This window comes from Hydrogenophaga sp. (assembly GCF_031426985.1).
GTDB lineage: Bacteria > Pseudomonadota > Gammaproteobacteria > Burkholderiales > Burkholderiaceae_C > Hydrogenophaga.
Genome location: NZ_JASJOY010000091.1, coordinates 1 through 48,667 on the forward strand (window position 1 = coordinate 1; position 48,667 = coordinate 48,667).

Consider the following 48,667-nt stretch of genomic DNA (forward strand, 5'->3'; position numbering starts at 1 on the left):
CCAGACCGGCAGCGGCAAGACCGCCGCCTTCCTGCTGCCCGTGCTGCACACCCTGCTGCAACAGCAGGCCGCTGCCGCCGAAGAAGAACGCCTGGCGTTCGAGCAGGCCACCGCCGACGCACTGGCCAATGGCGAGCCGGCTCCCAAGCGCACCAAGCGCAAGGACCCGACCAACCCGCGCCACTTCAAGGCCGCCACGCCCGGCGCCCTGGTGCTGTGCCCGACGCGCGAACTGGCCCAGCAGGTGGCGCACGACGCCATCGAGCTGGTGCGCCACTGCCGCGGCCTGCGCATCGCCAACGTGGTGGGCGGCATGCCCTACCAGGTGCAGATCGCCAAGCTGCAGAACGCCGACCTCGTGGTCGCCACCCCCGGCCGTCTGCTGGACCTGCAGCGCTCGCAGCAGCTCAAGCTCGACCAGGTGCGCTTCCTGGTGGTGGACGAAGCCGACCGCATGCTGGACCTGGGCTTCTCGGACGACCTGGCCGAAGTCAACGACCTGACCGCCCAGCGCCAGCAGACCATGATGTTCAGTGCCACGTTCGCGCCGCGCATCCAGCAACTGGCCATGCGCGTGATGCACGACGGTGGCAAGCACGTGCAGAAGGTGCAGATCGACACCCCGCAAGAGCAGCACGCCAACATCAAGCAGGTGCTGTTCTGGGCCGACAACGCCGACCACAAGCGCAAGCTGCTGGACCACTGGCTGCGCGACACCACGATCGACCAGGCCGTGGTGTTCTGCAGCACGCAGGTCGAATGCGACGGTCTGGCGACTGACCTGCAGCAGGCTGGCTTTGCCGCCGTGGCGCTGCACGGTGCCCTGAGCCAGGGCATTCGCAACCGCCGCCTGATGGCACTGCGTGGTGGTCAGGTGCAGTTCCTGGTGGCCACCGACGTCGCCGCTCGCGGCATCGACGTGCCCACCATCACCCACGTCTTCAACTTCGGCCTGCCGATGAAGGCCGAGGACTACACCCACCGCATCGGCCGCACCGGCCGTGCCGGTCGCGACGGTCTGGCCGTCACGCTGGCCGAGTTCCGCGACCGCCGCAAGATCTTCGACATCGAAGCCTTCACGCACCAGCGCATTGCCGTGGAAACCGTGGCCGGCCTGGAGCCGCGCCAGCGCCCGCCGCAAGCCGAGCCGTTTGGTCGCGGTGGCCGTCCGGCCGGCCGTGGTGGCAACGACCGCTTCGGCGGTGACCGCCGTGGCGCGCCGGCACCGCGCGGCCCGCGTTTCGAAGGCCGTGGCGACGCGCCGCGCTTCGAAGGCCGTGGTGAACCCCGTTTCGAGCAGCCTCGGTTCGAGCAGCCGCGTGGCGACGCGCGTTTCGACAACCGTGGGGACACCCGCTTTGATCCGCGCGGTGACAACCGTGGTGACCAGCGCCCGGCCGCCGGTCGTGGTGGTTTCGGTGACCGTCCCCAGGGCCGCCCGGCGCCGCGCGCCAATGCTGGCTTCTCCAGCTTCGGCCGCACCGACAAGGGTGCTGACCGTGGTGGCGACCGTTTTGCCGATCGTGGCGGTGACCGCTTCGCCGACCGCGGCAGCTTCGACCGCGGCGCTCCGCGCGGCGACGCACCACAGCGTCGTTCGGAAGGCGCTCCGTCGCGTCCGATGGCCCGCCGCACGCCGCGCTGATCGGTTGATCTCGCCATGAAAAAAGCCGCTGTGAACACAGCGGCTTTTTTGTTTTTTGGTGGAGACGAGGAGGATCGAACTCCCGACCTTCGCATTGCGAACGCGACGCTCTCCCAGCTGAGCTACGTCCCCACGTGGGCGGATTCTAGCGCCGTGCAGCGTTTCAGCACATGCCGTTGCGGCTGGCCAGTTCCATGAACAGGGCCGAGTGGTCGAGGTCCGACAGGCCGTGCTCGGCCGCTTCGGCGTAGAGCTTTTCAAACAAGGTGGTGATGGGCGCGTCAAAGCCGATCTCGCCGGCCGTGGCCACGGCGTTGCGCATGTCCTTGAGCTGCACCGTGATGGCCGCACGTTTGGCGAAGTCGCGGTCCACCATGCGCTGGCCGTGCACCTGCAGGATGCGGCTGTCGGCGAAGCCGCCGGTGATGGCCTGCCGGACCTTGCCCATGTCGGCGCCGCCGCGTTCGCACAGCAGCAGGGCCTCGGCCACCGCGCCGATGGTGATGCCCACAATCATCTGGTTGGCAAGTTTGGCCAGTTGGCCGGCGCCGGTGGGGCCGACGAGGGTGGCGCGGCCGAGCACCGCAAAAGCCGATTGCGCGCGTTCGAAGTCGGCCGGTTTGCCGCCGGCCATGATGGCCAGCGTGCCCGCTTCGGCGCCCACGGTGCCGCCGGAGACCGGGGCGTCCAGGTGCTGCACGCCCATGGCGGCCAGCCGCGCGGCGTGGTCGCGCGCCTGGCGTGGCTGGATGGAGGACATGTCCACCACCAGGGTGCCGGCGCGCAGGCCGCTGGTGGTGCCTTGCTGGAACAGCACGTCTTCGACCGCGCGGCCGTCTTCGAGCAGGGTGATCACGAGATCGGCCGCGGCGGCGGCCTGCGCGGGCGTGTCGTGCACCTGCGCGCCGAAGGGCTGCAGGCGCTCGGCCTTGGCTCGCGAGCGGTTCCAGGCGTGGACGGTGAAACCCGCTTCGCACAGGCGGCGGGCCATGGGGTGGCCCATCATGCCGATGCCGAGCACGGCGAGGATGGGGCGTGGGGTGGTGAGGGTCACGGCAACAAACGGCGTCTGGGGTGAGGGGCGGTCAGTGTAGGGCGGGGGCAGCCTTGCTGCCGGGTGGTGTTCAGCTGGCTGCAAGCTGCAGAAAAAAGCGGACGCCAGGCTTGCGGCCCGGCGTCCGCGCAAAGTGGTTCAACGAACCACGGAGTTGTCGGTTGCGGCGACCCCGCCCAGTTGTTCGGCCAAGTGGGCGCTGGCCTGCTCGCTGTGTCGGCGCATCAGCGCCTCGGCGCGCTCGGCGTCGCCTTGCGCCACGGCCAGTGCGATCGCCTCGTGTTCGTCCCACACCGGCTCGCGCAGGGCCGAGCTCTGCAGCGCCTCACCCATGGCGCGGCGGATATGCTGCCAGTGCAGCAGCGCGCTCTGCTCGATCAGCGGGTTGCCGGCCGCCTGGTACAGCGCGCTGTGGAAGGCGAGGTCGGCGTCGATCATGGCCTTGACGTCGCCGCGTGCCACGGCATCGCGTCCACGGCTGAACAGCGCCGGATCCAGCCGCGTGCGGCGCTCGGCGGCGCGGCGCACGGCCAGGGTGTCCAGCGCGCCGCGCACCTCGTACACCTGGACCAGCCAGCGTGGGTCCAGCGGCGTGACCTGCAGGCCGCGGCCCGGGGCGTCCTGCACGAAGCCGTCTTTCTTGAGCAGGCGCAGCGCCTGCATCACCGGCTGGCGCGAGACGGCCAGTTGTTCGGCCAGTTCTTCCTGGGTGATGCGCTGGCCGGGCGCCAGCGAACCTTCGCTGATGGCGTCGAGCAGCGCACGGTAGACCTGGTCGGCCAGGTCGGGCGCGGTGGTCAGCTGCAGCAGTTGGGCGGTCATGGGTGGGCTCTCTGTACTCTGTATACAGAATACATCAAATCGGCGGCTGTGTCAGCGGATCGGGGTGTCGCGCCCGCCGCCGGGTCGCCAAAACCCGCGTGACACAATGTTTTGCATGAACGCCACCACCTCTTTCGACCCGGCCTGGCTGGACACCCAGTACAACAACCGCGCGCTGGTGCCCGAACACGGGGCGATCCTCGAACGCTGGGCCCGCGATTCGGCCGCGGCGCGGCAGCGCCTGGGCGGGCTGGTCGATGTGGCCTACGGTCATGGCCCGGGCGAGACGCTGGACATCTTTCCGGCGCCGCCCCGCCCCGACACAGCGCCGGCCCCGGTGCTGGTGTTCATCCACGGCGGCTACTGGCGCGCCCTGGACAAGTCCGACCACAGCTTCATCGCCGCGCCGTTCGTGAAAAAGGGCGCCTGCGTGGTGGTGCCCAACTACGCGCTGTGCCCGGCGGTGACCGTGCCGGACATCGTGCTGCAGATGGTGCAGGCCCTGGCCTGGGTCTACCGCCACATCGCGGTGCACGGCGGTGACCCACAACGCATCACGCTGGTGGGGCATTCGGCCGGTGGGCACCTGGCGGCCCTGTTGCTCAACTGTGCGTGGCAGCAGGTGGCTCCGGACCTGCCGCCCGATCTGGTCAAGGACGCGCTGTCCATCTCCGGCCTGTACGACCTGGAGCCGCTGCGCCACGCGCCGTTCATCCGCGACGCCCTGGGGCTGACGCCGGCCGACGCGCTCAAGGCCAGCCCCGCCGGCATGCCCGCGCCCGATGTGGGCGAGGGGCGCGGGGTGCTGGTGTCGGTGGTGGGAGGGGACGAGAGCGACGAGTTCCGCCGCCAGAACCGCCTGATCCGCCAGGCCTGGGGCGACGAGGCGGTGCCGGTGTGCGAAGAGATGCCGGGGCGCAACCACTTCAGCGTGGTCGACGCCCTGGTCGAGCCGCGGCACCGGCTGCACCGGCTGGCGCTGCAGATGCTGGACATTTAGCCCACCCCTGCGCCGCGCTGCGCGCGTCACCCCCTCAAGGGGGGCGATGCGAGTGGCCCGGCAGAGCCGGTTCCACCGCATCCCTGAAAAGGACACGCGCTCAGGCCAGGTTGATATACGAGGGGGAGTTGTTCCAGGGCACCGCGGAACCGGCTTTGCCGGGCCGCCAGTGCCGCCCCTTGGGGGGTGACGCCGCAGGCGGCGCGGGGGGTTACATAAACAGGTGCTCGCCGGCGTTCTCGCCGCCGAGGATCACGTAGTTCACTTTCTTCAGATCGGCCAGCTGGGTGCCGCCGGCGTAGCTGATCGAGCTTTGCACGTCTTCCTGCATCTCGCGCAGCGTGTCGGCCAGTTTGCCTTTGACGGGTTCGAGGATGCGCTTGCCTTCGACGTGCTTGTACTCGCCCTTGTTGAAGTCGCTGGCCGAGCCGTAGTACTCCTTGTAGAGCTTGCCGTCGACCTCGACCGTCTGGCCCGGTGATTCTTCGTGGCCCGCGAACAGCGAGCCGATCATCACCATGGTCGCGCCGAAGCGCACGCTCTTGGCGATGTCGCCGTGGTGGCGGATGCCGCCGTCCGCGATGATGGGCTTGGTCGCCACGCGCGCGCACCACTTCAGCGCCGACAGCTGCCAGCCGCCGGTGCCAAAGCCGGTCTTGAGCTTGGTGATGCAGACCTTGCCCGGGCCCACGCCCACCTTGGTCGCGTCCGCGCCCCAATTTTCCAGGTCGATCACGGCCTCGGGCGTGGCCACGTTGCCGGCGATCACGAAGGCCTGCGGCAGCTTTTTCTTGATGTGCTCAATCATCAGGCGCACGCTTTCGGCGTGGCCGTGCGCGATGTCGATGGTGATGTAGTCGGCGCCCACGCCGTCGGCGGCCAGGCGGTCGATCACGTCGTAGTCCGGCGCCTTCACGCCCGAGCTGATGGAGACGAACAGGCCCTTCTCGCGCATGCGCTTCGCGTAGGCCACGTTGTCCAAGTCGAAGCGGTGCATCACGTAGAAGTAGCCGTTGGCGGCCAGCCACTCGCTGATGGACTCGTCCAGCACCGTCTTCATATTGGCGGGCACCACCGGCAGCTTGAAGCGCCGGCCGCCGAATGTGATGGAGGGGTCGCACTCGCTGCGGCTTTCCACGCGGCATTTGCGCGGCAGCAGCAGGATGTTGTCGTAGTCGAAGATTTCCATGTGGGCCTTTCAGTCACCCCCGCATTGCACGGCGGGGTGGGTTGATGAAAAGGCGCTTGGAACTGGCCGGCGCTTGATTCCGGAGCCGGAAAAAAGAAACCGGGCGCAATTGCTTGGGCCCGGTGATTGATTCTAGGCCGATGCCACCCGCCGTGGGGGTGTCTGGGGCCATATGATGGCTATACGTCGGGCCATATGGCGGGCCGCTTCCTACAATCCCCGGATGCTGTTTGAAGACCCCACCCCGTTGATCGCCGGCCTGAACCCCGAGCAGGCCGCCGCCGTCACCCTGCCACCCGAGCACGCGCTCATCCTGGCTGGGGCCGGTTCGGGCAAAACCCGGGTGCTCACCACCCGCATCGCCTGGCTGCTGCAGAGCGGGCAGGTGGGGCCGGGCGGCATCATGGCCGTGACCTTCACCAACAAGGCGGCCAAGGAGATGATGACGCGGCTCTCGGCCATGTTGCCGGTCAATGTGCGCGGCATGTGGATCGGCACCTTCCACGGCCTGTGCAACCGGCTGCTGCGCGCCCACTACAAGGCGGCCAACCTGCCGCAGACCTTCCAGATCCTGGACACGCAGGACCAGCTCTCGGCCATCAAGCGCCTGTGCAAGCAGCACAACGTCGACGACGAGCGCTTTCCGCCCAAGCAGCTGCAGTACTTCATCAGCGGCTGCAAGGAAGACGGCCAGCGCCCGCGCGACGTGGTGGTGCGCGACGACGAGACGCGCCGCAAGGTCGAGATCTACCAGCTGTACGAAGAGCAGTGCCAGCGCGAAGGCGTGGTCGATTTCGGCGAGCTGATGCTGCGCAGCTACGAGGTGCTGCGCGACAACGACCCGATCCGCGTGCACTACCAGCGGCGCTTCCGTCACATCCTGATCGACGAGTTCCAGGACACCAACCGCCTGCAGTACGCCTGGATCAAGATGTTCTCGTCGCCCCCCATCGAAGGGCTGCCGGTGCCCGGCAACGCGGTGTTTGCGGTGGGCGACGACGACCAGAGCATCTACGCCTTCCGCGGTGCGCGTGTGGGCAACATGACCGACTTCGTGCGCGAGTTCCAGGTGCAGCACCAGATCAAGCTGGAGCAGAACTACCGCAGCGCCAGCAACATCCTCAACACCGCCAACGAACTCATCGGCCACAACAGCCGCCGCCTGGGCAAGAACCTGCGCACCGATGCGGGCGCGGGCGAACCGGTGCGGGTGTCCGAATCGGTGAGCGATTTCGCCGAGGCGCAGTGGATGGTGGACGAGATGAAACAGCTCGAACGCGAAGGCATGGCGCGCAGCGAGATGGCCGTGCTCTACCGCAGCAACGCGCAAAGCCGCGTGGTCGAAACCGCCCTGTTCAACGCCGGCATGCCTTACCGCGTCTACGGCGGACTGCGCTTTTTCGAGCGCGCCGAAATCAAGCACGCGCTGGCCTACCTGCGCCTGCTGGAGAACGCGCACGACGACACCAGCTTCCTGCGCGTGGTGAACTTCCCGCCGCGCGGCATCGGTGCGCGCAGCGTGGAGCAGCTGCAGGACGTGGCGCGGGCCAGCGGCTGTTCGCTGCACGACGCCGTGAGCGGCGTGACCGGCCGGGCCGGCGCGGCCATCGGCAACTTCGTCGCGCTGCTGGACGTGCTGCGCGAGCGCACCCAGGGCATGACCCTGAAAGAGATCATCGAGCTGGTGCTGGACAAGAGCGGCCTGATCGAACACTTCCGCGCCGAACGCGAGGGTGAAGACCGGGTGGAGAACCTGGAGGAGCTGGTCAACGCGGCCGAGAGCTTCGTGATGCAGGAAGGTTTCGGCCGCGAGGCCGTGGCGCTGCCGGTGGACGAGCACGGTGCCGGCCTGACGCAAAGCCCCGTGAGCCAGGGGCTGGATCCGAACGCACCGGTGCTGGACGAGGCCATCCCTCCGCTGACCCCCGACGCCGAAACCGGCGAGACCCTCAGCCCGCTGGTGGCCTTTCTCACGCACGCCGCGCTGGAGTCGGGCGACAACCAGGCCCAGGCCGGCCAGGACGCGGTGCAGCTGATGACGGTGCACGCCGCCAAGGGGCTGGAATTCAACTGCGTGTTCATCACCGGGCTGGAAGAGGGCCTGTTCCCGCACGAGAACGCGATGAGCGACCGCGACGGGCTGGAGGAAGAACGCCGCCTGATGTACGTGGCCATCACCCGCGCGCGCCAGCGCCTGTACCTCAGCCATTCGCAGACGCGCATGCTGCACGGCCAGACCCGCTACAACATGCGCAGCCGTTTCTTCGACGAGCTGCCCGAGGCCTGCCTGAAATGGCTCACGCCCCAGCAGCCGGCCTGGGGTGGCGGCGGGAGCGCGGGCGGCGGCGGTGCGCCCTGGGGCGCCAGCCGGGGCAGTGCCTATGGTGGTGGCGCAGCGCGCGGCGCCCAGCCGGGCTGGTCGCCGGGCTTCCTGTCCACCGGCAGCGGCAGCCCGCCGCCCAAGGCGGCCGAGCCCGACCGCGGCATCGGCATCCGCACCGGGCAGAAGGTCTTCCACACCAAGTTCGGCGAAGGCAAGGTGCTGGCGCTCGAAGGCGCGGGCACCGATGCGCGGGCGCAGGTGAGCTTCAGCCGCCACGGCGTGAAGTGGCTGGCGCTGAGCGTGGCCAAGCTCACGCCGGTGGACGACTGAGCGACATCCCACGCAAAAAAACCACCGGTGCTGACGCACCGGTGGTTGTGAAACAGTTGCTCAGCCTCTGATCGCTCACGCGAACTGCGCAACCTTGGAGATCAAGGGAGAAAAAGCGGCCCCGCGGCATGCGGGGCCGTCTGTGCACGATCAGAAGTCGTGGCGCACGCCGACGGCGAAGATCTTGGTGTCCGCGCTCTTCACGCCAGCCGCATTCTCTTCAGAGACCTTGCTGTAGCCGCCGTACAGGCTGGTGCGCTTGGACAGGGCGTACTTGGCTCCCAGACCAAAGCCCGACGATTCGTTGGCCTTGGCGCCGCTGATTTTGGTTTCGCTCGAAGCGTAGCCGGCAGACACCTTGACGGCACCAAAGGGCACTTCCACGCCCAGGTTGTATTCGGTGTCTTTGCCGTTGGCGGCTGCGTCGGCCTTGCGGGTGCTGTAGCCGCCGGACAGGGCGAAGGAGCCGAAGTCGTACGAGGCGGCCAGCTGGGTGTATTCCTGCTTGGTCTTCTCGTCCTGGAAGCCCAGTGCCACGTTCAGGCCACCGTCCTTGTAGCCCAGCATCAGGCTGGTGACGGTGTCATCGGCACCAGCGGTCTGCTCGAAGGCGTGCGAGAAAGAACCGTACACACCACCGAAGCTGGGGCTGTCGTAACGGACCATGCCGTTGGCGCGGCTGCTGTAGTCCGAGTTCTTCGTCTTGGGGTCGCTGCTGGTCTTGAGGACGGCACCGGTGGGGGTGAAACCGTTGGAGTCGAACACGTTGAACTTGTTCGACACGGCGCGTGCGTCGTCGAACGAGGTGGTCATGCGACCCAGGCGCACGGCACCGAAGCCACCGGACAGGCCGACGCTGGTCTCACCCTTGAACGAAGGGGTTTGCAGATCACCGGTGTCGAGGTTGATGCGCTGTTCGAGCTTGAACGTGGCCTTGAGGCCGCCGCCCAGGTCTTCGACGCCCATGAAGCCCAGGCGCGGGGTGGTCAGGCCGACGTCGCCGCCCGAGAACAGTTTGGTGTCGCTGCCGCCAACGATCTTGTCGATGCTGCCGACGGACGCGTCCACGCGGCCATACACGGTGACGGAGGATTGGGCCATCGTGGCGCCGGAAGCGGCCAGAACGGCCAGAGCAATGAGGCTCTTTTTCATGGATTTTCCTTGTGGAGATTGTTGGAACGGTGGGGGCTGGCGCCCCGCCTGATGCCGCTGGCAAGCAGGTGCCTGTATTTCACCGGCGGGGCATAACAGTTCTGTGACAGTGTTTCCGCTTCGCTACAGTTTCGGAAGCAGCAACCGCTGTCACAGCGGTTTCATCAAGGCCTGCCAGCGTTGAGCAGGCGGGTCCAGCCAGCGCCGTCGTTGTCGTTCACGACCCAGACGTCACCCTGGAAAACGACCATGCCTTCGGCTTTTTCATGCAGCCATTCGAAGTCGCGGCGCAGGTCCTTCACCAGGGTCTTCTTCAGCACCGCGCCGTCCACCACGTCGGCCGCGGACACGCTGTAGATGCGCTTGACCTCGGCGTGGATCGCCTTGGCCTCGCCGCCGCCCTTGTCGCGTTCGAGCAGCAGCAGGCGGCCGTCGGGGGTGAGCTGGATCTCGGACAGCCCCATCCAGTAGGTCTTGGCATCCCGGCTGTGCTGTTCCAGCGGGTACAGCGCGCTGGTCCAGGTCATGGTCGGCAGGTGCAGCTTGAGGATGGCCGCCTGCGGTTTGCTCAGGTCGTAGCCGCGCTGCACCGCCATGTAGAGCGTCTGGCCGTCGGCGCTGGCGGCCACGCCTTCGTAGCCGGTGCTGGTCTTGGCGCTGGCGAACCGGGCCTGCACGTCGGCGGGCAGTTTCACGCGCTGCTGCACCACGCCGGCGGCGTTGACCTTGATGAGGGTGTTGTCCGCCACCGTTTTGCCTTCGGACACGACCCAGAAACCGTCGGCCACGCGCGCGATGCCTTCGGGGTCCAGCTGCACAGGCTGGCCGTCGGCTTCCGTCAGCATCGTCACCTGGTCGATCACCACCCGGCCCTGCGCGGCGTCGGCCATGTTCAGCCGCCAGATGCGCGACTGGGCAAACGCGTTGTCGGGCACGGCGTAGAGGTGGATGCCGTCGGTGCTCAGGCCCGAGAGGGCGCCCCAGGGCAGGGCCGCATCGCGCGCCACGATCTGCGGATCGCCGGCCGGCGCGCCGCGGGCGTGGAAGCGGTAGAAGTTGAGCGAGCCCTCGACCTCGTTGGCGCTCACCACCAGTTGCTGGCCATCGGCCCGGCGCGTGACGGTGGTGATGCCCTCGGGCGACAGGCCGGTGGGCAGCAGCTGCACGAAGCGCGGCCGCTTCGGGGCGCTCACCTCGTACACGTCCAGGAAGGAGCCGCGCTCCGATCCGGCGAACAGGTAGGGCTGGCCGCCGAAGCGGCCGGTGGTGACGCCCTCGACCTCCACCCCCTTGGATGCAGATCGCTTGTCGGGGTAATGGCCGAACTGCAGCGCGTGGCGTTCGGTCTGGTCGCCGCTGTCGAACACCACCTCGCCTCGTGTGTTCATCAGCGTGAAGCCGCGGCCGCCCGGCAGCGTGCCGTCCGGGCCCTTCTTGCCGTCGCCTTCGTTGGCCAGCGCGAACACCGCGTTCGACACCCAGGTCACCGCATCGGGTTCGCGCCGGCCGGTGAAGCTGTCTTTGAATGCGATCTCCTTGTCTTTGCGCAGGTCGGCGTTGCCGTTGCGCACCACGGTGCCGGCCGACAGCACGCGCAGCAGACGGGCCTGGCGCGGCGGGCGCAGGTCGATCAGCGCGATGGCGTTGTTTTCCTGCAGCGTCACGGCGGCGGTGCGGCCGTCGGGCGAGATCGCAACGAACTCGGGTTGCAGGTCCCGGGGGTAGACCGCGCCGGGCAGGGCCTGGAGCGCGTCCAGCAGTTCGATGGATTGCAGGCCTGTACTGGCGCCGCCGTACAGGTCCTGCAGGCCCACCACGTCGATGCGGCCGGGGCGCCGGCCGTCCAGCGTGGCGTCGCCCTCGGCATCGGTTTCTTCGTCTTCGATGGCGACGATGGCGCGCAGCGTCTGGCCGTGGCCGGCCAGGGCCAGCGAGTCGGGGCCGATGCCGACCAGGATGTCCTTGACGTGCTGGACCGCGCGCGGGTCGCGGATGTCGTAGACCCGCAGGAAACCGCGGCGTGGGTTGGCCACGTCGTCGCCCATGCGCAGGGCCAGCACGGCGTAACGCCCGTCGGGGCTGATGGCCACCGAGGTGGGCTCGCCGACGCCGCCGATGCGCACGTCCACGCGCGGCAGCGGCAGCGGCCGGGCCGGGTCGGTGATGTCCACCAGGCCCAGCGCGCCGGCGTCGGCGCTGGTGTAGAGCAGGGTCAGGCCGTCGGGCGTGGCGGTCACGATCTCGGCCACGCCATCCACCGGCAGGTGGTGGACCAGGGCGAACGGGCCGCGAGGTGCAGCCGTCGGTTGGGCCGGGGCGGGTGAGGGCAGGGTGAAGCTGGCGACCAGGGCGGCCGCCAGCGTGCAGAGGCGCAGGGTGTTCATGGGGGTGGCAAAAGTGGACACGGGCGCGCGCAGCGTATGGCGCGCATGTGTCGTTGCCGTGACGGCGCCGGGGTGCAGCGCTTCGGGGTGGCGTTCAGGCCCGTTGGCCAAGCCAGTCGCGCACCTGTTGGGCCAACCAATGCGGGTCGTCCAGCGGCAGGTCGTGGCCGGCGTGCGGGTGTTCGCGCAGCGGGGCCTGCCACGCCCGCGCCAGGGCGTGTGAACAGCGCGGGTCCACCAGCCGGTCGCCCGCGCCGGCCAGCAACAGCAAGGGCACGGCCGGGGCCTGCGCCGGTGCCCGGTAGCGCGCGGCGGCCAGCAGCTGGCGCAGGGCGTTGGCGCCGCGCACAGGGTGTTGTCGGCGCGCGCTCACCCAGGTGGCGATCACATCCTCGTCCACCGTGCGTTGCCGGCTGGTCATCTGCCAGACCAGGCGCTCGGCCGCGTCGGGCGTGGGGCGGCCCAGCGCCAGCCGCAGCACGCGCGGCCAGTTGGACACTTGCAGGCGGTGGTGCAGGGGGCTGAAAGGCCGCAGGCTGGTGTTGACCAGCACGGCCCCGGCCAGTTCGTGCGGCGCGGTGTGTGCCCACTGCGCGGCCACCATGGCGCCCAGCGAGAGGGCCAGCACCTGCACCGGCGTGGCGATGTCGCGCTGTGCGATCTGTGCGCGCACGTCGGCCACCAGGGCGTCCACGGTGGCGGGGCTGCGTTCGGCGTGGCGCGCGCCGTTGCCTGGCAGGTCCAGCAGGTGCAGCTGCGCGCCGGGCAGCGTTTGCTGGAACACGCTGGGGAAGCTGCCCCAGTGCGCCGCTTCGCGCGTGAGTCCGCGCAGCAGCACCCAGGTGGGTGCCGGGGATGGGAGGGGCGCCGGGTTCATGTCGGGAACCACTGCGCCAGGGCCTGCGCGTGGTGCTGTGCGCGGTCGTCGGACGGCGGGCGCCAACGCTCGTGGCTGCTCGCTGCGCGCGCCAGAAAGTCCAGCAGCGCCAGGTGCCGCCGCAGCACGCGCTGCTGCCGGTGACCGATCTGCGGGTTGAAGATGCCTTTGCGCGAGAACAGCTGGCGCGGGTTCTTCTTGACCCACAGCCACGAGCCCATCTCCAGCGTCAGCGGCAGGAAGGTGCGCCCGGTGTTCTCGCAGGCCTGCAGGTAGAGGTGGTCCCACAGGTCGCCGTGCGCCAGGTACTGCGCGCTCTGCGGTTCGATGATGTAGGGGTGGTGGCTGTGCGACTGATCGAAGAGGGTCTTGAGCACCTGCACCTCGGCCAGGTGCGGCATGGGCTCGCGCGTGTGGGCAAAGGGAAACCACAGCCGGTCGCTGATGCCAAAGCCCGAGTGGCAGTCCAGCGCGATGCTGAACGGCCGGCCCAGCAGTTCGGCCTGCACCAGCTCGCACAGCGCCTGGCTCTCGGCCTCCAGCGGATCGCCCAGGCGGCCGCGGTACCAGGGCAGACCGGCGCTCAGCCGCTGGCCGCCCAGCAGGTAGGGCACGCGCTCGCGGGCGTCGATCGGTGCGTTGCGCATCAGGTCCACGCCGCGCGGGTTGGCGCGCGTGGCGGCCCACATGCCGCCGGGGTTGACGATGGGCATGAACACCAGGCGCACCTGTTCGAGCAGGCGGTGCAGGCCGGTGTCCCAGGCCAGCCGGGTGACGATGTTCTGCAGGAAGGCGATGACCACCTCGGCCCCGATGCGTTCGAGCCCGTGCACGCCGCCGAAGTAGCCCACGGCGGGCAGTGCGGGGTCCGGGTTGCCGAGGGTGATGGCGTGCACCGGAAAACTGGGCCCGCCGGGCACGTGGATGCGGCGCATCTCCCGCGCCTGCAGGTGGGGGTGGCCGCGCTCGATGAGCTGTTCGAGCCAATGCAGCTCGGGCAGCGGTGGGGGGCCAGGGGGAGGGGTCATCGCGGGCGACACGGGACTGTCACAGCAGGCCCTTAAGGTCGGGGGTCATCTCACCGGACGGGACACCACCCATGAAGCTGTCACCCCTGGCGCACCATCGCCCACGTTCCGCACACCGCCGGCTGGTGCAGGCCGGTGTGCTGGTGTGTGGCGTGGTGGCGGGCTTGCTGGAGTTCTGGGCCCTGCAGCGCCGGCGGCTGGTGGGGCGCGATCATGCCGGCGTGAACGGGCCGTAAACGCCGCTTCAGACCTTGGCCGCCGGGGCGGCAGCAGCAGCGGCAGCGGCCGGCGCGGCCTTGGCGGGCACGGCGGCGGCCCGGGCCTTGTCGCCCTCGCGCATCGCTTCGACCTGCACCGACAGGTCCAGCAAACGAACCTTGGAGCTGTAGTAACGGTCCAGGCGCCATTCCTTGAGCACATCCAGCGCGAGCTCGAAGCTGTCGTAGTCGAGCTGGTAGAGCTGGTGCAGCGTGAACGGGGTTTCCGACTCCAGCGCCACGACCAGTGTCGACAGCGCCTGCGCGGCCGGGGACTCGGGCTTTTTTTCGATCAGCTTTCGGGCTTGTTTCAGGGCTCGCATGGCGTGGCTCTTTCTCTCAACGGTTTTTGGAACGGGCGCCATGCAAACGATGGATGTACATGGCATGGACCGAGCATATCGGAGCACCCTCCGGATTCCGTGACAGAACCATGGCAGTTGAATGACGTTGCGCTGACGGGGTGGGTCGCCGCCTCGCCAGCGCCGTTGCACCGGTCATCAGACCCCCCAGGCCGCGGCCAGCAGTGCACCGCTGAGGCTCCCGAAGGCGAGGCCCGCCAGCACGTCCAGCGGGAAGTGCGCGCCGGCGTACACGCGTGCCCAGCCGGTGGCCGCCACCGTCAGCGCCATGCCCGCGAGCGCGGGGTCGCCGGCCGGCAGCTGCAGCGCCATGAAGCCCAGCACCGCGCCCATGACGGTGGCGTGGGTGCTGGGGAACCCGCCGCGCGCGCTGTGGCGCAGGTGGTTGGGGCTCAGGCCCCGCATGAAGGGGCGGCTGGCGCACCAGCGGCGCGCCAGCCGCTTGCTGGCGAGTTGCACCAGTGCCGCCACCGCCAGGCATTGCGCCAGCACCCACAGGCCTGCGGACCCGTCGTGCAGCAGCGCCGCCGACGCCATCAGGGCCAGCAGCGGCACCCAGCTCCAGCGGCCCAGCGCGCAGGCCAGCGCCAGCGTGCGCGGGTGGGCCGCGTGTCCACCGCCCACCCAGGCGAACAGGCGCAGGTCCAGGGCCTGCCAGATGGACAAGGTCGGCGCTGTGACGGTCGCTTGCGCAGCGGGGCGGAGGTTCATGGCCATGGGGTGTCGGCGTGGAAAACGCCCAGCTTCGCCACACGTTGTGAGAGGGTCATGACGTTCGCGTGAAACTGCCGTGACATCCCTCAGTCCAGCCCAAAAAAAGAGCGACCCGCAGGTCGCTCCGAGCCCCGAGAACGGGGTGTTCCCTCCGCCGTGACGGATCAGGCTCCCACCACGCCGCCGTCCTTCTTGGTGATCACGATGGTGGCCGAGCGCGGGCGCTGGCCGGCGCCGTAGCCGGCGTTGGCGGGCCAGCGGCTTTCGAACCTGGACGGGTCGTTCACATCGGCCATCTTGGTGTTCTCACCCGGGTGCTGGATGTTGATGAACAGCGCGCGGCCGTCGGGCGTTTCGGTGATGCCGGTGATCTCGGCGCCCTTGGGGCCGACCAGGAAGCGCTTGAAGCTGGCGCTGGTCTGCGCCTTGCCCACGTGGGTGCGCACCTGCTTTTCGCCGTAGGTCAGGGTCTTCTCGCCACCGTCGCCCAGGCGGCCGGGCAGGGCGGCCAGCAGCATGCAGTTGGTCTTGTCGGTGAAGGCGCCGTCGTCGGTCTCGATCCAGCAGATGCCGCTGGCCTTGCTGAACACCAGGCCGTCGGGCGAGGACAGGTCGTTCTCTTCGGTCAGGCCCGAGAGGTTGACGCTGCCGCGGTCGGCACCGGCTTCGGATGCGAACAGGTAGATGTCCCAACGGAAGCTGCTGTCGTGCGGCTGTTTTTCGGCCAGGCGGACGATGTGGCCGTTGACGTTGCCCTTCTGTTCCTTGCTGCCTTTCAGGTCGGTGTAGACGCGCGGGTTGGCGCTGTCGGTGGTCTCGACGGTGCGCTTGCTGTTGTTGGTCAGGGTGATGTAGACCTCGCCGTTCTTCGGGTTCACGCCGGCCCACTCAGGGCGGTCCATCCGGGTGGCGCCCACCGCGTCGGCGGCCAGGCGGGTGAAGACGGCCACGTCGGCAGCGGTCTTGAACTCGAAGTACGAACTGTTGGCGATGACCGGGTTGTCCAGGGACAGTTCCAGCCACTGGCCGCTGCCGTCTTCCTTGAAGCGCGCCACGTACAGCGTGCCCTGGTCCAGGTACTTGTCACCGGCGGCCAGGCGGTTGGCGGCGCTGGCGTCGGCCGCGTCCCACTTCGCGTTGGACACGAACTTGTAGATGTACTCGCCACGCGCGTCGTCGCCCATGTAAGCCACCACCGGCTGACCGGCCACCGCGCGGGCGAAGGTGATGTTCTCGTGGCCCATGCGGCCCAGGCTGGTGCGCTTGCGCAGCACGGCCTTGTGATCGTACGGGTCGAGTTCGACCACATAGCCGAAGGTGTTCATCTCGTTGCGGTAGTCGTCTTTGGCGCTGGCGCCGATGGCGCTGTTGTTCCAGCGTGCGTACTGGTCGGCGGCGCCGGCGCTTTCCCAGCCGTGGCGGCTGGCTTCGCCGGCCTTGCGGCCGTAGCGCTTGAGGCCTTGCACCTGCTTGTCCTTCTTGCGCGCGTCGTCGTCCTTGGCGTCGCGGAAGAAGTAGCCGAACCAGTTCTCTTCGCCCGACACATAGGTGCCCCAGGGCGTGCGGCCGGCGCCGCAGTTGTTCAGCGTGCCGCGGGCCTTGGTGCCGGTGGCGTCGTACTGGGTCACCAGGTGCTCGCTGCCGCGGGCGGCGCCGTGGATGGCGGCTTCGGTGATGGTGGTCACGCGGCGGTTGAAGGCCGAGCCGGGCTTGTAGGCCCATTGCTTTCCGTCGCTCTGCAGTTCGACCACGCTCAGGCCGTGGATCATCAGTTCCTTGTCCACCTCGGCGGCTGGTCGCGGCAGCGTGGCGGTGCCGCCATTGGCGTGGATGAAGAAGGACGACAGCTTTTCGTCGGTGGTGGCCTCGTGGTTCATCGCGATCAGGCCGCGCAGTGAAGCCGTGGCCGAGGGCTGGCCCTGGGCGTCCAGGCCGAACCACTCCATGCCGTCGTGGTGGTCGCCGGCGCGGTTGGCAAAGTCGGTGTCGGTGCCGTCGTTCTTGAAGGCGGGCGTGCCGGCGGTCAGCGGGTCGCCCAGCGCGTAGACGATCTGCGCGGTGTAGCCCTCGGGCACCACCACGGCGTCGGCCAGGCTCTTGGCCACCGGGTTGAAGCCCAGTTGCGACGCGGCCGCGGGCAGCGAGGCCCCTGCCGTGGCGCAACCGCTCAGGCCGGTGGCGGCCAGCGTGCCCACGCTGGCCGCGCCCACGGCGCCGCGCAGCAGGCCGCGGCGGCTCAGGCGCGCGTCCAGCACCTGCGCGATGCTGGGGTTGGCGGTGGGGTTGGAGTCTTCGATGTTGAAGTCGGTGGTGGGGACGGGGGCGTGGGTCATGGGGTGCGATCTCTGAAAGTGTTGGGAGACGCGCGCAGTGTCGGCATCGCAGATGACGGGCCTGTGACGAAGTGGTGACGTTTGTGTGGTGCTCGCGCCGCGCACCTTTGCCATGTGTTTGGCATCAAAACGTCATCGCTGTTTCACATGGTGTTCTTACGCTCTGGCGGCTTGAAACCTCCTCTTTCTGCCCACAAGGAAACACACATGACGCACCTGATCGACAGCGAAGACCTGCCCACCAATCTCAGCCACAACGAACACTTCCAGAGCGTGGTGCAACGCGCGGTGAGCCGTCGCGGCTTTCTGCTCAAGACCGGTGTGGGTGCTGCTGCCGTGGCGTTCCTTTCCGCCGGCCTCACGGGCTGCGGCGGTGGTGACGACGCCCCCGCCAGCGGTGGGTCGAGCGATGCCGAATTACTGGGCTTCACCGGCATTGCCATCTCCACCGACGACGCCGTGAGCGTGGCGCCGGGTTACACCGCCACCGTGTTCGCGCCCTGGGGCACGCCGCTGTTCTCCAGCGGTGCGGGATCGACCTGGGCTGGCGATGCCAGTGAAGACGCGGCGGCCCAGGCCCGCCAGATGGGCGACAACCACGACGGCATCCACTACTTCGCCATCAGCGGCAGCAGCGAAGAGGGTTTGCTGGTGATGAACCACGAGTACACCAACACCCAGTACCTGTTCAACGCTGACGGCGGCGCCGTCAACAGCCTGGACGACGCCAACAAGGACCTCAACGCCCACGGCGTGAGCGTGGTGCACATCAAGCGCACCGCCGGTGTGTGGGCCATCGTGACCGATTCCAGCTACAACCGCCGCATCACCGGCAACACGCTGATGCAGCTGACCGGCCCTGCTGCCGGCGATGCCCTGCTGCAGACCACTGCCGACCCCACCGGCACCGCCGTGTTCGGCACGCTCAACAACTGCGGCAACGGCTGGACGCCCTGGGGCACCTACCTCACCTGCGAAGAGAACTTCAACCAGTACTTCGGCACCACCAACACCGCCAGCCCCGGTGCCCTGCGCAACACCAACCAGACCCGCTATGGCCTGGACAACAACGGTACGTCGCGCAAGTACGAAGAATATTTCGACCGCTTCGACTGGCAGAAGGAACCCAACGAAGCCAACCGCTTCGGCTGGATCGTCGAGATCGATCCGTTCGACCCGACCTCCACTCCCAAGAAGCGCACCGCCCTGGGCCGCATCAAGCATGAGAACGCGGCCTATGCCATCGCCGCCGACGGGCGCGTGGTGATTTACATGGGGGACGACCAGGCCAACGACTACATCTACAAGTTCGTCAGCACCGGCACCTACGTTGAAGGCAACCTCGTCAACAACCGCAACCTGCTCGACAGCGGCACGCTGTATGTGGCCAAGTTCGCCGCCGGCACCGCCAGCGGCGACATGATGGGCACCGGCGAGTGGTTGCCCATGACCACCAGCAACCCGGCCCTGTCTGCCTATGCCTCGCAGGCGGAGATTCTGGTCAACACCCGTCTGGCCGCCGACATGCTGGGCGCCACGCCGATGGACCGCCCGGAATGGGTGAGCGTGCATCCGCAGACCCAGGAGGTGTACGTCACGTTGACCAACAACTCCGGTCGTGCGCTGGCCAATGTCGACGACGCCAACCCGCGCGCGGCCAACCGCTACGGCCAGATCGTGCGCTGGCGCGAGGCGGGTGGCAACCCGACGGCACTGACCTTCGAGTGGGACCTGTTCGTGCTGGCCGGCAACCCGACCGTGTACAGCGCAACGGATGCCGACCCGCAAACGGCCTTGAAAGCCGGTTCGTCCAACGTCACCGTCGACAACACTTTCAACAGTCCCGATGGCCTGGGCTTTGACGCCACCGGTCGCCTGTGGATCCAGACCGACGGTTCGTACAGCAACACGGGCGACTACGCCGGTCAGGGCAACAACCAGATGCTCTGCGCCGACCCCACCACCAAGGAGATCCGTCGCTTCTTCGTCGGCCCCAAGGAATGCGAGGTGACGGGCCTGACCTTCACGCCGGACAGCAAGACCCTGTTCATCAACATCCAGCACCCGGGTGAAGGCGGCAACAGCCACTGGCCGCAAGGCGGCACCGCACTGCCGCGCTCGGCCACGGTCATCATCACCAAGGACGACGGTGGCGTGATCGGCAGCTGATGGCCGAGGCGGGGCGCCCGCCATGAAAAAGAGCCCGCACCGGCGTTCCGGTGCGGGCTCGTTTTCTGTGGGGCGTGCTCAGCGCACCGGCATCGTCATCGCCGGGTGCATCTGGCCGGCCTGGTCGTGCATGTAGCCCTTGCCGTCCTTCACGCCCTTGCGGCCGGCAATCTCCCAGGCCGTGCGCTGGCCGACCAGGCGGGCGAGGAACTCCAGCTCCTCGTCGGTGTGGTTGATGGCGTTGGCCGGGCGGATGAAGCGGCCGTTGCGCGCCGCCGGCTCGCCCCAGAAGCTCTGGTGGTAGCTCGATGTGGACACCAGGCGGTCCGGGCCACAGGTCACGTCCACCGTGCCGTAGCAGTTGCAGAAATAGCTGCGACCGCCCTGGTCGTCCATCACCTCGGTGTAGACGCCGGTGCCGCGGATACCCGCCGTCAGCGTGGGCGTGCTGATGCTGCGGTGGCCGCCGCGGCCGAACACGCTGACCACCGCGCCCGTGAGCAGGCGCAGCAGGCTCACCGCGTTGAGCGTGGCGCCGCGCTCGACGCTCAGGCGCGAGTTCTGCCGCACATGGAAGGCCGCGTTGCCGATGACGAACACCAGGCGCGAGCCGGGTCCGGTCTGGATCTGGTCGCCGGTCTGCACCGTCTGCTGCGGCAGCATGCGCCGGCCGTTGAGCAGGATGTCGCCCACGAACTCCACCACGTTGCTGCGTTGTTGCGCCTGGGCCGTGCCCCAGCCGCCCAGTGCCAGCCAGGCGCCCGCCGCGGCGACGGCTTCGCGCCGCTGGAACCAGGTGACTTCGGCCTCGCTGCGGCCTTGCAGGGTGTGCGGGGTCATGCGCTGTCTCCGGTGGTGGTGTGGGGGGACGCTTCCTCGTCCAGGAAGCTGTCGCGGAAGGTGAACCAGATCGAGGTGTGGAACATGGCGGCCATCAGCAGCACCAGCGGGTACAGCACCACCTGCATGGCCGTGGCGCTGCCCAGCAGGCTGGCCAGCAGGCTCAGCACCAGGCCCACCGCAGCGAACACCGCGACCCAGCCGGCCATGAACACCAGCATGGCGCCCTTGTTGGCCCAGCAGGCCAGCAGGCTGAAGAACAGGCTCTTGACCGGGTTGACGCCGTGCCAGTGCACCAGCGCCGGCGCGTGCCAGAAGGCCGCCAGCACCGGCAGGTAGAGCAGCAGCATCAACCAGACCTCGCCACCCGAGAAGGCGGCGCGCACCGCCTCGGGTGTGACTTCGCCATCGTTCAGGGCCGGCGCGGCCTCGCCGCCGCCGGCCAGCAGCGCCGCCAGCAGCATGAGCAGCAGGATCGTCCCCGCGTACCCAGCGCCCAGCGCCAGCATGGCCTTGCTGCGCTGGGGCCCTTCGCGAAAGGCGGTCACCAGCGTCAGCGGCATGGGGAAGCGCCCGGCGTCGGCCTCGCGGCTGGCCGCCATCAGGCCCAGCGTGGCGGCGGGCACCAGCACCAGCGCCAGCGCGGGGCCGATCAGCGGCACCGCCGACAGCACCGACACCGTGCCCATGAACATGAAGAACAGCCCACCCAGGGCCAGGGGCTGGCGCAGGAAGGTGCGCACACCCAGGCGCACCCAGGCCAGGCCGGTGCGGGCGGGAACGATGTGGAGTTTCATGTCAGTGCCGCCCGGCCGCCCGAAGGCAATGACGCGCCCCCTCGGGGGGCAGCGAACGAAGAGAGCGTGGGGGCTGTGTCTGCCATTGCCGCCCGGCCGCCCGAAGGCAATGACGCGCCCCCTCGGGGGGCAGCGAACGAAGAGAGCGTGGGGGCGGGTTTCATGCGGTCAGCGCCTCGCCGTCGAGCAGGGCGGTGGCCAGCGTGGCCGCCTGGTCCACGCGGTGGCGCAGCACGCGTTCGAAATGGGTGGGGTCGTGCGGCTGGAGCATGCTGGCCTCGCGCGGCAGGTGCCAGTCCCACAGGCGCGAGAGCCAGAAACGCAGCGCGCCGGCACGCAGCATGGCCGGCAGCAGCTGCCGTTCGGCCGCCGTGAGCGGGCGCACCGCCTGGTAGGCGGTCAGCATGGCCTGGGCGCGGGCCTCGTCGTGCTGGCCGTCGGTCTCGTCGGCCGCGTGGCGGATGCACCAGTCGTTCAGGCACACCGCCAGGTCGAACAGGAAGCTGTCGTGGCCGGCGAAGTAGAAGTCGAAGAAGCCGGTGAGCTGTTCGCCGTCGAACATCACGTTGTCGCGGAACAGGTCGGCGTGCACCGGGCCGCGCGGCAGGGCGGCGCTGGCCGGGCTGGCGGCCACGTGGTTCTGGTAGGCCAGTTCGGTGCGGATCAGGGCGCGCTGCGCGTCGCTCAGGTGCGGCAGCACCACCGGCACGGTCTCGTTCCACCAGGGCAGGCCGCGCAGGTTGGGCTGGCTCAGGGCGAAGTCGCGCCCGGCCAGGTGCATGCGCGCGAGCATGTCGCCCACGGCGCGGCAGTGTTCAACCCCGGGCGCCAGGTTGCTCTTGCCTTGCAACTTGTCCACCACCGCGGCGGGCTTGCCCTGCAGCGTGTGCAGCAGGCTGCCCTGCGCGTCGGCCGCCGGTTCGGGCACCGGAATGCCCTTGCCCGCCAGGTGCTTCATGAACTGCAGGTAGTAAGGAAGCTGTTCGAAGCTCAGGCGCTCGAACACGGTGAGCACGTGTTCCTGCGTGGTGCCGCCTTGCTCGCAGGTGACGAAATAGTTGGTGTTTTCAATGCCGCCCTGGATGCCGCGCAGGTCGGTCAGCACGCCCAGGTTCAGGCGTTCGATGAGGGCAGCGGCTTGCGCAAACGGGACTTCGGTGTAGACGGCCATGGGATCGGGGAAGGGGGAATCAGAAATCCAGCAGGCGCCAGCGGCTCTTGCCGGTGCTGCCGTTGCGCGTGGTGTTGGGGTCTTCGCCACCGGTGGCGGGCGCCACCTCGTAGGCGGGGGCGCCGTTCTTGGGCTGCACCGTGATGCTGCGTGTCTGTCCGGCCACGCGCAGCTCGTCCACGCGGGTGAGCGCGTCTTCGTGCTGGATGCGTTCGATGCGCGGCTCGACCGTGTCGGTGTCGGCCGGGGGGGCCGGCTGCGCCGCGGGCTGGGCCAGGGCTGCGCTGGCGCACAGCACGAGCGTGGCGGCGAACAACGGGAGGCGGGGGGCAAGGGTGCAGGGCATGCCGGGATTGTAGGCAGGCCGCCCCTGGCCGCGCCTGCGGAGGGGTGGCACATCCCCGACAATCGCCCCCATGTCCGCACAAACCCCGCCCACCCCGCGCCTGCTGCTCGTCGACGGCTCCAGCTACCTCTACCGTGCCTTCTTCGCCGGCGGCGAGTCCATGAGCACCACCTTGTCCGACGGCACGGTGCTCAAGACCGGCGCCATCCGCATCATGATCAACATGATGCAGAAGCTGCTGAACGACTACCCGTCGACGTATGCGGCCTGCGTGTTCGACGCCAAGGGCCCGACCTTCCGCGACGCGATCTACCCCGAGTACAAGGCCCAGCGCAGCCCCATGCCGGACGACCTGCGCAGCCAGATCGTTCCCATCCACGAGGTGGTGCGGCTCTCGGGCTGGCCGGTGCTGGACGTGCCTGGCGTGGAGGCCGACGACGTGATCGGCACGCTGGCCGTGGTGGCCGCCCGCCAGGGCATCGAGGTGCTGATCAGCAGCGGCGACAAGGACCTGGCGCAGCTGGTGAACGAACACATCACCATCATCGACACCATGAGCGGCAAGCGGCGCGACCTGGCCGGCGTGGAGGCCGAGTTTGGCGTGCCCGCGCGCCTGATGCTGGACTACCAGATGCTGGTGGGCGACCAGGTCGACAACGTGCCCGGCGTGCAGGGCGTGGGCCCCAAGACCGCCGTGAAGCTGCTGCAGGAATACGGTTCGGTGGACGCCCTGGTCGCGCAGGCCGACCAGGTCAAAGGCGCTGTGGGCGAGAAGCTGCGCAAGGCGCTGGACTGGCTGCCCACCGGCCGCCAGCTGCTGACCATCAAGACCGATTGCGACCTGAACGGCTGGGTGCCCGGTCTGCCCGCGCTGGACGCGGTGCGCATGGCCGAGCCGCAGAAAGAACCGCTGCGCAGCTTCTACGACACCTACGGCTTCAAGGGCCTGGCCAAGGCGCTGGGGGGCGGGGAAGCGGCCGCGCCCGTTGCCGCGCCTGCCCCGGCGCCCGGCGCCACCCACGATCTGTTCAGCGAGCCGGCGGCCGAGCCCCCACGGGCGTCGAACCTGGCCTACGACACCATCCTGACCTGGGAAGCCTTCGACCGCTGGCTGGCGAAGATCGACGCCGCGGAACTGACCGCCATCGATACCGAAACCACCTCGCTCGACGAAATGGTGGCGCAGATCGTGGGCATCAGTTTCAGCGTGACGCCGGGCGAAGCCGCCTACATCCCGCTCATGCACGCCGGCCCGGATGCGCCCGAGCAACTGCCGCTGGACGCGGTGCTGGCCCGGCTCAAACCCTGGCTGGAAAACCCGGCCAGGCACAAGCTCGGCCAGCACATCAAGTACGACCGCCACGTCTTCGCCAACCACGGCATCGAGGTGCAGGGTTACGTGCACGACACCATGCTGCAGAGCTACGTGCTCGAAGTGCACAAGCCGCACGGCCTGTCCAGCCTGGCCGAGCGCCACCTGGGCCGCAGCGGCATCAGCTACGAAGACCTGTGCGGCAAGGGCGCGCACCAGATCCCGTTCGCCCAGGTCGATGTGGCCAAGGCCGCCGAATACTCGTGCGAAGACAGCGACCAGACCCTGGACGTGCACCGCGTGCTCTGGCCGCAGATCGAAGCCGACGCCAAGCTGAAGTACATCTATGAACTGGAGATCGCCAGCAGCGAAGCGCTGTACCGCATTGAGCGCAATGGCGTGCTGATCGATGCGCCCACGCTGGCCAAACAGAGCCACGAACTGGGCCAGCGCATCTTCGCGCTGGAGCAGGAGGCTTACGAAATTGCCGGCCAGCCCTTCAACCTCAGCAGCCCCAAGCAGCTGGGTGAAATCTTCTTCGACAAGCTGGGCCTGCCCGTCATCAAGAAGACCGCGACCGGCGCCCGCAGCACCGACGAAGAGGTGCTGGAAAAACTGGCCGAGGACTACCCGCTGCCGGCCAAGCTGCTGGAACACCGCAGCCTCATCAAGCTCAAGGGCACCTACACCGACAAGCTGGCCCAGCTCGCGCTGCCGCGCACCGGCCGCGTGCACACGCACTATGCGCAGGCCGTGGCCGTGACCGGGCGGCTGTCCAGCAACGACCCCAACCTGCAGAACATCCCCATCCGCACGGCCGAAGGCCGCCGGGTGCGCGAAGCCTTCGTGGCGGCGCCGGGCCACGTGATTGCCAGCGCCGACTACTCGCAGATCGAGCTGCGCATCATGGCCCACCTGAGCGACGACACGGCCCTGCTCAACGCCTTCCAGGAAGGGCAGGACGTGCACCGCGCCACGGCGGCCGAGGTGTTCGGCATCACGCCTGCCGAGGTCAGCAGCGAGCAGCGCCGCTACGCCAAGACCATCAACTTCGGCCTGATCTACGGCATGGGCACCTTCGGCCTGGCCAAGTCGCTGGGCATCGAAAACGCGGCCGCCAAGACCTACATCGACCGCTATTTCGCCCGCTTTGCCGGCGTCAAGCAGTACATGGACGACACCCGCGCCCTGGCCAAACAGCAGGGCTATGTGGAAACCGTGTTCGGCCGCAAGCTGGTGCTGCCCGACATCCAGAACGCCAAGGGCGCCAAGCTGGCCGCGCTGGAACGCCAGGCCATCAACGCGCCCATGCAGGGCACGGCGGCCGACCTGATCAAGCTGGCCATGGTGGCGGTGCAAAAGGCCCTGGACGAGCAAGGCAAAGGCACCCGGATGATCATGCAGGTGCACGACGAACTGGTGTTCGAAGTGCCCGAGGCCGAGGTCGACTGGCTGCGCACCGAGATCCCGCGCCTGATGGCCGGCGTGGCGCAGCTGAAGGTGCCGCTGCTGGCCGAGGTGGGCGTGGGACCGAACTGGGACAAAGCCCACTAAAGGGGCCCCCCTCGCGCCGCCAGCGGCGTCACTTCCCCTCAGGGGGGCGGCACCAGCGGCCCAGCGGAGCCGGTTCCGCGCTGCCTGCTGGTCTGGCTTCTCCTCGGGCATGGGTTTGAACTTTGACGGTGCTGCACGGTCAGTCGTGTTTTCCACCACCCCCACAGGAGACGACGCATGCTCAATCCATCCCAGACCCAGGACCTGTCCGCGCTGCTGCCGGGCCGATCGACCGAAGCGGGCGCCACGCGCCGCACGGCGCTCAAGGCTGCCATCGGCGTGGGGTACGCCGCGTCGGTGCTGCCCACGCTGGCGCAGACGGCCATCAAGACGCCGGCCGACGGGCTGGTGGCCGGCGACGTGACCATCGACGTCAAGGGCTTTGCCATGCCGGCCTACCGCGCCGCGCCCGCTGGCAAGACCGGGCTGCCGGTGGTGCTGGTGCTGTCTGAGATTTTTGGCGTGCACGAGTACATCGCCGACACGGCGCGCCGCTTCGCCAGGGCCGGCTACCTGGCCATCGCGCCCGAGCTGTTCGTGCGCCAGGGCGATGCCCAGAGTTACGGCGAGATGGCCAAGCTGATCGCCGAGGTGATTGCCAAGGTGCCCGACGCGCAGGTGATGGGCGACCTGGATGCCACGGTGGCCTGGGCGGCGGCCAACGGTGGCGACACGAAGAAGCTGGGCGTGACGGGTTTTTGCTGGGGCGGGCGCCAAACCTGGCTGTACGCCGCGCACAACCCGAACGTGAAAGCCGCGGTGGCCTGGTACGGGCGCCTGGTGGGCAACCCGAACGAGCTGAGCCCGCGCAACCCGGTGGACCTGGTGGCGCAGCTGCACGGCCCGGTGCTGGGGCTGTACGGCGGGGCCGACACCGGCATACCGCTTGACACGGTTGATAAGATGAAAACCGCCCTGGCGGCCGGCAGTGCGGCGGCCCGGGCATCGACCTTTGTGGTGTACCCGGAGGCACCGCACGCCTTCCACGCGGACTACCGGCCGAGCTTTCGCAAGGAGGCGGCCGAAGACGGCTGGAAGCGGGCGCTGGCCTGGTTCCAGCAGCACGGTGTGGTCTGACCCACCGGCGCGCACCGCATCCCAGGGCCGCGTTTGCGGCCCTTTTTGCTTGATGAACGAACGACATGACCCTGATCGCAATCCTGCTTGGAACCGTGGCCGCCGGCGTGGGCAGCGTCTGGCTGGCGGCCCTGCTGGGCTTTGCCATGCTGGCGCGGTACACCCAGCACATGCTCAGCATGGCGGCCGGCGCGCTGATGGCCACCGCCTTCATGCATCTGTTGCCCGAGGCGTTCAACAGCGAGGCCGAGGCCAAGGACCTGTTCGCGCTGCTGCTGGGCGGGCTGGTGTTTTTCTTCCTGCTCGACAAGGCCGAGCTGTGGCACCACGGCCATGAACACCACCAGGACACGGCGCACGGCGGTCACGACCACGCCGGCCATGCGCACGCCGGGCACGCACACGGCCATCACCACCACCACGGCAGCGAGCGGCGCGCGGGCGGCTGGGCGGTGCTGGCGGGCGACAGCGTGCACGCGTTTGGCGACGGCATCCTGATCGCCTCGGCCTTCGTGGCCGACATGCGCCTGGGTGTGGTGACCGCGCTGGCGGTGCTGGCGCACGAGGTGCCGCACCACATGGGCGATCTGGTGGTGCTGCAGCAGAGCTCCGGGACGCGGCGCGCGGCCCTGGTCAAGGTGTCGCTGGCCGGCACCGTCACGGCGCTGGGGGGGCTGGTGGGTTATTTTCTGCTGGGGCGGCTCAGCGACTTCCTGCCGTATTTCCTGGTGGCCGCGTCCAGCAGCTTCGTCTATGTGGCGCTGGCGGACCTGATCCCGCAGCTGCAAAAGCGCCTGGGCCTGCGCGACACGGTGGGCCAGGTGCTGTGGCTGGCGGCCGGCATTGCGCTGGTGACGCTGGTCAGCGGCCTGGCCCACGGCGGGCACTGAGCAGGTTTCCCCCTGCGCCGCCTGCGGCGTCACCCCCCAGGGGGCGATGCGAGTGGCCCGGCAAAGCCGGTTCCACCGCATCCTCGACGCAGACACTGCGCGCCGGAGGGGCGTTGGGTCCAGGGCACCGTGGAACCGCCCTTCGACAGGCTCAGGCCGGGCCGCCAGTGCCGCCCCCTGGGGGGTGACGCCGCAGGCGGCGCGGGGGGGTCAATCCGCGCTGCCGAACGAGAACTCGAACACCGATCCCTTGCCCACCTCGCCCTCGCCGCGGATGTGGCCGCCGTGACGTTCCAGGATGCGGCGCACCGTGGCCAGGCCCACGCCCGAGCCCTCGAATTCGCTGGCCGCGTGCAGGCGGTTGAAGGGCTTGAACAGGCGTTCGGCGCGCGCCATGTCAAAGCCCGCGCCGTTGTCGCGCACGAAGAACACCGCGGGCTGGCCGGGCGGGCGCTGCACGGCGCCCAGCTCGATGGTGGCGGCGGGCTGGTGGCGGGTGTATTTCCAGGCGTTGCCCAGCAGGTTTTCCAGCACGATGTGGGCCATGCGCGCGTCGCAATTGGCCTTGAGGCCCGGGGCGATCTTCACCTGCACGATGCGGGTCGGGTCGCGGTGGCGTTCCTGGCGGATCACGTCCTCGGCCAGCTCGCTGAGGTTCACGTCCATGCGCTGCAGGCTGCCCTGGCTCACGCGCGCCAGCGCCAGCAGGTCGGTGATCAGGCTGCTCATGCGTTGCACCGACGTGTCGATGCGGTCGAACATGTCGCGGTCGTCGTCGTTCAGGCGTGCGTCCATCTGCTCGCGCAGCAGGTGGCTGAAGCCGTCGATGGAGCGCAGCGGCGACTTCAGGTCGTGCGAGACGGTGTAGGCGAACGAGTCGAGTTCGCGGTTGAGGTATTCGAGCTGTGCGGTGCGCGCCTGCACGCGCTGCTCCAGCGTGTCCTGCAGCTTGCGGATCTCGCGGTCGCGGCGCAGGCGCAGCAGTTCGGCGGTGCAGCGGCTGGCGTAGATGGTCATCTGCGCCTGCATGTCGGGCGTGAGGGGCCGGGGGCTTTTCCACAGCGCCTTGAGAATGCCGATGGGGCTGCCGTCTTCGTCGCGCAGGGCCATGCCCAGGTAGCTGTCGCAGCCCCGGTCCATGGCGACGTGGTCGTTCGGGAAGTCGCGGCGCAGCTGGCCGACGAAGTGGCAGCCGGAGACCACGCCCAAGGTGTGCGCCGAGGGGGTGTTGGCGACGGGGTAATGCAGGTTGGGCACGATGTCGCCGGCCGACCAGGCCGCGACCGCCCGCACCGTCTCGGGCGTGTCCAGCTCGCCGACGAGGACCACGTCGGCTTCCAGGGTGCGGGCCAGGTGCGTCACCAGCGAGCGGAAGAACGCTTCGCCGGTGGCCCCTGAAACGCCTTGCGCCATCTCCAGCAACAGGGCTTCGCGGTGTTTGTCGGCCTCCATGTTCAGCGTGAAGGCCAGGGCGCAGGGTTCGCCCTCGATCTCGATGGTCTCGGACCAGATGCGCACCGGCACCACGCGGCCGGCCTTGCTGCGCATGCGCGTTTCGTACTGTTCCAGCCGGCCCCCTTGGGCCAGCAGCAGCTGCACGAAGGCCAGGCGGTCCGTCTCGTCGACCCACACGCCGGCTTCGGTCGCGGTCCTGCCTTCGAAGTCGGCGCGGGTGTAGCCCAGCACGCGTTCGTTGGCCGGGTTCACTTCCATGAAGCGCCCGTCGCTCAGGCGCGTGATGGTCATGCCCAGCGGGCTGAAGTTGAAGGCTTTGGAGAAGCGTTCCTCCGACACCTCCAGCGCGCGCCGGGACGCGGTTTCCGTGCTAACGTCCAGCACCATGGTGATGACGATCTGCTCGGCGCCGTCGTGGACGATTTCGGAATAGATGCGCACGTCGAGGGTCTCGCCGCTCTGGCGCACGCCGAGTGCCTGCAGGTTGTGCACCCGGCCGTCGCGCTGCAAGGCGTCGCGAAAGGCCTGGCGTTCGGAGGGGTGGGCCCAGAAATTCGGACTGGTCCGGCCCAGCAGTTCGGCATGGTTGTGCCCGAACATGCGGATGAAGGCATCGTTGACGTCGATCACCTCGCCCGCGGGCAGCCGCTGCACCAGCGTGGCGGCCGGCGTGCTGCGGAACAGTGCCTGAAAGCGCGCCTGGCTCAGGCGCAGCAGGTGTTCAACCTCGCGTGCATGTTCCAGCGTGATGTTCTGGCCGCGGTAGGCATCCAGCAGGTGCCGCCGGCCGAAGTTGACGGTAACGGCCAGACTGATGAGCACCACGCTCTGGGTGATCCAGATCGCCCAGCCGGTGCGGGTCGTCGGTGTCGGCAACATGCCAGCGTTTTCCGCCAGGTTCAGCGCCGCCAGCAACACGATGCTCAGGACCGCACTGATGATCATGGCGCGCCGCGAGAGCAGCACCCCGGCGCCCACCACGGCCACCATCAAGACCAGGGTGGCTGCGCTGCGCACCGAGCCATGGGCTGCGGTGGCCGCACCGGACGCGATGATCAGCAGGTAGATCAGCAGCGTCGCCGCCAGCTGCCGTGGGCCTTTCAGATACAAGAGCAGCAGGCCATAGGTGCACAGGGTCAGTGCGATCCCCACCCAGGTCAGCGGGACCACGCCGTCGCGCAGGTAGACGCCAAGGGAGACGAACGGACCCGCCACGCAGATGCAGATCAGCAGGGCCAGCAGCGACCGCTCCTGGTATTGCTGCAGATTTGGGGGCAGGTCGGGTGCTCGCGGGTTGTCGGTGGGCATCATGCGGTTCACGGGGGTGTGGTGGCGGGTGACAGCGAGAAGCGGAACTCGGCGCCCTGCCCCGGTCGGGAGAAACCTTCGATGCGCCCACCGTGGCGTTCAACGATGCGGCGCACCGTGGCCAGCCCGATGCCGGTGCCTTCGAAGCCGCTGCTGGGCATGTGCAGGCGCTGGAAGGGTTTGAACAGCTGGTCGGCGTGGACCATGTCAAAGCCGGTGCCGTTGTCGCGCACGAAGAAGTCGCCCACGTCGCCCTGGGCCGCCGGGTGCAGGCCGAACGCGATCACCGCTTCGGGCTGGTCGCGGGTGTACTTCACGGCGTTGCCCAGCAGGTTCTCCAGCGCGATGCGGGCCAGCCGCGTGTCGCACTGCGCGTGCAGGCCCGGCGCCACCTGCCAGCGCAGGACGCGGCCGGGGTGTTTGTCTTGCTCGGCTTGCAGGACCTGCAGCGCCAGCGCGCTCAGGTCCACCGGGCCGCGTTGCAGCGGGCCCTGGCTGACGCGGGCCAGCGCCAGCAGGTCGGCGATCAGCGCGCTCATGCGGTGGGTGCTGGCGAGCACACGGCCGAAAAGCTCGGCCTCGTGTGCGTGCAGCCGCCCGTCCAGCGACTCCTGCAGCAACTGGGTGAAGCCGTCGATGGCGCGCAATGGCGACTTCAGGTCGTGCGAGACCGAATACGCGAACGAGTCGAGTTCGGCGTTGAGTTTGTGCAGTTCGGCGGTGCGCTGGCGCACACGCTCTTCCAGCGAGCTGTTCAGGCGCAGGATCTCGCGGTCGCGGCGCAGGCGCACCAGCTCGGCGTTGGCCCGGCTGGCAAAGATGGCCACGAGCGCCCGGGTGTCGTTGGACAGCTGCACCGGGCGGCGCCAGAACGCGTTGAGCACCCCGATGGGGGTGCCGTCCTCGTCGCGCAGCGATTGGCCCGCATAGGCCTGCCAACCCTCGTCGGCCCGTGCCCTGTCGTGTGGGAACCGCTGAGCGAGCCCGTTTTCGTGAACGCAGAGTTCGGGCTGGTTCAGGGCCTCGGCGCAGGGGGTGCCGTCCAGGTCGACGCTGGCGATGCGGCCGCTGCCGCCGTCCTTCCAGACCACCAGCGCGCACAAGCGGCGGTCGGTGCGCAGTTCGCTCACGGTGACCATGTCGGCCCCGATGGCCTGCGCCATGTGCAGGGTGAGGGCCTGGAGCAGCGCGTCGCCGCTGAGCCCGGCCATGCCGCGGGTGAGCGCGAGCAGCTGGGCTTCGCGGCGCTTTTCTTCGGAGGTGTTGACGAAGCAGGACAGGATGCAGTCCTCGCCGTCGATCTCGATGCGTTCGGCCCACATCTTGGCGTCGATCACGCTGCCATCGGCATGCCGCATGCGGGTTTCGTAGCCGCTCACATAGCCCTGGGCTTGCAGACGGCCCACAAAGGCCTGTCGGTCCGCCGGGCGCAGCCAGCTGCCCGTTTCCAGCGTGGTCCTGCCCAGCAGATCGGCACGGCCCAGGCCCTGCACGGGGTCCCGGGGCTGGTTGACTTCAACGATCTTTCCGTCGCTCAGCCGCGTGATGGTCATCTTCAGCGGGCTGAAGTTGAAGGCCTTGGCAAAGCGCTCTTCGGACGTGCGCAGCCGCTCCATGGCCTCGTTCTGCGCGCTCACGTCGATGATGGTGGTGATCACCAGCCGGTCGCCGGGGTCGTCGCTCATCTCGCTGGAGACCTGCGCGTCGAATTCGCTGCCGTCGGCGCGCCGGCCGCGTGCGGCCACCCGGTCGGTGCGGCGGTGCTCGGCCAGCTGTTCCAGGTAGGCGCTGCGCTGCGCCAGATCGGCCCAGAGCACGTGATCGGGCTGGCCCAGCACCTGCTGGTGCGGGTAGCCGTAACACCGCTCGAACGCGGGGTTGACGTCCAGGATCATGCCGTCGCGGGCCGACTGCGCCATCATCGGGCTGGGGCTGTTGCGGAAAATGCGGACAAAGCGGTCCAGGCTGCGGTCGCGTTCCTGCTCGGTGCGCTTGCGCAGGGCCAGTTCTTCCAGCTGCCGCTGGAAGGCTGCTTCGGCCCGTGAGCGGCTGTAGAAGACCAGGATGGCCACCACGATCAGGACCGTGGCGTGGGTGATCCAGACCTTGACGCCGACGTTGAAGTTGGGGGGGTGCAGCCAGCCCTGGATTTCAGCCAGCGTCAACGCTCCCAGCGACGCCACGCTGAAGACCACCGAACCCACCAACGCGGTGCGGCTCAGGAGAACGCCGGCCCCCGCGACCGCGGCCACGAACACAAAGCCCGACGCGGCACGCACCGAGCCATAGGCCAGCACCGCCAGGTTGGCCGCCATCAGCACCGAATACACCATCAGATGTGGCATGTAGCGGGTGTAGCCCCGGCGCACCAGCCCATAGGCCATCCAGCCGATCGCCGCCACCAGCCCGGTCGCCCAGACCTCCAACGGGTTGGTGCTGCTCAGGTACACCAATGGAACGAGCACGGTCGCGGCCACACCGATCAGCAGCGCAATGGCTTTGAGCGTCGTTTGGTGGATGGCCCTGTCGGGCTCCATCGACGGAATGTGGATGGGTTCTGTCACGGGTTGGGCGGCGCGCCGGCGGCGCCAGTGGGCGCGGGGGGTGGGCGCAAATCCTTTTCAGGCCATCCTCTGGCATCGGCTCATGCGGCGCAAACTTGACCCTGGGCGCAGGGCAGACCGGGGGTGTTGCACCACTCGCTCCAGCTGCCGGGGTACAGGGCCGTGCGCCCCAGGCCGGCCAGTTCCATGGCCAGCAGGTTGGGCACGGCGCTCACGCCGCTGCCGCAGTGGTGCGTGACGCTGGCCGGGTCGCGGCCGGCCAGCAGGTCTTCGAATTCGGCGCGCAGCTGTGCCGCGGGCTTGAAGCGGCCGTCGGGCCCCAGGTTGTCGGCGAACGGGCGGTTGAGGGCGCCCGGAATGTGCCCGGCCACCGGGTCCAGCGGCTCGACCTCGCCGCGAAAGCGCGGTGCACCGCGCGCGTCGATCAGTGTCTGGCCGGGTGTGCCCAGCCGGCGGGCGATGCCGCGGGTGTCGGCGGTGGCGGCCACGGACGGCTGCAGCACGAAGCTTCCGGTGGCGGCGGTCGCCGGTTCCTCACCGCAGGCGACCGGCGCGCCGGCCGCCTGCCAGGCCTGAAAGCCGCCGTCGAGCACGGCCACGGCGTCGTGCCCACACCACTTGAGCATCCACCACAGGCGGCCGCAGTAGTTCACACCCTGGCGGTCGTACACCACCACCTGCTGGCCGGCGTTCAGGCCGGCGGCGGCCAGCCAGGCGGCAAAAGCCTCGCGCGTGGGCAGCGGGTGGCGCCCGCCGCTGCTGCGGGGCGCGCCGTCGTGTGCGCAGAGGTCGTGGTCCAGGTGCACGTGGCGCGCGCCCGGGATGTGGGCCTGCCGGTGCTGTTCGGGGCCGGCGTCGGGGTTCATCAGGTCGAAGCTGCAGTCGAACACCAGCGGCGGGGCATCCCCGGTCATCAGTGTCTGCAGCTGGGGGACGGATATGAGCAGTGGGTACATGCGGCGCATTGTGCGGGAGGCCCCCGGTGCCCCCAATACAGCAAAGGTTTTCACCCGTGACGCAGTGCACCCGGCGCCGGCCGGTGTGCGGGTGTTCAGTGCTCTTCGGCCGGCGCGTTGGGCACGGCGCGGGCGCGCAGCCAGGTCGCGGTGATGCCGCTGGCGATGATCAGGGCCATGCCCAGCCAGCCGATCAGGGGCATGCGGTCGCCGAACACCACGATGCCCAGCACACCGGCGAACACGATGCCCGAGTACTGCAGGTTGGCCACCACCAGGGTGGCGCCGCTGGCGTAGGCGCGTGTCATGCACAGCTGGCCGCCCAGCGCCAACAGGCCGATGGGCAGCAGCCACAGGGCGGCCGGCCAGGTCCAGGGCGAGGCGCCCACGAAGACCATGCCCAGCAGCCCGGCCAGCACGGCGCCGATGGAGAAATAGAACACGGTGCGGGTCTCGGGCTCACCCGCACGCGCCAGCGACGCCACCTGCAGGTAGGCCAGCGCGGCGAACAGCCCCGAGAACAGGCCCACGATGGCGCCGATCAGCTGGTCGGGCGCCAGTGTGGGGCGCAGCATCATGGCCACGCCGGCAAAGCCGGCCAGCACCGTGAGGAACAGCGGCCCTTGCTGGCGCATGGGCGCGCCCCGCCCCTGCATGAGCAGCGCGCCGCCGAGCAGGAAGGTGGCGATCCAGACGCTGCTCATGTAGTTGAGCGTCATGGCCGTGGCCAGCGGCAGCACGGCGATCGCGTAGAACCAGGCGGTGAGCGAAATGGTGCCGACCAGGCTGCGCCAGACGTGCATCATGGGCACGGCGGTGCGCAGCGAAATGCCCCGGGCGCGTGTGAAGCCGATCAGGAAGATCACGCCCACCAGGCCGCGGTAGGTGACGATCTCGAAACTGTTGAAGTGCACCGAAGCGAACTTGATGCACACCCCCATGGTCGCGAAAAACAGCGACGCCAGCAGCATCCACAGGGCTTGCATCAATTGACTTTCAGATGGGATGTGGTCGGTGAGATGTTTTCATCCCAGGGGTGCCGCGGAACGGGCTTTGCCCGGCCGCTGGCGCCGCCCCTTGGGGGGTGACGCCGCAGGCGGCGCGGGGGAATTCCATCAACGCGGCGCAGGGGGGAACTTGTTCCGGTACCACTCGTGGAAGTGCTGCATGCCGTCTTCCATCGGGCTCTGGTACGGGCCGACTTCGCTGACGCCGCGCATCTGCAGCGCCTTGCGGCCGGCGTCCATGCGCTCGGCGATCTCGTCGTCTTCGATGCAGGTCTCCATGTAGGCGGCGCGCTGCGCCTGCATGAACTCGGGCTCGAAGGCGGCGATGTCTTCGGGGTAATAGAACTCCACCATGTTCAGTGTCTTGTCGACGCTGATCGGGTGCAGGGTCGAGACGGTCAGCACATGCGGGTACCACTCGACCATGATGTGCGGGTAGTAGGTCAGCCAGACCGCGCCCTGCGCCGGCAGCTCGCCGTTGCGGTACTGCATCAGCACCTCGTGCCACTTCTGGTACGTCGGGCTGCCCGACTTGAGCAGGTTCTGGATGCCCACCGTCTGCACCGAGTACTCGGGCTTGAACTCCCATTCCAGGTCATCGCAGGTCACGAAGTTGCCCAGACCGGGGTGGAAGGGCTCGACGTGGTAATCCTCCAGATAGACCTCGATGAAGGTCTTCCAGTTGTAGTCGCAGGTGTGCAGTTCCACATGGCCCAGCACCATGCCCTCGAAGCTCAGCGTGGACGCCGGGCCCATGCCGGCCAGGTCGGCGGCGATGTCGCGGCCGTTGTCCTCGAACAGCAGGCCGTTCCACTCGCGCAGCGGGTAGCGCTGCAGGTCGGCGCAGGGGTCGTGGGCAAAGTGCGGCGCACCCAGCAGGTTGCCGAGCTGGCTGTTGGCGGTCTGGCCGCCCGAATAGGTCCAGCGGTGCAGCGGGCAGACGATCTGGCCGCCGCTGTGGCCCTTGGCGTTGTGGCCCAGGTTGCCGCGGCCCTTGAGCATCACGGCCTGGCGGTGGCGGCAGATGTTGGAGACCAGCTCCACCCCGTTGGCGGTGCGCACCAGCGCCCGGCCTTCACCCTCATGCGGCAGGGCGTAATAGTCGCCCAGCTCGGGCACCGCGTTGGCATGCCCCACGTAGCGGGGCCCGCGTTGAAAGATCGTGTCAAGTTCCCTGCGGAACAAGGCCTCGTCGAAGTAGCTGGAAACCGGAAGTTGGCTTTCGGCCTGCTGGAGTTGAAGACTCAAATCAGACATGGTGGTCTTGACCTAAAGACTCCCCCTATGAAGGGGCAGGGTGAAGCGCTTGAACGAGTGAACGATCTGCGCGGGAAGGGTGGAAGTGCTGCGTCCCTCCGGGTGTGTGAGACCCGTCAGTTGAACAAGAAAAAAAGAGGCCGGATTGTACCCGGGGGGTGGCATGTGGGGGCGCCGCGGCATTCTCCCTGCGGGCCGGCGGGTGTGCGCTGCGCAGAGAGGGGCCGGCTAAAATCCCAGGTTCGTCCAGACGGGGCGGCCGCCCCACACCCGAACCCTGCATGACCTCATCACCTCCAGCCAAAGCCCCTCGCGCCCGCACCGGCGCCGAGGTCGCGCCCAGTTACGAAGCCGCCCTGCAGGAACTGGAGCAACTGGTGGCCCAGCTGGACGCTGGCCAGCTGCCGCTGGACCAGCTGCTGGTGCGCTACCAGCGCGGCGCCGAGCTGCTGGCGTTCTGCCGGGCCCGCCTGGAGGCGGTGGAGAACCAGATCAAGGTGCTCGAAGCCGGCGAACTCAAACCCTGGGACGGCGCATGAGCGACGTGCAGGACCGTTCCCAAGCCAGCTCGCGCCGCAGCCCGGAGGGCGTAGGTACACCCGTGGGCGCGGTCGACTTTGCCGCCTGGCGTGCGGCGCAACAAGCCGTGATCGAACAGGCCCTGTCGGCCTGGGTCCGTTCGGACGCACCGGCCGGCCTCGGTGAAGCCATGCGCTACGCCGTGCTCGACGGCGGCAAGCGCCTGCGCCCGCTGCTGGCGCTGGCCGCCTGCGAGGCGGTGGGGGGCCAGGCTGCGGTGGCCCTGCGCGTGGGCTGTGCCCTGGAACTGATCCACGCCTATTCGCTGGTGCACGACGACATGCCCTGCATGGACAACGACGTGCTGCGCCGGGGCAAACCCACCGTGCACGTTCGCTTCGGCGAAGCCCAGGCCCTGCTGGTGGGCGACGCGCTGCAGGCGCTGGCGTTTGAACTGCTGTTGCCTGGTGATGGTTCGGTGCCCGATGCGATGGCCGTGTCCCTGTGCCGCCAGCTGGCCCTGGCCGCCGGTGCCGACGGCATGGCCGGCGGCCAGGCGGTGGACCTCGCCAGTGTGGGCGTGGCGCTGGACCAGCCCGCGCTCGAAGCCATGCACCGCCTCAAGACCGGCGCCCTGCTGCAGGCCAGCGTGATGATGGGCGCCAGCACCGGCCCCCTGACGGCCGAGGCCCGCGAGCAGCTGGCCGTCTACGGCGCTGCGCTGGGCCTGGCCTTCCAGGTGGTGGACGATGTGCTGGACGTGACCGCCGATTCGGCCACGCTGGGCAAGACCGCCGGCAAGGACGCCGCCGCCGACAAACCCACTTTCGTGGCCCTGATGGGGCTGGACGCCGCCCAGGCCTATGCCGACCGCGTGCTCGACCAGGCGCACGCAGCCCTGCGCCGCAGCGGTCTGCCCCACACCGACACCCTGCACGCGCTGGCCGACTGGGTCGGCCAGCGCGCCAGCTGAACCACGGTCCCACCGCATGCCCGCCATGAGCCACCTGCTGCCCACCATCGAATCGCCGGCCGACCTGCGCCGCCTCAGCCGCGCGCAGCTGCGCCCCCTGGCCGACGAGCTGCGCCAGTACGTGCTCGACAGCGTCTCCCAGACCGGCGGGCACCTCAGCTCCAACCTGGGCACGGTCGAACTCACCGTGGCGCTGCACTACGTCTTCAACACGCCCGAAGACCGGCTGGTCTGGGACGTGGGTCACCAGACCTATCCGCACAAGATCCTGACCGGCCGGCGCGACCGCATGCACACCCTGCGCCAGCTCGGCGGGGTCAGCGGCTTCCCGCGCCGCGACGAGAGCGAGTACGACACCTTCGGCGTCGGCCACTCCTCCACCAGCATCTCGGCTGCACTGGGCATGGCGCTGGCCGCCAAGATGAAGGGCGAGAGCCGCCACGCCGTGGCCATCATCGGCGACGGTGCCATGACCGCCGGCATGGCCTTCGAGGCGCTGAACAACGCCGGCGTCGAGCACGGCCGCCTGCTGGTGGTGCTCAACGACAACGACATGTCGATCTCGCCGCCGGTGGGCGCGCTCAACCGCTACCTGGCGCAGCTCATGAGCGGCCAGTTCTACGCCGCCGCCAAGAACGTGGGCAAGACCGTGCTCAAGGGCGCGCCGCCTCTGTTCGAGCTGGCCAAGCGCCTGGAGGAACACGCCAAGGGCATGGTGGTGCCGGCCACGCTGTTCGAGAAGTTCGGCTTCAACTACGTCGGCCCCATCGACGGCCACGACCTCGATTCCCTCATCCCCACCCTGGAAAACGTGCGCCAGCTGCTCGACGCCGGCGAGGGCCCGCAGTTCCTGCACGTGGTCACCAAAAAAGGCCAGGGCTACAAGCTGGCCGAGGCCGACCCGGTGGCCTACCACGGCCCCGGCAAGTTCGACCCGGCCGTGGGTCTGGTCAAGCCGGCCACGCCGCCCAAGCCGACCTTCACTCAGGTGTTCGGGCAGTGGCTGTGCGACATGGCCGCCGTCGACCCGAAGCTGGTGGGCATCACGCCGGCCATGCGCGAAGGTTCGGGCATGGTCGAGTTCCACAAACGTTTCCCCGGCCGCTACTTCGACGTCGGCATCGCCGAACAGCACGCCGTCACCTTCGCCGCCGGCCTGGCCTGTGAAGGCCTCAAGCCGGTGGTGGCGATCTACTCCACCTTCCTGCAACGCGCCTACGACCAGCTGATCCACGACGTGGCGCTGCAGAACCTGCCCATGGTGTTTGCACTCGACCGTGCGGGCCTGGTCGGCGCCGACGGCGCCACCCACGCGGGCGCCTACGACATCGCCTACCTGCGCTGCATCCCGAACATGGCGATCGCCTGCCCGGCCGACGAGGCCGAGACGCGCCAGCTGCTGAGCACCGCGCACGCGCAGAACCACCCGGTGGCCGTGCGCTACCCGCGCGGCGCCGGCGTGGGCACCGCGGTGCCCGCCAGCCTGGACGGCCTGCCGTACGGCAAGGGCGAACTGCGCCGCCGTGGCCGGGGCGTGGCCATCCTGGCCTTCGGCTCGCTGCTGTACCCGGCGCTGGCCGCGGGCGAACCGCTGGGCGCCAGCGTGGCCAACATGCGCTGGGCCAAGCCGCTGGACCTGGACCTGCTGCGCGAGCTGGCGCAGACCCACCAGGCATTGGTGACGGTGGAAGAGGGCTGCGTGATGGGCGGCGCCGGCAGCGCCGTGCTCGAAGCCCTGCAGGCCGAGGGCCTGAACCTGCCCGTGCTCAACCTGGGGCTGTCCGACACCTTCATCGAACACGGCGACCCGGCCAAGCTGCTGGCCGCCGAAGGCCTGGACGCGGCCGGCATCGAACGCTCGGTGCGTGCGCGCTTCGCCGCGCTGCTCGACGGCGCACCCGGACTCAAAGTGGTGGCCTGAGCGGCACAAGCTGCTCATGTCGCTCGGCCTCGCCGGGCTTTTTTCACGCCGCCTGCGCACGCCGCCCTGGTGTCGGCGTGAAGAAATTTCAACGCCTGTGTGACGCTATTTTCAGATGCGCGCTCGCAAGCTTGCAGGAGGCTGAAGGCTGCCGCAGCAGGCGCCATCCGCAAGGGAAAACCCGCAGGGTGGCTGAGGGTAACGCCTTCCTACAATGGCCCGGACTGTCGCAAGTCCCCGTTCCTGCCCGGAGCGGGTGTGAAGAACCAACCACGGAGTCATACAACATGGATCGTCGTTCCCTCATCAAGCATGCCGGCATTGCCGGCGTGCTGGCCGCCGGTGCCGCGCCAGCGGTGCACGCGCAGGCCGCCATCCGCTGGCGCCTGGCGTCCAGCTTCCCCAAGGCGCTGGACACCATTTATGGCGCTGCCGAAGTGTTCGCCCAGAAGGTCAATGCCATGTCGGGTGGCAAGTTCACCGTGTCGGTCCACCCGGGTGGTGAACTGATGCCTCCGTTCGGTGTGGTCGATGGCGTGCAGCAAGGCACGGTCGAAATGGCCCACACGGCGCCGTACTACTTCTTCGGCAAAAACGATGTGTTCGCCATCGGCACCGCCATCCCCTTCGGCCTGAACAGCCGCCAGCTGACCGCGTGGTTCTACGACGGCAACGGCATGAAGCTGATGCGCGAGTTCTACGACCAGTACAACATCGTCAACTTCCCGGGCGGCAACACCGGTGCCCAGATGGGCGGCTGGTACCGCAAGGAAATCAAGACCACGGCCGACATCAAGGGCCTGAAGATGCGCATCGGCGGCTTCGCCGGCAAGGTGCTGACCCGCATGGGCGGTGTGCCGCAGAACATCCCCGGTGGCGAGATCTACCAGGCGCTGGAAAAGGGCACCATCGACGCCACCGAATGGGTCGGTCCGTACGACGACGAGAAGCTGGGCTTCTACAAAGTTGCCAAGAACTACTACTACCCTGGCTGGTGGGAAGGCGGCGCCCAGCTGGACTTCTTCATCAACAAGGCCGCGTTCAACGCGCTGTCGAAGGAAAACCAGGCCATCGTCGAGGCTGCTGCTTCGTACGCCCACACCGAAATGCAGGCCCGCTACGACGCGCGCAACCCGGCCGCCCTCAAGCGCCTGGTGGCCAACGGCGCCAAGGTCCTGCCTTTCCCCAAGGCTGTGATGGACCTGGCCTTCAAGGAGTCGATGGCGTTGTACGCCGAACTCAACGACAGCAACCCCGCCTGGAAGAAGATCTACGGCGACTACTCGGCTTTCCGCAAGGACGCCAACCTGTGGGCCCGGTTCACCGAGTCCACCTTCGACCGCTACATGCAGTCGGCCAAGCTGTAATCGGTTCACCGATTGCGTCAGCGAAGAGCCCCGCGACCGCGGGGTTTTTTTCGCAGCAGGCTGACGGGCACACCCGCCCGTCAGCGCGCTTTCAGCCCTGGGCGCGGGTCTTCGCTAGACTGCCGCCCGGTATCGCCGATACCCATCATCCGTGGGGTTCCACCATGTCTTTCCTGCTCAAACTCTCCCGTCTCATCGACGCACTGACCAACCGCATCGGCCAGCTGGCCATGTGGTTCGTGCTCGCCACCACACTCATCAGCGCCGGCAACGCCATCGTGCGCAAGATCTTTGACACCAGCTCCAACGCGTTCCTGGAAATCCAGTGGTACCTGTTTGCCGCGGTCTTCATGCTCGGCAGCGGCTACGCCTTCCTGCGCAACGCCCATGTGCGCATCGACTTTCTCTCATCAAAATTCAGCGCCCGTGGCCGCAACTGGGTGGACGTCGGTGGCATCGTGGTGTTCGTTTTTCCGCTGTGCTACATGATGGCCACGCTGGGTTGGCCGCTGTTCATGAACGCGCTGAATTCGGGCGAAATGTCGTCCAACGCCGGTGGCCTGATCCGCTGGCCGGTCTTTGCCCTGATCCCCGCAGGTTTTGCCCTGCTGGCGCTGCAGAGCTTGAGTGAACTCATCAAGCGCATCGCCTTCCTCACCGGCAACGGCCCCGACGTGCTCGCCCACGAAGGTCCGAGCGACGAAGAGCTCCTGGCCCAGCAACTGCTGGAAGAAGAACAGCAGCGCCTCAAGGCTGCGCAATAAAAGGAGCGCCCGATCATGGAATTCATCGCATCCAATTTCGTGCCCCTCATGTTCACCGGCTTGCTGGTGTTCCTGCTGATGGGCTTCCCCGTGGCCTTCTCGCTGGCGGCCACCGGTCTGTTCTTCGGCTTCGTTGGCATGGAGGTCGGACTCTTCCCGTCCAACCTGTTCCAGGCCCTGCCGCTGCGGGTCTTCGGCATCATGCAGAACGACACCCTGCTGGCCATCCCGTTCTTCACCTTCATGGGCATCATCCTTGAGCGCAGCCGAATGGCCGAGGACCTGCTGGAAACCGTGGCCCAGGTGTTTGGTCCGGTGCGCGGCGGTCTGGCCGTGGCCGTGATCCTGGTGGGCGCGCTGCTCGCCGCCACCACGGGCGTGGTCGCCGCCGCTGTCATCTCCATGGGCCTGATCTCGCTGCCTATCATGCTGCGCTACGGCTACAACCGCACCATCGCCACCGGCACCATCACCGCCTCGGGCACGCTGGCACAGGCCATTCCGCCCTCGCTGGTGCTGATCGTGCTGGCCGACCAGCTGGGCCGTTCGGTGGGCGACATGTACGCCGGCGGTCTGCTGCCCGGCCTGATGCTGGTGGGCCTGTACCTGGCCTTCATTGCCGCCGTGGCGATCATCAAGCCCGACTGGGTGCCGGCGCTGCCGCAGGAAGCCCGCATCTACCGTGAGGAAAACGGCGCCAGCGGCCACCGTTCGCTGCTGGCCCTGCTGGCCATCTGTGGCGTGGCGGGCTACATCTGGTCGCAAAACCACAACGCCATCATCGGCCCCATGATCGGCCGCGAGATGCCGGCCGCCGGCGATGAGGTGGTCATCCTGTCCATCACCGTGGCTTCGCTGCTGGCCCTGGCCCTGGCCATCGTCAACCGTGTCACGCGGATGGGGCTGCTGTCCAAGCTGGCCGAGCAGGTCACCTTTGTGCTGATCCCGCCGCTGGTGCTGATCTTCCTGGTGCTGGGCACCATCTTCCTGGGCATCGCGACACCGACCGAAGGCGGCGCCATGGGCGCGCTGGGTGCGATCATCATGGCCGCCGCGCGCCGGCGCCTGGGGGTCGACCTGATGAAGCAGGCGGCCGAGAACACCACCAAGCTGGCGATCTTTGTGCTGTCGATCCTGATCGGCTCGACGGTGTTCAGCTTCACCTTCAACGCGGCCGATGGCCACTTCTGGGTCGAGCACCTGTTCGTCCAGCTGCCCGGTGGTGCGATGGGCTTCCTGATCATCGTGAACCTGCTGGTCTTTGTGCTGGGCATGTTCATCGACTTCTTCGAGATCGCCTTCATCGTGGTGCCCATGCTGGCGCCGGTGGCCGAAAAGCTGCTGCCGCAACTGTTGCCCGAAGGTGCGCCGCCCGAGATGGCGCTGATCTGGTTCGGCATCATCCTGGCCATGAACCTGCAGACCTCTTTCCTCACGCCGCCCTTCGGTTTTGCGTTGTTCTACCTGCGCAGCGTGGCCGCGCGCAACGACTACACCGACCACGTCACCAAGCAGCGCATCCCGGCTGTCACCACGGCGCAGATCTACAAGGGCTCGATCGCCTTCATCGTTCTGCAGCTGATCATGGTGGCCGCCGTGATCGCGTACCCCACGCTGGTGACCGGCAACGTCGAGGCCTCCGTGAAGGTGGACGACGCCGCCGTGTCCGACATGCTCAACAACATGCCGGGCATGGAGGGCCAAGAGCCGAGCGCGGAAGAAACCGACCCGACCGCGGGCATGCAAGGGGCCGGCACGCAGGCCGAAGAAGCCGCCGACCCTGCCGCCGCTGCCGAGGACGATCCGATGAAGGCGCTGGAAGAAGCGGCCAAGGAAGCCAAGCCGGCCAATTGAGAGGGCTCCCGCATGCAGATCGACGTCAAGATCCTCGACCCGCGCATGGCCGCGCAGCTGCCGGCCTATGCCACCACCGGCAGCGCCGGGCTGGACCTGCGCGCCTGTCTGGATGCGCCCCTGACCCTGGCCCCCAACGCCTGGCAACTGGTGCCCACGGGGCTGGCCATCCACCTGGCCGACCCCGGCTTTGCCGCCATGATCCTGCCGCGCTCCGGGCTGGGCCACAAACACGGCATCGTGCTGGGCAACCTGGTCGGCCTGATCGACAGCGACTACCAGGGCCAGCTGATGGTCAGCGCCTGGAACCGCAGCGACGTGGCCTTCACCATCGAGCCCATGGAGCGCATCGCGCAGATGGTCATCGTGCCGGTGGTGCAGGCCACGTTCAATGTGGTGGACGACTTCGCCGCCGCCAGCGAACGCGGCGCCGGTGGCTACGGATCCACCGGCACGCGCTGATCCGCCCAGGTGGCGGTGGCAACAAAAAAAGGGCTGCTCACGCAGCCCTTTTTTTATGGGATGGAATGGCCTTCAGTGCAGGGTCGGGCGGGCGCCGGGTGCTGCATCGGTCCCGTCGTCCCCGCCATCGACCTGCATGCGGAAGAACCCCGTGCCCAGCGTGCCGCGGCCCACTTCGCTGACCTCGGCTTCGCGCACGCTGTGGACCTTGAGCTGGATGCGCAGCGCCATGCCGGCCAGGGGGTGGTTGCCATCCAGCACCACGTGATCCGGGTAGATGTCGCTGATGAAGTACAGCCGGTCCTTCGGTGCGGCCGGGTTGCACCCTTCGGGCAAGCCCTCGAAACCCATGCCTTCTTCGATGTGTTCCGGAAACAGGTGGCGTGGTTCCAGGAACAGCAGGCGGTCGTCGTAATCGCCAAAGGCGTTTTGCGGCTCCAGTTGCAGTTCCAGGGTTTCGCCGGGTTCGTGTCCCTGCAGCGCCTGCTCCAGGCTGGCCAGCAGGTCGTTGCCGCCGACCAGGAATTCGACCGGTTCGTCGAGCATGTCCAGCTCTTCACCCAGCGTGTCTTTGAGCGTCCAGGTCAGTGCCACGACGCATTGTTCCGTGATTTTCATCCGACAATTGTCCCATGACCTCCGCACCCCCCTCCAGCACCCCCAGCCCCGTCGATGCCCCGCGCCAGATGCTCGGCGGCCTCTCGCCCCAGCAGTTCATGCGCCGCTACTGGCAGAAAAAGCCGCTGCTCATCCGCAACGCCTTCCCGGGCTGCGAACCTCTGCTCACCCGCCCGCAGCTGTTCGCCCTGGCCGGCGAGGAATCGGTCGAGTCGCGCCTGATCGTGCACAAGCCCAGCGGCTGGTCGCTCAAGCACGGCCCCTTCGCGCGCACCGCCTTCCCGCCGTTCAAGCAAAAACGCTGGTCTTTGTTGGTGCAGGGCGTGGACCTGCACCTGGACGCCGCCCACGAACTGCTCAGCCGCTTCCGCTTCGTGCCCGACGCGCGGCTGGACGACCTCATGATTTCCTGGGCCAGCGACGGCGGCGGCGTGGGCCCGCACTTCGACAGCTACGACGTGTTCCTGCTGCAGGCCAGCGGCCAGCGCCTGTGGCGCATCGGCCGCCAGAAAGACCTGTCGCTCGAACCCGATGTGCCGCTCAAGATCCTGAGCCATTTCGAACCCGAGCAAGAGCACCTGCTCGGCCCCGGCGACATGCTCTACCTGCCCCCACGCTGGGCGCACGACGGCGTGGCCGTGGGCGACGACTGCATGACCTATTCCATGGGCTTTCGCGTGCCGCAGCGCGGCGGCCTGGCGGGTGAATTGCTGCAGCGCATGGCCGACGAATTCGACGATGCCACGCTCTATCGCGACCCCGACCAAGCCGCCACCGACACGCCGGCGGCCATGCCCCCTGCGCTGGAGGCGTTTGCGGCCGACGGCCTGCAGCGCCTGCTGGCGCAGCGCACCTCGTTGGCCTGTGCGCTGGGCGAGGTCATGACCGAACCCAAGCCGCGCGTGTGGTTCGAAGAGCCCGGCCACGGCTGGACGCCGGGCGCCGTGGGGCTGGACCGCCGCACCCGCATGATGTACGACGACAAGCACGTCTTCATCAACGGCGAAAGCTTCCGTGCCGGTGGTGCCGATGCCCGCCTGATGCGCGCACTGGCCGATCGCCGCGGGCTCAGTGCGCTCCAGGTGCAGCGCGCCAGCACCGACGCCCAGACCCTGCTGCAGGACTGGTTCGACGCCGGCTGGCTGCACCGTTGCGACGCCGATTGAGGGCCACGAGCCGGAGCGCCACATGACGGAACCTGTGTCATCCGATCCGCAACTGCCGGAGGGGCGTTTTGTCGGACGTCAGGCCTTTGTCGGCTTGGTGAGGCAGGCCGTCGCTTGCGCGGCGCGCGAAGGCTGGCCCAGCCTGCTGCTCAGCGACGCCGACTTCGCAGACTGGCCGCTGGGCGAACGCGAAGTGGTCGAGGCCCTCAACGCCTGGGCCGGTCGGGGGCGTCAACTGCGCCTGCTCGCGCAGGACTACGGCCCGGTGCGCCTGCAACACCCCCGCTTTGTGCAATGGCGGGTGACCTGGGCGCATCTGGTGGAGGCGCAGGTCTGGTCGGGTGCAGCCGCCGGTGAACTGCCCAGTGCCATCTGGTCACCGGGCTGGACGCTGGAGCGGCTGGACCCCTTGCGTTGCGCGGGCGTGAGCAGCTGCGATGGTGTGCGGCGCGTCGCCTTGCGCGAACGGCTGGACGCCGCCTGGCACCGGGGAGGCCCCGGATTCGCGGCCACCGTGCTGGGGCTTTGAGGGTGCAGGCTCAAGAGTTTGCTTTTTTGCAACAGTTGCTTGTGAGCAAAAGAAAAAGTGGATGAGGGTAAATACGGATGCTCCGAAAAAGATATCATCATGGGCTAGTCTGAAGACCGGAACAACTCGGTTGGTTGGACTGGATCAGCCAAGCCTGGATACACCATTCGGGTTTTTTTTTGGCTGCATCAAGATTTCGTTAGTTAGTTAGTTCGTTTTTTTACCTCACCCATTGGAATCATTGCCATGAACAAGACCCTCGTGATCGCCAGCCTGTTCGCCGCTGTTGCCCTGTCCGCCTGCGGCAAGAAGGAAGAAGCTCCCGTGGAAGCGCCTGCTGCTGCTCCCGCTGTTGAGGCGCCTGCTGCCGCTGCTTCGGCTCCTGCGGCCGTTGAGGCTGCTGCTTCTGCCGTCGGCGCAGCGGCTTCCGCCGTTGGTTCTGCTGCTGACGCCGCTGGCGCCGCTGCCGGTGCTGCTGCTGACGCCGCCAAGGCCGCTGCTGACGCTGCCAAGGCCGCTGTCAAGCCCGCTCAGTAATTTTTGCTGGGTGCCGGGCCTCGCGGCCCGGACGTGAAAAAGCCGCTGTGCAAACAGCGGCTTTTTTGTTGTCTGCTGGCCACCGATGGGCCAGCTGAAAAGGCCCCTGTGGGGTCTTTTTTTATTTCAGGTCGTCGGCTAGCACCTGCACGATGCGCTGGGCGGGGGCCGACGCGTCGGGCTGGCCCTGTGCGTCCAGCACCGACACGGTGCTGCTGTTGTCCCCAGCGGCGCGCACCAGCACGCGGTACTTGACGGGCGCGGCGCTGGTCTTGTTGCTGCTGAACAGGCGGGCGAAGAAACCCGGTTGCTCGGCCGTCTTGGTCTCGGCCACGTAGCGCACGAAGTACACACCCTGCGCGCGGTCACGGTCTTCCACCGTGAAGCCGCTGCGGTCCAGCGACAGGCCCACGCGGCGCCAGGCGCGGTCGAAACCGTCGTCCAGTTGCACCACCTGCTGGTTGTTCACCGTGGCCACGCGCGCGGTGGTCTGGGTGGGCACGTTGGCGGCGATGGCGGCCTGGGCCTGCACTTCGCTGGCGCCCAGCTTGAGCATCAGGCGGCGCAGGAACTCGTTCTCCAGCGCCGGGTCTGCCTGGCGCGGCTGCCAGATCGTCTGGTCCTTGCTGGCGCTGGAGTAGACCTCTTCCATGGCGCGGTGCGAGATGTAGATCTCGGTGCCGCCAGCGGCGTTGCGTTCCAGCCGGGTGCGGAACTTGTCGCGCTCGCCGGTGGAGTAGAGGTTTTCGAACGCCTTGCCGATGGTGCGGCGGATGATGTCTTGCGGCAGCTTGGCGCGGTTTTCGGCCCAGTCCGTCTCCATGATGCCCAGCGACTGCTGGTCGACCGTGAGCAGGAAGCCGTTGTCCTGCCAGAAGTCCTTGACCGGGATCCACAGCTTGTCGGCGGGGCGGTCCACCACCAGCCAGCGCTGGTCGCCCGAGCGCTCGATGCGCACGTCGCCCACGCGGCTGGCGGCGGTGTTCTCTGTCGCCGAACTGGCCGGCTGGGCGGTCTGGTAGCCGCTGGCGGTGACCACCGAGCCGGGCACCTGGTAGCGCGCATCGCGGCTGAGCTGGGTCAGGTCGGGGGGGATGTCCAGCGTGCTGGTCTGCTTGGCGCTCTTGTAGTCGATCTTCTCTTCCTGCAGCACGCTGCAGCCCGAGGCAAGCAAGGCCGCCGCGGCGATCAGGCCCAGGCGGGCGAAGGGGGGCAGGGTGCGGGTGTTGTGCATGAGGAAGGCTTGTCGGGTGCGTGAAGCGGTGAACGCGAAGGGGTTTCAGGCCAGCAGGCCACTGGATTGGAGCGCGCCTTCGACCAGGGGTTCCAGCGAACGGGTCATGGGGGTCAGCGGCAGGCGCATGGTTTCACCGCACAGGCCCATGCGGGCCATGGCCCACTTGAGCGGGATGGGGTTGGCTTCCACGAACAGGTTCTTGTGCACCGGCAGCAGGCGCAGCTGAATGTCCATGGCCTTGCGCACGTCGCCGGCGATGGCGGCCACACACAATTCGTGCATCAGGCGCGGCGCGATGTTGGCGGTCACGCTGATGTTGCCTTGGCCGCCGCAGAGCATGAGCGCCACGGCGGTCGGGTCGTCCCCGGAGTAGATGGCAAAGCCTTCCGGGGCTTCGCGGATCAGCCACTGCGCGCGCTCGATGTTGCCGGTGGCTTCCTTGATGCCGACGATACCGGGCACGGTCGCCAGTCGCAGCGCGGTGTCCACCGCCATGTCGGCCACGCTGCGGCCGGGCACGTTGTACAGGACGATGGGCAGGTCGCCG

At 68.3% G+C, this 48,667-nt stretch carries 40 protein-coding genes and 1 tRNA gene; 18 read left to right on the plus strand and 23 right to left on the minus strand.

All coding sequences use genetic code 11. From position 1 onward, the window contains the following. Positions 1-1,645 (plus strand): DEAD/DEAH box helicase (locus RMP09_RS11600; RefSeq protein WP_310566124.1); only part of this gene is annotated, 1,645 nt, incomplete at its 5' end. Between the two features lie 56 nt (positions 1,646-1,701). Here the strand turns inward: RMP09_RS11600 and RMP09_RS11605 are convergent. From RMP09_RS11605 to RMP09_RS11615, 3 genes are all read right to left on the minus strand, one after another. Further along, positions 1,702-1,777, minus strand: a tRNA-Ala gene (locus RMP09_RS11605). Between the two features lie 31 nt (positions 1,778-1,808). After that, positions 1,809-2,699, minus strand: a complete 891-nt coding sequence (locus RMP09_RS11610) for an NAD(P)-dependent oxidoreductase (RefSeq protein WP_310566125.1) — start codon at positions 2,697-2,699, stop codon at positions 1,809-1,811. Positions 2,700-2,837: 138 nt separating this feature from the next. Next, positions 2,838-3,521 (minus strand): GntR family transcriptional regulator, encoded by a 684-nt coding sequence (locus RMP09_RS11615; RefSeq protein WP_310566126.1) that lies wholly within the window; start codon positions 3,519-3,521, stop codon positions 2,838-2,840. 115 nt (positions 3,522-3,636) lie between these two features. Between RMP09_RS11615 and RMP09_RS11620 the strand changes: the two genes are divergently transcribed. Beyond that, a complete protein-coding gene (locus RMP09_RS11620) occupies positions 3,637-4,521 on the plus strand; it encodes an alpha/beta hydrolase (protein ID WP_310566127.1) in 885 nt (294 codons plus the stop codon). 211 nt (positions 4,522-4,732) lie between these two features. Here RMP09_RS11620 and RMP09_RS11625 read toward each other — a convergent pair whose 3' ends face one another. Beyond that, positions 4,733-5,710 carry a GMP reductase gene (locus RMP09_RS11625; RefSeq protein WP_310566128.1) on the minus strand — a complete coding sequence of 326 codons (978 nt, stop codon included), beginning with the start codon at positions 5,708-5,710 and terminating at the stop codon, positions 4,733-4,735. A 223-nt stretch (positions 5,711-5,933) separates the two neighbouring features. Between RMP09_RS11625 and RMP09_RS11630 the strand changes: the two genes are divergently transcribed. Then, on the plus strand, positions 5,934-8,363 hold the full coding sequence (locus RMP09_RS11630) for a UvrD-helicase domain-containing protein (protein ID WP_310566129.1): 2,430 nt from the start codon (positions 5,934-5,936) through the stop codon (positions 8,361-8,363). A 150-nt stretch (positions 8,364-8,513) separates the two neighbouring features. Here RMP09_RS11630 and RMP09_RS11635 read toward each other — a convergent pair whose 3' ends face one another. The 4 genes from RMP09_RS11635 to RMP09_RS11650 all read right to left on the minus strand — a co-directional run bounded on the left by RMP09_RS11635 (position 8,514) and on the right by RMP09_RS11650 (position 13,804). Continuing rightward, positions 8,514-9,515 carry a porin gene (locus RMP09_RS11635; RefSeq protein ID WP_310566130.1) on the minus strand — a complete coding sequence of 334 codons (1,002 nt, stop codon included), beginning with the start codon at positions 9,513-9,515 and terminating at the stop codon, positions 8,514-8,516. Between the two features lie 164 nt (positions 9,516-9,679). After that, complete coding sequence (locus tag RMP09_RS11640) at positions 9,680-11,899, minus strand: esterase-like activity of phytase family protein (protein WP_310566131.1); 2,220 nt, start codon at positions 11,897-11,899, stop codon at positions 9,680-9,682. A 94-nt stretch (positions 11,900-11,993) separates the two neighbouring features. Beyond that, positions 11,994-12,776, minus strand: coding sequence for an alpha/beta hydrolase (locus RMP09_RS11645; RefSeq protein WP_310566132.1), 783 nt, complete (start codon positions 12,774-12,776; stop codon positions 11,994-11,996). Continuing rightward, positions 12,773-13,804, minus strand: a complete 1,032-nt coding sequence (locus RMP09_RS11650) for a M14 family zinc carboxypeptidase (RefSeq protein WP_310566133.1) — start codon at positions 13,802-13,804, stop codon at positions 12,773-12,775. The genes RMP09_RS11645 and RMP09_RS11650 overlap by 4 nt, the downstream gene beginning before the upstream one ends. A gap of 71 nt (positions 13,805-13,875) precedes the next feature. Here RMP09_RS11650 and RMP09_RS11655 point away from each other — a divergent pair, with 71 nt between their 5' ends. After that, complete coding sequence (locus RMP09_RS11655) at positions 13,876-14,040, plus strand: hypothetical protein (protein ID WP_310566134.1); 165 nt, start codon at positions 13,876-13,878, stop codon at positions 14,038-14,040. A gap of 8 nt (positions 14,041-14,048) precedes the next feature. Here the strand turns inward: RMP09_RS11655 and RMP09_RS11660 are convergent, their stop codons facing one another. The 3 genes from RMP09_RS11660 to RMP09_RS11670 form a co-directional block, all read right to left on the minus strand. After that, positions 14,049-14,384, minus strand: a complete 336-nt coding sequence (locus RMP09_RS11660; protein WP_310566135.1) for a hypothetical protein — start codon at positions 14,382-14,384, stop codon at positions 14,049-14,051. A gap of 177 nt (positions 14,385-14,561) precedes the next feature. Continuing rightward, positions 14,562-15,134 (minus strand): phosphatase PAP2 family protein, encoded by a 573-nt coding sequence (locus RMP09_RS11665; protein ID WP_310566136.1) that lies wholly within the window; start codon positions 15,132-15,134, stop codon positions 14,562-14,564. A gap of 167 nt (positions 15,135-15,301) precedes the next feature. Next, entirely contained in the window at positions 15,302-17,470 is a 2,169-nt protein-coding gene (locus tag RMP09_RS11670; protein ID WP_310566137.1) for a PhoX family phosphatase, read from the minus strand. Positions 17,471-17,677: 207 nt separating this feature from the next. On the opposite strand from RMP09_RS11670, the gene RMP09_RS11675 reads away from it, so the two are divergent. Next, positions 17,678-19,639 (plus strand): PhoX family phosphatase, encoded by a 1,962-nt coding sequence (locus tag RMP09_RS11675; protein WP_310566138.1) that lies wholly within the window; start codon positions 17,678-17,680, stop codon positions 19,637-19,639. Between the two features lie 78 nt (positions 19,640-19,717). Here RMP09_RS11675 and RMP09_RS11680 read toward each other — a convergent pair whose 3' ends face one another. The 4 genes from RMP09_RS11680 to RMP09_RS11695 all read right to left on the minus strand — a co-directional run bounded on the left by RMP09_RS11680 (position 19,718) and on the right by RMP09_RS11695 (position 22,793). Further along, a complete protein-coding gene (locus tag RMP09_RS11680) occupies positions 19,718-20,479 on the minus strand; it encodes an iron dicitrate transport regulator FecR (protein WP_310566139.1) in 762 nt (253 codons plus the stop codon). Further along, positions 20,476-21,276 carry a BPSS1780 family membrane protein gene (locus tag RMP09_RS11685; RefSeq protein WP_310566140.1) on the minus strand — a complete coding sequence of 267 codons (801 nt, stop codon included), beginning with the start codon at positions 21,274-21,276 and terminating at the stop codon, positions 20,476-20,478. The genes RMP09_RS11680 and RMP09_RS11685 overlap by 4 nt, the downstream gene beginning before the upstream one ends. A 160-nt stretch (positions 21,277-21,436) precedes the next feature. Further along, positions 21,437-22,447: a homoserine kinase gene (locus RMP09_RS11690; RefSeq protein ID WP_310566141.1), complete on the minus strand. Its 1,011-nt coding sequence runs from the start codon at positions 22,445-22,447 to the stop codon at positions 21,437-21,439. 19 nt (positions 22,448-22,466) lie between these two features. Continuing rightward, on the minus strand, positions 22,467-22,793 hold the full coding sequence (locus RMP09_RS11695; RefSeq protein WP_310566142.1) for a hypothetical protein: 327 nt from the start codon (positions 22,791-22,793) through the stop codon (positions 22,467-22,469). 70 nt (positions 22,794-22,863) lie between these two features. Here RMP09_RS11695 and polA point away from each other — a divergent pair, with 70 nt between their 5' ends. The 3 genes from polA to RMP09_RS11710 all read left to right on the plus strand — a co-directional run bounded on the left by polA (position 22,864) and on the right by RMP09_RS11710 (position 27,626). Continuing rightward, the gene (polA, locus tag RMP09_RS11700; protein ID WP_310566143.1) at positions 22,864-25,659 is read left to right on the plus strand and encodes a DNA polymerase I; all 2,796 of its coding nucleotides are present in this window, start codon (positions 22,864-22,866) and stop codon (positions 25,657-25,659) included. 177 nt (positions 25,660-25,836) lie between these two features. Beyond that, on the plus strand, positions 25,837-26,736 hold the full coding sequence (locus RMP09_RS11705; RefSeq protein WP_310566144.1) for a dienelactone hydrolase family protein: 900 nt from the start codon (positions 25,837-25,839) through the stop codon (positions 26,734-26,736). Between the two features lie 65 nt (positions 26,737-26,801). Further along, the gene (locus RMP09_RS11710; RefSeq protein WP_310566145.1) at positions 26,802-27,626 is read left to right on the plus strand and encodes a ZIP family metal transporter; all 825 of its coding nucleotides are present in this window, start codon (positions 26,802-26,804) and stop codon (positions 27,624-27,626) included. Between the two features lie 210 nt (positions 27,627-27,836). Here the strand turns inward: RMP09_RS11710 and RMP09_RS11715 are convergent, their stop codons facing one another. From RMP09_RS11715 to RMP09_RS11735, 5 genes are all read right to left on the minus strand, one after another. Continuing rightward, on the minus strand, positions 27,837-30,392 hold the full coding sequence (locus RMP09_RS11715) for a PAS domain S-box protein (RefSeq protein ID WP_310566163.1): 2,556 nt from the start codon (positions 30,390-30,392) through the stop codon (positions 27,837-27,839). A gap of 5 nt (positions 30,393-30,397) precedes the next feature. Further along, positions 30,398-32,953, minus strand: a complete 2,556-nt coding sequence (locus RMP09_RS11720; RefSeq protein WP_310566146.1) for a PAS domain S-box protein — start codon at positions 32,951-32,953, stop codon at positions 30,398-30,400. Positions 32,954-33,033: 80 nt separating this feature from the next. Further along, positions 33,034-33,909 carry a sulfurtransferase gene (locus RMP09_RS11725; protein ID WP_310566147.1) on the minus strand — a complete coding sequence of 292 codons (876 nt, stop codon included), beginning with the start codon at positions 33,907-33,909 and terminating at the stop codon, positions 33,034-33,036. A 95-nt stretch (positions 33,910-34,004) separates the two neighbouring features. After that, positions 34,005-34,895 carry a DMT family transporter gene (locus RMP09_RS11730; protein ID WP_310566148.1) on the minus strand — a complete coding sequence of 297 codons (891 nt, stop codon included), beginning with the start codon at positions 34,893-34,895 and terminating at the stop codon, positions 34,005-34,007. Between the two features lie 129 nt (positions 34,896-35,024). Further along, entirely contained in the window at positions 35,025-36,173 is a 1,149-nt protein-coding gene (locus RMP09_RS11735; protein WP_310566149.1) for an aromatic ring-hydroxylating dioxygenase subunit alpha, read from the minus strand. A gap of 281 nt (positions 36,174-36,454) precedes the next feature. Here RMP09_RS11735 and xseB point away from each other — a divergent pair, with 281 nt between their 5' ends. The 7 genes from xseB to dut all read left to right on the plus strand — a co-directional run bounded on the left by xseB (position 36,455) and on the right by dut (position 44,033). Continuing rightward, positions 36,455-36,712, plus strand: a complete 258-nt coding sequence (gene xseB / locus RMP09_RS11740; protein ID WP_310566150.1) for an exodeoxyribonuclease VII small subunit — start codon at positions 36,455-36,457, stop codon at positions 36,710-36,712. Next, on the plus strand, positions 36,709-37,665 hold the full coding sequence (locus RMP09_RS11745) for a farnesyl diphosphate synthase (protein ID WP_310566151.1): 957 nt from the start codon (positions 36,709-36,711) through the stop codon (positions 37,663-37,665). Before xseB ends, RMP09_RS11745 begins: the two co-directional genes overlap by 4 nt. A gap of 16 nt (positions 37,666-37,681) precedes the next feature. Continuing rightward, positions 37,682-39,586: a 1-deoxy-D-xylulose-5-phosphate synthase gene (gene dxs, locus RMP09_RS11750; RefSeq protein ID WP_310566152.1), complete on the plus strand. Its 1,905-nt coding sequence runs from the start codon at positions 37,682-37,684 to the stop codon at positions 39,584-39,586. A gap of 287 nt (positions 39,587-39,873) precedes the next feature. After that, positions 39,874-40,953, plus strand: a complete 1,080-nt coding sequence (locus tag RMP09_RS11755) for a TRAP transporter substrate-binding protein (protein WP_310566153.1) — start codon at positions 39,874-39,876, stop codon at positions 40,951-40,953. Positions 40,954-41,117: 164 nt separating this feature from the next. Continuing rightward, entirely contained in the window at positions 41,118-41,717 is a 600-nt protein-coding gene (locus RMP09_RS11760; protein WP_310566154.1) for a TRAP transporter small permease subunit, read from the plus strand. A gap of 15 nt (positions 41,718-41,732) precedes the next feature. After that, positions 41,733-43,571, plus strand: coding sequence for a TRAP transporter large permease subunit (locus RMP09_RS11765; protein WP_310566155.1), 1,839 nt, complete (start codon positions 41,733-41,735; stop codon positions 43,569-43,571). 12 nt (positions 43,572-43,583) lie between these two features. After that, on the plus strand, positions 43,584-44,033 hold the full coding sequence (dut, locus tag RMP09_RS11770) for a dUTP diphosphatase (protein WP_310566156.1): 450 nt from the start codon (positions 43,584-43,586) through the stop codon (positions 44,031-44,033). A 72-nt stretch (positions 44,034-44,105) separates the two neighbouring features. Here the strand turns inward: dut and RMP09_RS11775 are convergent, their stop codons facing one another. Continuing rightward, positions 44,106-44,651 (minus strand): peptidylprolyl isomerase, encoded by a 546-nt coding sequence (locus RMP09_RS11775; protein WP_310566157.1) that lies wholly within the window; start codon positions 44,649-44,651, stop codon positions 44,106-44,108. 14 nt (positions 44,652-44,665) lie between these two features. On the opposite strand from RMP09_RS11775, the gene RMP09_RS11780 reads away from it, so the two are divergent. The 3 genes from RMP09_RS11780 to RMP09_RS11790 all read left to right on the plus strand — a co-directional run bounded on the left by RMP09_RS11780 (position 44,666) and on the right by RMP09_RS11790 (position 46,883). Further along, a complete protein-coding gene (locus tag RMP09_RS11780) occupies positions 44,666-45,817 on the plus strand; it encodes a JmjC domain-containing protein (RefSeq protein ID WP_310566158.1) in 1,152 nt (383 codons plus the stop codon). A gap of 22 nt (positions 45,818-45,839) precedes the next feature. After that, on the plus strand, positions 45,840-46,346 hold the full coding sequence (locus tag RMP09_RS11785; protein ID WP_310566159.1) for a hypothetical protein: 507 nt from the start codon (positions 45,840-45,842) through the stop codon (positions 46,344-46,346). 246 nt (positions 46,347-46,592) lie between these two features. Further along, a complete protein-coding gene (locus RMP09_RS11790; protein ID WP_310566160.1) occupies positions 46,593-46,883 on the plus strand; it encodes a hypothetical protein in 291 nt (96 codons plus the stop codon). 121 nt (positions 46,884-47,004) lie between these two features. On the opposite strand, the gene bamC is transcribed toward RMP09_RS11790, so the two are convergent. Both bamC and RMP09_RS11800 read right to left on the minus strand, forming a co-directional pair. Then, the gene (bamC, locus tag RMP09_RS11795; RefSeq protein ID WP_310566161.1) at positions 47,005-48,117 is read right to left on the minus strand and encodes an outer membrane protein assembly factor BamC; all 1,113 of its coding nucleotides are present in this window, start codon (positions 48,115-48,117) and stop codon (positions 47,005-47,007) included. A gap of 45 nt (positions 48,118-48,162) precedes the next feature. Further along, positions 48,163-48,667 (minus strand): dihydrodipicolinate synthase family protein (locus tag RMP09_RS11800; RefSeq protein ID WP_310566162.1); only part of this gene is annotated, 505 nt, incomplete at its 5' end.

Excerpts from the sequence above, each read along its gene's own strand:
- RMP09_RS11615 (WP_310566126.1), bottom strand. The coding sequence starts at position 3,521 with ATGACCGCCCAACTGCTGCAGCTGACCACCGCGCCCGACCTGGCCGAC.
- RMP09_RS11620 (WP_310566127.1), top strand. The coding sequence starts at position 3,637 with ATGAACGCCACCACCTCTTTCGACCCGGCCTGGCTGGACACCCAGTAC.
- RMP09_RS11625 (WP_310566128.1), bottom strand. The coding sequence starts at position 5,710 with ATGGAAATCTTCGACTACGACAACATCCTGCTGCTGCCGCGCAAATGC.
- RMP09_RS11630 (WP_310566129.1), top strand. The coding sequence starts at position 5,934 with ATGCTGTTTGAAGACCCCACCCCGTTGATCGCCGGCCTGAACCCCGAG.
- RMP09_RS11635 (WP_310566130.1), bottom strand. The coding sequence starts at position 9,515 with ATGAAAAAGAGCCTCATTGCTCTGGCCGTTCTGGCCGCTTCCGGCGCC.
- RMP09_RS11640 (WP_310566131.1), bottom strand. The coding sequence starts at position 11,899 with ATGAACACCCTGCGCCTCTGCACGCTGGCGGCCGCCCTGGTCGCCAGC.
- RMP09_RS11645 (WP_310566132.1), bottom strand. The coding sequence starts at position 12,776 with ATGAACCCGGCGCCCCTCCCATCCCCGGCACCCACCTGGGTGCTGCTG.
- RMP09_RS11650 (WP_310566133.1), bottom strand. The coding sequence starts at position 13,804 with ATGACCCCTCCCCCTGGCCCCCCACCGCTGCCCGAGCTGCATTGGCTC.
- RMP09_RS11655 (WP_310566134.1), top strand. The coding sequence starts at position 13,876 with ATGAAGCTGTCACCCCTGGCGCACCATCGCCCACGTTCCGCACACCGC.
- RMP09_RS11660 (WP_310566135.1), bottom strand. The coding sequence starts at position 14,384 with ATGCGAGCCCTGAAACAAGCCCGAAAGCTGATCGAAAAAAAGCCCGAG.
- RMP09_RS11665 (WP_310566136.1), bottom strand. The coding sequence starts at position 15,134 with ATGAACCTCCGCCCCGCTGCGCAAGCGACCGTCACAGCGCCGACCTTG.
- RMP09_RS11670 (WP_310566137.1), bottom strand. The coding sequence starts at position 17,470 with ATGACCCACGCCCCCGTCCCCACCACCGACTTCAACATCGAAGACTCC.
- RMP09_RS11675 (WP_310566138.1), top strand. The coding sequence starts at position 17,678 with ATGACGCACCTGATCGACAGCGAAGACCTGCCCACCAATCTCAGCCAC.
- RMP09_RS11680 (WP_310566139.1), bottom strand. The coding sequence starts at position 20,479 with ATGACCCCGCACACCCTGCAAGGCCGCAGCGAGGCCGAAGTCACCTGG.
- RMP09_RS11685 (WP_310566140.1), bottom strand. The coding sequence starts at position 21,276 with ATGAAACTCCACATCGTTCCCGCCCGCACCGGCCTGGCCTGGGTGCGC.
- RMP09_RS11690 (WP_310566141.1), bottom strand. The coding sequence starts at position 22,447 with ATGGCCGTCTACACCGAAGTCCCGTTTGCGCAAGCCGCTGCCCTCATC.
- RMP09_RS11695 (WP_310566142.1), bottom strand. The coding sequence starts at position 22,793 with ATGCCCTGCACCCTTGCCCCCCGCCTCCCGTTGTTCGCCGCCACGCTC.
- polA (WP_310566143.1), top strand. The coding sequence starts at position 22,864 with ATGTCCGCACAAACCCCGCCCACCCCGCGCCTGCTGCTCGTCGACGGC.
- RMP09_RS11705 (WP_310566144.1), top strand. The coding sequence starts at position 25,837 with ATGCTCAATCCATCCCAGACCCAGGACCTGTCCGCGCTGCTGCCGGGC.
- RMP09_RS11710 (WP_310566145.1), top strand. The coding sequence starts at position 26,802 with ATGACCCTGATCGCAATCCTGCTTGGAACCGTGGCCGCCGGCGTGGGC.
- RMP09_RS11715 (WP_310566163.1), bottom strand. The coding sequence starts at position 30,392 with ATGATGCCCACCGACAACCCGCGAGCACCCGACCTGCCCCCAAATCTG.
- RMP09_RS11725 (WP_310566147.1), bottom strand. The coding sequence starts at position 33,909 with ATGTACCCACTGCTCATATCCGTCCCCCAGCTGCAGACACTGATGACC.
- RMP09_RS11730 (WP_310566148.1), bottom strand. The coding sequence starts at position 34,895 with ATGCAAGCCCTGTGGATGCTGCTGGCGTCGCTGTTTTTCGCGACCATG.
- RMP09_RS11735 (WP_310566149.1), bottom strand. The coding sequence starts at position 36,173 with ATGTCTGATTTGAGTCTTCAACTCCAGCAGGCCGAAAGCCAACTTCCG.
- xseB (WP_310566150.1), top strand. The coding sequence starts at position 36,455 with ATGACCTCATCACCTCCAGCCAAAGCCCCTCGCGCCCGCACCGGCGCC.
- RMP09_RS11745 (WP_310566151.1), top strand. The coding sequence starts at position 36,709 with ATGAGCGACGTGCAGGACCGTTCCCAAGCCAGCTCGCGCCGCAGCCCG.
- dxs (WP_310566152.1), top strand. The coding sequence starts at position 37,682 with ATGCCCGCCATGAGCCACCTGCTGCCCACCATCGAATCGCCGGCCGAC.
- RMP09_RS11755 (WP_310566153.1), top strand. The coding sequence starts at position 39,874 with ATGGATCGTCGTTCCCTCATCAAGCATGCCGGCATTGCCGGCGTGCTG.
- RMP09_RS11760 (WP_310566154.1), top strand. The coding sequence starts at position 41,118 with ATGTCTTTCCTGCTCAAACTCTCCCGTCTCATCGACGCACTGACCAAC.
- RMP09_RS11765 (WP_310566155.1), top strand. The coding sequence starts at position 41,733 with ATGGAATTCATCGCATCCAATTTCGTGCCCCTCATGTTCACCGGCTTG.
- dut (WP_310566156.1), top strand. The coding sequence starts at position 43,584 with ATGCAGATCGACGTCAAGATCCTCGACCCGCGCATGGCCGCGCAGCTG.
- RMP09_RS11775 (WP_310566157.1), bottom strand. The coding sequence starts at position 44,651 with ATGAAAATCACGGAACAATGCGTCGTGGCACTGACCTGGACGCTCAAA.
- RMP09_RS11780 (WP_310566158.1), top strand. The coding sequence starts at position 44,666 with ATGACCTCCGCACCCCCCTCCAGCACCCCCAGCCCCGTCGATGCCCCG.
- RMP09_RS11785 (WP_310566159.1), top strand. The coding sequence starts at position 45,840 with ATGACGGAACCTGTGTCATCCGATCCGCAACTGCCGGAGGGGCGTTTT.
- RMP09_RS11790 (WP_310566160.1), top strand. The coding sequence starts at position 46,593 with ATGAACAAGACCCTCGTGATCGCCAGCCTGTTCGCCGCTGTTGCCCTG.
- bamC (WP_310566161.1), bottom strand. The coding sequence starts at position 48,117 with ATGCACAACACCCGCACCCTGCCCCCCTTCGCCCGCCTGGGCCTGATC.